This window comes from Streptococcus infantis (assembly GCF_047464215.1).
Classification (GTDB): domain Bacteria; phylum Bacillota; class Bacilli; order Lactobacillales; family Streptococcaceae; genus Streptococcus; species Streptococcus infantis_P.
Genome location: NZ_JASHCG010000015.1, coordinates 1 through 57,671, shown reverse-complemented (window position 1 = coordinate 57,671; position 57,671 = coordinate 1). Strand labels below are relative to the sequence as shown.

Below are 57,671 nucleotides of genomic sequence, written 5' to 3'. Positions count from 1 at the left end.
AGTTGTTGGAACCATAAATCTAGATTATCGTAGCTTGGTTCATCACTATGAAAATGCGGTTTTGTTGTACGAAACACCATCGATTGCAGATATTCGTAAGGACTTTGAAGAGATTTTTGAAGTATCGCAGGAAGTATTCCCAGGGACGATCAATCCTACCTGGTATCAAACATTAATCAAGGAAGTGACCCAGTTGTTTGCGCCAATGCTTTAATTGAAAGAGCTAGTTCATCTGTATAATTAGAGAAAGAGAAGGTTTGCCGTCTCTTTTTCTGTAAGCAGTTTCCTTGACATCTTGTTTGTTTTGCGTTATCATATGTCCATATAATATATGGGAGTCTGTGTACAGTCTGAGAGGAAGTGTTAAACTTCGACCGCACCTGATCTGGGTAATGCCAGCGTAGGGAACGAATACTTGGCCTAATTTTGCACCTTTTTCATATATGAAAGAGGTTTTTCTTTTTTTATAAAGAAAAACTGTAACTTAGAAGGAGGTTTTAATGAAAGCAAGCATTGCTTTACAAGTCTTACCCCTGTCACAAGGGATTGACCGCATAGCCCTTATTGATCAAGTTATTGCTTATCTGCAGGCTCAAGGAGTGTCCATGGTGGTGACACCTTTTGAAACAGTCCTAGAAGGAAACTTTGAGGAACTGATGCGTATTCTCAAAGAAGCTTTAGAAGTGGCAGGTCAAGGGGCAGATAATGTTTTTGCCAATGTGAAAATAAATGTAGGAGAGATTTTAAGTATTGATGAGAAACTTGAAAAGTATCATGAGACGGCATATTAGTCTGCTAGGATTTTTGGGTGTCTTATCTCTTTGGCAGTTAGCGGGTTTGTTAAAACTCCTACCAAAGTTTATCTTGCCGACACCACTTGAAATCCTTCAGTCTTTTGTTCGTGACAGAGAATTTCTTTGGTACCATAGTTGGGCGACGTTAAAGGTTGCCTTGTTAGGTCTGATATTGGGAGTCTTGATAGCCTGTATCATGGCCGTCCTTATGGATAGTCTGGGATGGTTAAATGACCTGATTTACCCAATGATGGTGGTTGTCCAGACCATTCCAACCATTGCCATAGCACCTATCCTAGTTTTATGGCTGGGTTATGGAATCTTGCCCAAGATTGTCTTGATTATCTTGACGACAACCTTTCCTATCATCGTCAGCATTTTGGATGGTTTTAGGCATTGTGACAAGGACATGCTGACCTTATTTAGTCTGATGTGCGCCAATCCTTGGCAAATCCTTTGGCATTTTAAAATCCCTGTCAGCCTGCCCTACTTTTATGCAGGACTGAGGGTGAGTGTCTCCTACGCCTTTATCACAACAGTGGTATCTGAGTGGTTGGGAGGCTTTGAAGGACTTGGTGTCTACATGATTCAGTCTAAAAAACTGTTTCAGTATGATACCATGTTTGCCATTATTATTCTGGTATCGCTGATCAGCCTTTTGGGTATGAAGTTGGTTGATATTAGTGAAAAATATGTGATTAAATGGAAACGTACTTAAAATAGAGCGTTTTGGAAAAAGAAAAGAGGAAATAAAAATGAAGAAAACATGGAAAGTGTTTTTAACGATTGTAACAGCTCTTGTGGCTGTCGTGCTTGTGGCTTGTGGCCAAGGAACTGCTTCTAAGGATAACAAAGAAGCAGAACTCAAAAAAATTGACTTTATCCTAGACTGGACACCAAATACCAACCATACAGGGCTTTATGTAGCCAAGGAAAAAGGTTATTTTAAGGAAGCTGGAGTGGACGTGGACTTGAAATTGCCACCAGAAGAAAGCTCATCTGATTTAGTTATCAACGGTAAGGCACCGTTTGCTATCTACTTCCAAGACTATATGGCTAAGAAATTGGAAAAAGGGGCAGGCATTACTGCCGTTGCAGCGATTGTAGAGCACAACACATCAGGGATTATCTCTCGTAAGTCTGACAATATCAATAGTCCAAAAGACTTGGTTGGCAAGAAATACGGAACCTGGAATGACCCAACTGAGCTTGCTATGCTGAAAACCTTGGTAGAATCTCAGGGTGGAGACTTTGAGAAGGTTGAAAAAGTACCAAACAACGACTCAAACTCTATCACACCGATTGCCAATGGCGTTTTTGATGCTGCTTGGATTTATTATGGTTGGGATGGAATTCTTGCCAAATCTCAAGGAGTGGATGCCAACTTTATGTATTTGAAAGACTATGTAAAAGAGTTTGACTACTACTCACCAGTTATCATCGCTAACAACGACTATCTGAAAGACAACAAGGAAGAAGCTCGCAAAGTTATCCAAGCCATCAAAAAAGGCTACCAATACGCTATGGAGCACCCAGAAGAAGCTGCAGATATCCTCATCAAAAATGCACCTGAACTCAAAGATAAACGTGACTTTGTCATCGAATCTCAGAAATACTTGTCAAAAGAATATGCAAGCGACAAGGAAAAATGGGGACAGTTTGATGCTGACCGTTGGAATGCCTTCTACAAATGGGATAAGGAAAATGGAATCCTCAAGGAAGACTTGACTGACAAAGGTTTCACTAATGAATTTGTAAAATAATGACAGAAATTAGACTAGAACACGTAAGCTATGCCTACGATGATGAGAAGATTTTAGAAGATATTAACCTACAAGTGACTTCAGGTGAAGTGGTTTCTATCCTAGGGCCCAGTGGTGTAGGAAAGACCACTCTCTTTAACCTGATTGCAGGGATTTTAGAAGTCCAGTCGGGGCGAATCATTCTTGACGGTGAGGAAAATCCCAAGGGGCGCGTGAGCTATATGCTACAAAAGGATCTGCTCTTGGAACACAAGACGGTGCTAGGAAATATCATCCTGCCTCTCTTGATCCAAAAGGTGGATAAGGCAGAAGCTATTGCCAAAGCGGATGAAATCCTTGCAACCTTCCAGTTGACGGCTGTACGGGACAAGTATCCTCATGAGCTTAGTGGCGGGATGCGCCAGCGTGTGGCCTTACTTCGCACTTACCTATTTGGGCACAAGCTCTTTCTTTTAGATGAGGCCTTTAGTGCCTTGGATGAGATGACCAAAATGGAACTTCATGCCTGGTATTTGGAGATTCATAAACAGCTAGGCCTGACGACACTCATCATTACGCATAGTATCGAGGAGGCCCTTAACCTTAGCAATCGTATCTATATCTTGAAAAATCGCCCTGGGCAGATTGTTTCAGAAATTGAACTAGATTGGTCTGAAGACGAGGACAAGGAAGTCCAAAAGATTGCCTACAAACGTCAAATCTTGGCAGAATTAGGCTTAGATAAGTAGAAAGATAGGGAGTTGGTGAGGATTATTCATTACCAGCCCCTTTTTCTTTTAAAAATGAAAAAATTTCGGTATAATAGTCAAAGATAGTCAAGGTTTAAAGAGAGGTGGGTTTGTTATGAGACTTAAAAATACATCAGATCATATTGAGGCCTACATCAAGGCAATTTTAGATCAATCTGGTATTGTGGAGTTGCAACGGAGTCAGTTGGCAGATACTTTCCAGGTTGTTCCTAGTCAGATTAACTATGTGATTAAGACTCGTTTTACAGAAAGCAGGGGATACTTGGTTGAAAGTAAGCGTGGTGGTGGTGGCTACATTCGTATAGGACGGATCGAATTCTCAAACCACCATGAAATGCTCCGCGATTTACTGTATTCGGTAGGTGAAGAAGTTAGCCTAGCTATCTTTGAAGATGTTTTAAGACTCTTGTTTGAACAGGATTTAGTGACTCGTCAGGAGATGAATCTATTGCTAGCGATGGCGACAGACCGAGTTTTAGGTGAGGATGCCAATCTTATCCGTGCCAATATGCTCCGACAGTTATTACAAGAGGTAGATAGAAAAGGAAAATAGAACTAAATGAAATATTCAAAAGCATTGAAAGAATGTATAGAAAGTGCCTTTCTGGTCGCCAGTCATTTTGGGGCAGAATACCTAGAGTCTTGGCACCTATTGACTGCTATGGCCAATCATGGTTACAGTGTAGCTGGGGCGACTTTGAACGAATTTCCATATGAGATTGATCGTTTGGAGGAAGTTGCTGTAGAGCTGACGGAAACAAAGTATAGCGATAAGGAAAATTATCAGGAGTTGCCTTTTTCACACCGTTTGAAGGTATTGTTGTTGGAAGCAGAGCATGTAGCTTCTGTTGTGCATGCCAAGGTTTTAGGAACAGAGCACGTGCTTTATGCTATCTTACATGATGGCAATGCCTTGGCTACTCGTATTCTAGAAAAAGCGGGATTTTCTTACGAAGATCAGAAGGATCAGGTCAAGATTGCTGGACTTCGTCGTAGTCTTGAAGCGCGTGCTGGTTGGACTAGAGATGATTTGAAGGCCCTTCGTCAACGCCATCGTACGGTAGCGGACAAGCAAAATTCTATGGCTAATATGATGGGCATGCCTCAGACACCAAGTGGAGGTTTGGAAGATTATACGCATGATCTTACAGAGCAAGCTCGCTCAGGTAAATTGGAACCAGTCATCGGGCGTGACCAAGAAATCTCTCGTATGATTCAAATCTTGAGCCGTAAGACAAAAAATAATCCAGTCCTAGTTGGAGATGCAGGTGTCGGTAAAACAGCTCTAGCACTTGGTCTTGCGCAACGTATTGCCAACGGGGATGTACCTGATGAAATGGCTAAGATGCGAGTTTTAGAGCTTGATTTGATGAATGTGGTTGCGGGAACTCGTTTCCGTGGAGACTTTGAAGAACGTATGAACAATATCATCAAAGATATCGAGGAAGATGGCAAGGTCATCCTCTTTATCGATGAGCTTCATACCATTATGGGTTCAGGAAGTGGGATTGATTCGACCTTGGATGCAGCCAATATCCTGAAACCTGCCTTGGCACGTGGAACTCTGAGAACTGTCGGTGCGACTACTCAGGAAGAGTATCAAAAGCACATCGAAAAAGACGCAGCCCTTTCTCGTCGTTTTGCTAAAGTGATGATTGAGGAGCCAAGTTTAGCAGATAGTATGGCTATTTTGCAGGGCTTGAAAGCAACTTATGAGAAACACCACCATGTCCAAATTACAGACGATGCAGTCGAAACAGCTGTCAAAATGGCACATCGTTATTTGACGAGTCGTCATTTGCCAGACTCAGCAATCGATCTTTTGGATGAAGCGGCAGCAACAGTGCAAAATAAATCGAAACACGCTAAACAAGAAGAGTCAGGTTTAACACCAGCTGATAAGGCCTTGATGGATGGAAAATGGAAGCAAGCAGCTCAGCTCATTGCAAAAGAGCAGGAAGTACCTGTTTATAAAGATGTAGTAGAAGAATCTGATATTTTGACCACCTTGAGTCGCTTATCAGGAATTCCTGTGCAAAAATTAACCCAAACGGATGCCAAGAAGTATCTCAACCTTGAAGCTGAACTGCATAAACGTGTGATCGGACAGGAACAGGCTGTATCTAGTATCAGTCGTGCTATTCGCCGTAACCAATCTGGTATTCGTAGTCATAAACGTCCAATCGGATCCTTTATGTTCCTAGGACCAACAGGTGTTGGTAAGACCGAATTGGCCAAGGCCTTGGCAGAAGTCCTCTTTGATGACGAATCAGCCCTTATCCGTTTTGACATGAGTGAGTATATGGAGAAATTCGCAGCCAGCCGTCTCAACGGAGCTCCTCCAGGTTATGTAGGCTACGAAGAAGGCGGAGAGTTGACCGAGAAGGTTCGCAATAAACCGTACTCAGTACTGCTCTTTGACGAAGTAGAAAAGGCGCACCCAGACATCTTTAATGTACTCTTACAAGTCTTGGATGATGGTGTCTTGACAGATAGTAAAGGTCGCAAGGTTGACTTCTCAAACACCATTATTATCATGACGTCAAACCTTGGTGCAACAGCCCTTCGTGATGATAAAACAGTCGGCTTTGGAGCTAAGGACATTCGTTTTGATCAAGAAAATATGGAAAAACGTATGTTTGAGGAACTGAAAAAGGCTTATCGTCCAGAGTTTATCAATCGTATTGATGAGAAGGTAGTCTTCCATAGCTTGTCAAGTCAAGATATGCAAGAAGTAGTTAAGATTATGGTTAAACCATTGATTGCAAGCCTAGCAGAAAAAGGAATTGACTTGAAACTCCAAGCATCTGCCCTAAAACTTCTAGCTCAGCAAGGCTATGATCCAGAGATGGGGGCTCGTCCACTTCGTAGAACTTTGCAAACGGAAGTAGAAGACAAGCTAGCAGAGCTTCTCCTTAAAGGTGAATTGGAAGCTGGCAAGACTCTGAAGATTGGTGTTAAAGCTGGTCAATTAAAATTTGAGATTGTTTAAAAATGTGAGGTTGGAACAGATTGTTTCAGCCTCTTTTTTGAAAAGTTGTTGCCCAAATAGCTACTTGGATTGTGCATTTATTTTAAGGATTTCAAAACAGAATTCTCCTGATCAAGTTTTGTATATCAAGTGAAAAAATCTTATCATGCAGCAACGTTTTTATAAAAAATAATAAAAAAGTCTTGACAAACACAGGAAAACGGACTATAATATAAAAAGTTATAAAAAGGTTGAACAGATATGAAAAAGAGTATAGCGGTGGTTTTTGGCACCTTTGCTCCCTTACATCAAGGGCATATTGATTTAATCCAAAGAGCAAAACGTCAATGTGATGCTGTATGGGTGGTAGTTTCAGGTTATAAGGGAGATCGTGGTGAACAGGTAGGGCTTACACTACAAAAGAGATTTCGCTATATTCGTGAAGCTTTTCGAGATGATGAGTTGACCTCTGTTTGTAAACTTGACGAAAGCAATATTCCACGCTATCCAATGGGCTGGCAGGAGTGGTTGGATCAGATGTTGCAGGCCATTTCCTATGACCAGACTGGTGAGGAACTAATCTTTTTTGTAGGAGAGTCCGAATACCAACAAGAATTGTCAGAACGTGGTTTCGAGACTGTTCTACAGGAAAGAAAATTTGGAATTTCAGCTAGCATGATTCGTGAAAATCCAAGCAAATATTGGAAATACATCGCTCAACCTTTCCGCCGTCAGTTTACGAAAAAAGTGTTGATTATGGGAAGTGCTAGTAATGGTAAAACAACTCTAGCCAAGGATTTAGCTCGCTTTTATGATGCGCCAGTCAGTCTGGAGTATGCTCGTGAGTATCAGATAAAAAATAATGTCCGAGATGATGAGCTTACCCCAAAAGATTATTATTACCTTCTTTTGGGCCAATATGACCAAACTTCCAAGTTAATCGATAGCAATGCCAATCGAGGCCTAGTCATTGCAGATACCAACTCACTAGTAACCAAGGGCTACTACGATTACTACATGGAAAGCGAAGAGCAGGAGGACTTATCCGGAGAGACCTTTGATAATCTCTTTGTTTCCATCTTAGCCAAGGAAAAGTGGGATTTAATCCTCTTTGTGCAACCTGTTGGCTCTTATGTCAATGATGGTTTTCGCGACATGACCATGGCAGAAGACCATATCCGTCACAGTTTTTCTCAGCATTTGGATATGATGAGGGAGCAATATCTAGCCAATATCCCTCATGTTTATCTAGCTGATGACTATCTAGGAAATTATGAAGCAGCAAAAGTAGCTATTGATGCCATTTACCAAGCAGATTAGGAGAAGAAAATGAAAAAAATAACTGAAAAAATTACTCGATTTATCGCAAACTTTAAAAATGTTCACGCAGAAGCTCGTAAAATTGGTTTTGCAGGAGTTATGCGTTTGCTTTGGAAAGACCTCTTTGTGGGACGCAGTCTTTTCCAGTGGCTCTATTTGATTGCTTTATCAAGTGTCCCTCTTATTCTGGAGTTTACACAAAACACGGAAAGTCATGATTGGGTTGGTCTTTTGGCCTCTTGGACAGGGATTGTCTGCGTTATCTTGGTTGCAGAAGGTCGAGCTAGTAACTACCTTTTTGGAGCTATTAACTCTGCTATCTACTTGGTATTGGCTATGGATGCCACTTTCTATGGTGAAGTATTGACTACAGTTTATTTCTTTGTCATGCAGCCTATTGGTCTCTATACTTGGTTGTCTAATCGTATCAATGAACAAGGAAAACCAGAGGAGTCTCACTTTGAAGCTAAGAAACTTGGCCTGATTGATTGGCTCAAATATTTGGCTTTGACTGCTATCATCTGGATTGGCATGGGCTTTGCCTACCAAAGTATCCATAGCGCTCGTCCTTTCCGTGACAGTGTTACCGATGCGACCAATGGTGTTGGTCAGCTCTTGATGACACGTCTTTACCGTGAGCAATGGATTTTCTGGATTGCTACCAATCTCTTTAGTATTTACCTCTGGTGGGGTGAAAATATCCATATCCAAGGTATGTACTGGGTTTATACCATCAATAGTTTAGTCGGTTGGTACCAATGGACAAAAGCTGTCAAGGAGGGATAAGATGACTGAAAGGATAATCCCGGATGGAATGACAGAAAGAGAATATTTTGAAATTCATGCGACTGAGAAGGAATTTTTAGACTGGTACTGCAAACAGGATCTTCCTCAGTATGAAAAACCGAGCGTGACGGTGGATATGGTAGCTTATTGCTTTGTGGAAGGGAAAATCAAACTCTTGCTAATTCGTCGCAAGGCCCATCCTTATCAAAACTGTTTGGCTTTGGTCGGTGGTTTTATGGATAAGAGCGAAGATGCAAGGCATGCTTGTCAGCGTGAAGTGAGAGAGGAGGTTAATCTTGACCTTCCTTTGGAAAAAATCGAACAGTTGATGACAGTGTCTACCCCAGGTCGTGATCCGCGGGGCTGGACGGTTACTATCGCCCACTTGGTGTATCTACCTAGCAGAGCACTCGATCTCGTTCAAGCTGGAGATGATGCCAAGGATGTGGTTTTTGTCGATGTCGATTTTCAGACGGGCAAGTGCTTCCTAGAGGGACTAGAGCTGGGGGAGCAAGCCTTCGCCTTTGACCATTATGCCATTATTCAAGAATCCATCAAACGAATCCAAGGCCGTCTCGATTGGAACCCAACCTTCCTTTATCTGTTGGAGGAGGAATTCACTGTCTATGAAGGAACCGAATTAGTCAATCTCATCAACCCAGGACGACCAATCGTCAGCAATAACTTTCTTGTAAAATACGGAGAATATGTAGAAGAAGTTGGGCTCAAACGAGTTCCTAAAAAGAAACCAAGAAAAACCTATCGATTGAAATAAAAAGCTTTGGGACAGAAATCGATAGATCAAGTCTTGATTTCCTAGTCTCAGTCCTGAGAAGTTTCAACAAATCCGATGACTGGTTGAGCTTGAGAGTAGAGAAAATAAAGTTTGTATCAAAAGACAATTCAACTATCGTGTCAAAGGTTTATTAGTCATAAAAAAGCGAGGTCGGGATTCTTCCCGGCCTCTTTTTGTTGTTATTTTTTGTTTAAGGATGTTTATCTTTTTTAGGATTACTCATAAAACGAATGAATAAATCTTTGTATTTATATTTTAAATAGGTTTCGTGTAAATACAATAAAGCCACGTAGACAATCATGAAAATGGCAGTTAGGTAGAACAAATCAAATGTTGTTTGAGCGTAATGAGTAGCTGCCCCATAAGAAACGAAAGCATCTAAAATCACCCAAGGAAGATACTTGTAATATTTGCTTAACATAAGTCTACACCTCCAATATCTATTTCAATTTTATTATAGCACTTTAAGAAAAAAATGCAAACGATTACAATTACAAAATATAGTATTCTCGTAGGAAAATTTTCCTTTTTTTTTAAATTCTTTGCGAATAAAAGATATAGGAGGGATAAGGAAATAAATGTACTAAAAAATTTTAGATAAATAGTTGACAGATTCAAAAACAAATATTACAATAATGTTACAAAAGTATTTCTTAATATTTCGAAAATGTTACAAAAGGGGCATAAAATGAAAAATAAAACTTCTATCAAATTAATGGCTGCAACTGTACTCGCTTCAACATTACTATTGGGGGCTTGTGGCAATAAGAAAGAGAATACTGCAAGTGATAGTTCTAGCAAGACAACACAAGCATCTTCTAGTTCTAAGGCAAGTTCTTCAAGTAAAGAGAACAAAACTCAGAAGTCCTCAAGTTCAACTTCAACAGAAAAAACTAAGGCAGCTTCTTCTGACCAGTCAGCAACTACTGCTAATCAATCGCAAGCAACACCAGCGCCAGAAACAAGACAGAGCCAAGAAGCTTCTAACCAACAGGCATCTTCGCAAACTCCCTCAAATCAACAAGGTTCTCAAGCACAGACTAGCCAGTCAACTTATGATCCAACTACTGACCGCAAACTTCAAGATAAGCAAGCAGAACACAACAAACGTTACAAGGGTGTTCTAACCATGGTTGATGGAGATTTCTCTGCCGCAGCTGGCAACTGGAAGGGGGCTAATGGCGAGACTATCACTGTTTCATCAGGTGGTCAATTTACAGTAGAATCTGCTGATGGTAAGAAAGAAAACTACTCTATCCAAGGCTATGCCTATACCCTTGATGATGGGAAATATAATGCAAAAATTGGTGGTGGAAAAATCATTCAAATTACAACAGGCGCAGATGGAACTGTATCTAGCGTTGCTTTGATTCAGCCATAGACTTCAGTACAGAAATATAGTAGATTGAATCTAGAACAGTACACCACAACTGCTAAAAATATTTCTAGAAATTAGTTTGACTTTCCTAATCTCTCTGTTCATATCTTATTTCAATCCACTATAATTTGTTTAAAAATAGTTTAGTTAATGAGTACCTACAGCATTTGAAGTTGATAAGACGTCATAAATGAACTCCAGAGATGAGACTAACTTAGGAGTATATGTAATCATGTCTACCTGAACTGACCGTTTTTCACTTAGTTTCTCCGAGAGAAGTGGTATAATGAAAAAATCAAAGGGAAACGAGTGATGAATCAATGACGGATAAATTAATTTTACCTCAAAACACACGGCTCATGGGAGTGTTTCTTGGCTTTATCGGTGGTTCTTTGGATGTATTCTGTCACATCCAGTACCATAGTTTGGTGGCAACACAGACAGGGAATATCCTCCTACTGATATCAGATTGGCACGACTCACAGGTCATCAATACCATGTTGCGATTCTGCTCGATTATATTCTTTTCCCTAGGCTTTCTTTTTGCCTTACACACGAAAGAATATCGCAAAACAGCCTATTGGCGGGTTAAGATGCTGCTTCCCTTATTTATCGGGACCCTTGTTCTGCCCTTCTTTTCCCGCTTTCCTCTATTAGAAGTTCCTTTTATTGCTTTTGGAACAGGCATGATGATGCTAACATTTACGGACAGTTTGATTGAAGATCATCCCTATGTCATTTTTATGATGTCTGGAAATTACCGAAAAATGTTGACTGCTTTGTATCGCATCGTTAGAGGAGAAGGAGATGTTCAAGAATATCGTCGTCAAGCCTTGAACTATGGCATTGTTGTAGGCAGTTTCGTATTGGGTGCTATTAGCTTGGCTGTATCTATGCATTTTCTCCATGAATGGTCTATTTGGATTGTCAGCTTTAATTTGGTTTTGATAATGTCTTACTATATTGCTAGAGTGAAGCAACTCGATTTGCAAGATGAAAATATATAAAAAATGGCAAATCTCAAATTGAGATTTGCCGTTTTTGGTACGATGGCCGTGTCGTACATTCCCCAATACCGGTGAACTCTTGAGCAACTGAATTTGTCCATTAGGGGATGGATAAACTATTTCTCATTGGGAAATATGAAGCGCATAGTCACCGGCATAGATGAGCGCTTGCATACTCACCTATGAGTGATTATCTGAAAGGAATGGAAGAAGAAATCGAGATGAATATGGGGACTATTTAAGCTAGGGGTACCTAAATGGATAGCAGATAAGGTGTCTGGCTGGGGTGAACACTATCAATTAGGGCACAGAGGTCGGTACTTCAACGTGATATATCAAAACCAGTCCTCGAAAACGTGGACTGGTTTCTTACTTGGTTTACTACCTTGAACGACATGTGTTAAAAGTTAGTTGGACCGCCGTATGCCGAACGGCACGTACTGTGGTGTGAGTGGGGTTAGTCTTAGCCACTACTCGATTTTATTTTACCAACTTCTTCATCTCATCAATACGTGCTACAGTCGCGTCGTATTTGGCTTGGTAGTCGGCTTGTTTGTCGCGTTCTTTTTGGACGACTTCTGGTTTGGCATTGGCTACGAAGCGTTCGTTAGAGAGTTTCTTACCAACCATATCCAGTTCTTTTTGCCATTTAGCCAGTTCCTTGTCGAGACGAGCGAGTTCTTCTTCGACATTGAGGAGGTCTGCCAGTGGCAAGTAGATTTCTGCTCCTGTGATGACGCTTGACATAGCGAGTTCAGGTGCAGGGATGTTTGATGCGATTTCCAAGTGTTCTGGATTTGTGAAGCGTTTGATGTAGTTGACATTACTGTTAAAGAAGGCTTCCAAGTCGCTATCGCTTGTCTTAACAAGGATGGTGATTGGCTTGCTTGGAGCAACGTTTACTTCCGCACGCGCATTACGAACTGCACGGATCAAGTCTTTGAGACTTTCCACACCAGTGTGGGCAGCAAGGTCTTCAAAGGCTGGATTAACAGTTGGGTATTCCGCTGTAACGATAGAGCCTTCGGAGATTTGTCCAAAGATTTCCTCTGTCACGAATGGCATGATTGGGTGAAGGAGACGAAGGATTTTGTCCAAAGTGTAAAGGAGAACAGAACGTGTGATGATTTTCTCTTCTTCGTTATCGCTATAAAGGACTTCCTTAGTCAACTCGACATACCAGTCCGCAAACTCGTCCCAGATGAAGTTGTAGAGGATATGACCAGCAACACCAAACTCAAACTTGTCAAAGTTTTCAGTGACTTTTCCGATGGTTTCGTTGAGGTTGTGGAGGATCCAGCGGTCAGTGACATTTCCAGCTTCCTTGTTGACAACTTTTTCGACATTGGCAGTTGCTTGCTCAAGAGTCAAGCCTTCATTGTTCATGAGGATATAGCGAGAGATGTTCCAAATCTTGTTAATGAAGTTCCAAGATGCATCCATTTTTTCGTAAGAGAAGCGCACGTCTTGCCCTGGTGCAGAACCGTTTGAAAGGAACCAACGAAGGGCATCGGCACCGTATTTCTCGATAACATCCATTGGGTCAATCCCGTTTCCGAGAGATTTAGACATCTTGCGTCCTTGCTCGTCACGAATAAGACCGTGGATCAGAACGTTTTGGAATGGCTGACGACCAGTGAATTCCAATGATTGGAAGATCATACGAGACACCCAGAAGAAGATGATGTCGTAACCTGTTACCAAGGTTGAAGTCGGGAAGTAACGTTTGAAGTCTTCTGAGTCGACATCAGGCCAGCCCATGGTTGAGAATGGCCAAAGGGCAGAACTGAACCATGTATCCAAGACGTCTTCGTCTTGAGTCCATCCGTCACCTTCTGGAGCTTCTTCACCGACGTACATTTCACCCTCAGCATTGTACCAAGCAGGGATTTGGTGACCCCACCAGAGCTGACGAGAGATTACCCAGTCGTGGACATTTTCCATCCATTGGAGGAAGGTATCGTTGAAACGAGGTGGGTAGAATTCTACCTTGTCTTCTGTATCTTGGTTGGCAATAGCATTTTTAGCCAATTGGTCCATCTTGACGAACCACTGTGTAGACAAGCGTGGTTCAACCACTACACCTGTACGTTCTGAGTGACCAACACTGTGGACACGTTTTTCGATTTTGACGAGGGCACCGATTTCTTCCAACTTAGCAACGACGGCCTTACGAGCTTCGAAACGATCCATGCCTGCAAATTCGAAGGCCAAGTCATTCATAGTCCCGTCGTCGTTCATGACGTTGACTTGTGGTAAGTTGTGACGTTGACCAACCAAGAAGTCATTTGGATCGTGGGCAGGCGTGATTTTCACGACACCCGTACCAAACTCAGGATCTGCGTGTTCATCACCAACGATTGGTATGAGTTTATTAGCGATTGGAAGGATGACGTTTTTACCAATCAAATCCTTGTAACGTGGGTCTTCTGGATTGACTGCAACCGCAACGTCCCCAAACATGGTCTCCGGGCGAGTGGTCGCAACTTCAAGGACGCGTGAACCGTCTTCTAGCATATAGTTCATGTGGTAGAAGGCACCTTCGACGTCCTTGTGGATAACCTCGATATCGGAAAGGGCTGTGCGAGCTGCTGGGTCCCAGTTGATGATAAACTCACCACGGTAGATCCAGCCTTTTTTGTAAAGGTCCACAAAGACCTTGCGAACGGCTTTTGACAAACCTTCGTCAAGCGTGAAACGCTCACGAGAGTAGTCTACAGAGAGCCCCATCTTGCCCCATTGTTCCTTGATGGTAGTGGCATATTCGTCTTTCCATTCCCAGACTTTCTCGAGGAATTTCTCACGACCAAGGTCGTAACGGCTGATGCCCTCGCCACGCAAGCGCTCCTCAACCTTAGCCTGAGTTGCAATCCCAGCGTGGTCCATACCAGGAAGCCAAAGGGTGTCAAAACCTTGCATCCGTTTTTGACGGATGATGATATCTTGCAAAGTTGTATCCCAAGCGTGACCAAGGTGGAGTTTCCCAGTTACGTTTGGTGGTGGAATCACGATTGAATAAGGCTTAGCCTTTTGATCGCCTGAAGGCTTGAAAACATCTTCGTCAAGCCATTTTTGGTAACGACCAGCCTCAACCTCGGCTGGATTGTATTTAGGTGAAAGTTCTTTAGACATGTGTTTGTCCTTTCTCTATTTTGTTCATTTTATTTTGAATTTGCTTAGCAACTTCTTCTGCAGACAAATTCGTATTATTTATTTTAAAGTAGTGGTGCAACTCATTTAGTTGATGTTGGGAATTTAATTGAAGTGTTTCAGCGGTCTCTAAAATTTCTCTTTCAGATACCTCAATATGCCATTTCAAGGGCTTGTGCTTCAACCGGTTCTCCGTTCGATTTCGATGTAAACGCTCTTCAAGACTTGTTTCCAACTCAACAAACAGAATCTCTTGATGAAAGTTATCCAATAAATCCTGAATTTGCTTTAAATACATCAGCTGGTACTGATTTGAAAAATCAATTACGTCAGTTAAAATTACTGATCGCTGATTTCTTGCACTTGCTCCAAGGAAAGAAAAGGTGATTCCACGAACAAATTCCCACATTTCTTCCGTAAAATCCTGATAGATTTCGAGTGCGAAATCAATTGGTTGATGGTTGAAAAAGAGAGTCGCACCGGTGAGTTTTGAAAGTTCCTGACCAATGGTCATTTTCCCTGAGGCTGGAGCTCCAATGATGAAAACATGCATCAATCCGCCTCCCACTCACTCTTCAGCAAGCCATATATCAGACTGTCACAGCGGTTTCCTTGAGCATCCTTTCTGTCTCGGATGCGAGCTTCGAGGGTAAATCCAAGCTTCTCAGCGACTCGTTGACTTTGGACATTATGGCCAAAACAAGTTAGTTCAATCTTGTGAAGACCCAAATCTTTAAAGCCTAAGTCGATCAAGGCACGCGCTGCTTCTGGCACATAACCGCGACCCCAATAATCCGGGTGTAAGGTATAGCCAATCTCCAGCACATCGTCTTCGTAGCGACGGGGGAAATCGACAGAACCAATGATTGTATCGGTTCCTTTAACGATAATTCCGTAGCCAGCTGGGAGATTATCCTTTTGATTGCGCTCGGGAAGGATATGTTCTAGGTAATAAATCTCATCTTCCAAGGTTTTGACAGGTGGAAACCCTGCTGGGTAAGAGACTTCTGGACGACTGGCATAGCCAAAGATATCCTCAGCATCCGCCACTGTACGTACTCGTAAGACTAGACACTCGGTTTCGATTCGTTCAGGTAATGTTGCTCTTGTCATCCTTCTTCCTCGCTTTCTTGATGAAGCTTCCCATGGGGTCGACTCGGTCATCCAGATAACGGTAAACGCGCTGATGACCATCCCCCATAAAGTAAGTTGGGGCAAAGCGGTCATTTTTAAAATGCCCTTTATCGTCCAAGTGCTCTGGATCAGCCAGTCGCTCGAGAATTTTGGCAAAGATATGGCAGATGCCATCTTCCTCGATAATCCGATCAACCTGGCAATCCAAAACGACTGGACAAGCCTCCAAAATCGGAGCCTGAGTTCGCTCAGAAATCTCGTAGTCAAGTCCCAGGTGTTTCAACTTTTCCCGATGGCTGATGAAGCCAGCCTGTTCCATCTCAAGCATGAGGTTTTCGTCAGGGATGTTGACAGTGAACTGTTGGTAATGCTTAATCTGGTCAGCTGCATTCTCCTCAGCACCAACACCGATGACCAGCCAATCTCCCAGGCTATAAGAGGAACTGCAGGTTGTGATATTGTGCCCAAAGTTCTGGTCCTGATATCCCAAGATGAAGATTGGAAAACCATAGTAGAGTTTACTGGTGTTAAAAGATTGTTTCATGACAACCTCCTTTGGCTAGGGGTGTAAAAGAAAAATCGCCCCTGTCATCAATCTGACAGGGACGAATATGTTTATCCGCGGTACCACCCAATTTCGGGCCATGCCCGCAACTTTAATCTTCTTGTTTCTCTTTTATGACGGCGTTAGCTCGTCTTGCCGTACTTGAGTACAGCCTGCAACTCGCTGTCTAGTCCTAAAAGGAAACAAAAAGATTTATATTTCAATTATTAATTTAATATCATTAGCAACCAGTTTTGATACATTTGTGGACTTCTCAGCACCGCCACTTTCTGTAAAATGTGGGACTCAAAACACCTCTAATGGCTATATTTTAACAAGTTTTTGACGGAAAAGCAAGGAACAAGAAAGATTACTTGAACTTAATGCCGTTTTCTTTTAATTTCTTGATAGTTGCTGGACCGATTCCTTTCAAGGCAAGGAGTTCTTTTTCTGTCCAGTTTTTGAAGTCAGCTGCAGATTTGATACCTTCATCGTAGAAAGTTTTAGCGCGATCTACTGAAAGTCCACCTAGGTTGGCTGCGAAATCTTCTACAGAAGTAGCAACTTTTTGTGCTTGTTCTTTGGTTGCTTCTACAGTTTTTTCAACCTTTTTAGAGACAGCTTTACCTGCATCGCTTGCTGCTTTTTCAGCGTGTTTCACAACTTTTTTTGTTTCTTCGACAACCTTGTTTACAGTGTTTGAAAATGCACCTGAGCGACGAAGGCTGTTTCTCAATTGTTTTTTACGTTGGAGTGTCTTTGACATGATAAAATCCTTTCAATAAAAAATCCCTGTGGCTGAACAAGGATTGAATCTCTATGGTTTTATTGTATCAACTTTCTTTAGGAATTGCAAGGCTTGATATACTGGAAATATAGGAGATATATGGGAAATTTCGCCGTAGAATGATAGGCAATAATAGAAGAAAAGTGAAAAATATGGTATAATGAAACGATAGATTTTTGAATAGGAATACAATCATGTTTGGATTTTTAAAAAAAGATAAAGCAATAGAAACCCCTACAATGGTGCCAGATCACATCGGTGTGATCATGGATGGGAATGGCCGTTGGGCTAAAAAACGGATGCAGCCACGAGTCTTTGGCCATAAGGCTGGGATGGATGCTTTGAGAAAGGTAGCTATTGCTGCTAGTGATATGGGCGTCAAAGCCTTGACAGTCTATGCCTTTTCAACTGAAAACTGGACTCGTCCAGATCAGGAAGTCAAATTTATTATGAACCTGCCAGTTGAATTCTATGATAAGTTTGTTCCTGAATTGCATCAGAAGAACATGAAAATTCAAATGATTGGGGAGACTGATCGTTTGCCGAAGCAGACTTTTGATGCCTTGAAAAAGGCAGAGGAGCTGACTAAGTTAAATACAGGATTGATTCTCAATTTTGCCCTTAATTATGGTGGACGAGCTGAGATTACACAAGCGGTCAAGTTGATTGCACAGGATGTTTTAGATGCAAAGATCAATCCTGGTGATATCACAGAGGAATTGATTGGGGAATACCTCTTTACGGGTCATTTGCCAAAAGTCTTGCGTGATCCTGACTTGATTATTCGGACTAGTGGAGAACTTCGTTTGAGTAATTTCTTGCCATGGCAGGCTGCTTATAGCGAGCTCTATTTCACGGATGTCTTGTGGCCTGACTTTGATGAGGAAGCCTTGAAAGAAGCTATCATCGAGTACAATCGTCGCAACCGTCGTTTTGGAGGAGTTTAGGAGATATTATGATACAGGATTTACAAAAGAGAACCCTTTTTGCTATCTTGGCCTTGGCTATCTTTATCCCAATCTTGGCGATTGGTGGCTTATGGCTCCAGATTGCCATGGGGATTGTGGCTATGTTGGGAGTACATGAGTTGCTTCGCATGAAGGGGTTAAATACCATGACGCCTGAAGGACTCTTGACTTTACTAGCAACCTTTTTTCTGACTATTCCTTTAGAAAACTACCTGAAGTTTTTGCCCGTGGATGGAAACGTTGTTGCTTATAGTGTCGTGATTCTCATTTTGCTAGGAGCAACGGTTTTTAGCAAGAACTATACCATTGAGGATGCTGTTTTTCCGATTGCCATGAGTTTTTATGTTGGCTTTGGTTTTAATGCTTTGGTCGATGCTCGTATTGCAGGTTTGGATAAGGCGCTTTTGGGACTTTGTATGGTCTGGGCAACCGATAGTGGCGCCTATCTAGTAGGGATGAAGTTTGGTAAGAGAAAGCTAGCTCCGAGAGTTTCCCCTAACAAGACCATAGAGGGTGCCATGGGAGGTATCTTGGCTGCTATGCTAGTGACTTTGATTTTTATGCTAGTTGATAGTACCGTTGCTTTACCTTATGGGATTTACAAAATGATGGTCTTTGCTATTTTCTTTAGTATAGCTGGTCAGTTGGGGGACTTGATCGAAAGTGCTATGAAACGTCACTTTGGTGTCAAAGACTCAGGTAAGTTTATCCCAGGCCATGGTGGGGTACTGGACCGTTTTGATTGTATGCTAGCTGTATTCCCGATTATGCACCTCTTTGGCTTATTTTAAGGAAAGGTAAATAGAAATTAAATGATAGGATTACTAACATTTATCCTAGTTTTTGGGATTATCGTGGTAGTTCACGAGTTCGGACATTTTTACTTTGCTAAGAAGTCCGGGATTTTGGTTCGTGAATTTGCCATCGGTATGGGGCCCAAAATCTTTGCCCACATCGGAAAAGATGGGACTGCTTATACTATTCGTCTCCTGCCACTGGGTGGTTACGTTCGTATGGCAGGTTGGGGTGAAGATACGACAGAGATTAAGACTGGAACCCCTGCAAGTCTAACATTGGCAGTGGATGGCAAGGTCAAGCGTATCAATCTCTCTGGTAAAAAGATTGACCAGACAGCTCTGCCTATGCAGGTTACTCAGTTTGATTTTGAGGACAAACTCTTTATTAGAGGCTTGGTCTTGGAAGAAGAGAAAACCTTCTCAGTAGACCATGATGCGACCATTGTGGAAGCTGATGGAACGGAAGTTCGTATCGCTCCTTTAGATGTTCAATATCAAAATGCGACTGTCTGGGGTAAAATGATCACCAACTTTGCTGGCCCTATGAATAACTTTATTCTAGGAGTCATCGTTTTTTGGATCTTGATTTTCATGCAAGGCGGTGTTCGTGATACGCAAACGAATAACTTCAATATTATTCCAGATAGCGCTTTGGCTAAGGTTGGTGTTGAAAATACGGCCCAAATCACTAAGGTCGGCAGTCACGAGATTTCAAACTGGGCAGATTTAATTCAGGCTGTTGATGCAGAAACCAAGGATAAAACAGCGCCTGTTTTGGATGTGACTATTGCTGAGAGTGGAACTGAAAAACAAGTGAGTGTGGCACCTGAAGAAAGTCAAGGTCGTTATATCCTGGGTGTTCAGCCAAGACTCAAATCAGATATCTGGTCCATGTTTATGGGTGGATTTACAAGTGCGGCTGACTCAGCCTTGCGTATTCTCAATGCTTTGAAAAGCTTGATCTTCCAACCAGATTTGAATAAGCTAGGCGGTCCTGTTGCTATCTTTAAGGCAAGTAGTGATGCTGCTAAAAATGGTCTTGAGAATGTCTTGTTCTTCTTGGCTATGATTTCCATCAATATCGGGATTTTTAACTTGATTCCAATCCCTGCGCTAGATGGTGGAAAAATCGTGCTCAATATCCTAGAAGCGATCCGTCGCAAACCACTAAAACAAGAAATTGAAACCTATGTCACTCTGGTTGGAGTTGTCATTATGGTCGTATTGATGCTCGCTGTAACATGGAACGACATCATGCGAACCTTCTTTTAAGAATTAGAGGAGTAATTATGAAACAAAGTAAAATGCTTATCCCAACGCTTCGCGAAATGCCAAGCGATGCTCAAGTTATCAGCCACGCCCTTATGTTGCGTGCTGGTTATGTTCGTCAAGTATCTGCAGGTGTTTACTCATACCTACCACTTGCTAACCGTGTTATCGAAAAAGCCAAGAAGATCATGCGTCAAGAATTTGACAAGATTGGTGCTGTTGAGATGTTGGCTCCAGCCCTTCTCAGTGCTGACCTTTGGCGTGAATCTGGTCGTTATGAAACCTACGGGGAAGACTTATATAAATTGAAAAACCGTGAGAAGTCAGACTTTATCTTGGGTCCAACTCACGAAGAAACCTTCACAGCTATTGTCCGTGATTCTGTTAAGTCTTACAAGCAATTACCACTGAACTTGTACCAAATCCAGCCTAAGTACCGTGATGAAAAACGTCCACGTAATGGACTTCTTCGTACCCGTGAGTTCATCATGAAAGATGGTTATAGCTTCCACGCTAACTACGATAGTTTGGATGTAACTTATGATGAGTACAAGGCAGCTTACGAGCGTATCTTCACTCGTAGTGGCTTGGACTTTAAAGCCATCATCGGAGACGGTGGAGCTATGGGTGGTAAGGATAGCCAAGAGTTTATGGCCATCACACCTGCTCGTACAGACCTTGATCGTTGGGTGGTGTTAGACAAGTCTGTCGCATCATTTGACGAGATTCCTGCAGAAGTGCAAGAAGAAATCAAGGCAGAATTGCTCAAATGGATGGTTTCTGGTGAAGATACTATTGCCTACTCAAGCGAGTCAAGCTATGCAGCCAACTTGGAAATGGCAACCAACGAGTACAAACCAAGCAACCGTGTTGTGACTGAAGAAGAAGTGGCACGTGTGGAAACACCAGGTGTCAAATCAATTGATGAAGTAGCAGCCTTCTTGAATATCTCTGAAGAGCAAACAATCAAGACCTTGGTTTATATCGCAGACCAAGAGCCAGTTGTAGCTCTATTGGTTGGCAACGACCAACTTAATGAAGTCAAATTGAAAAACTACCTTGGAGCAGATTTCTTGGAGCCAGCAACTGAGGCAGGAGTGAAAGAATTGTTGGGAGCGGACTTTGGTTCACTTGGCCCAGTCAATCTTCCAGAACATGTCAAGATTATCGCAGACCGCAAGGTGCAAGATAGTCGCAATGCTGTTGCTGGTGCCAACCAAGATGGTTACCACTTGACTGGTGTCAACCCAGGTCGTGATTTCACTGCTGAGTATGTGGATATCCGTGAAGTTCGTGAAGGTGAAATTTCACCAGACGGACAAGGTGTTCTCAATTTTGCGCGTGGTATTGAAATTGGTCACATTTTCAAACTCGGTACTCGTTACTCAGCAAGTATGGGGGCAGATGTCTTGGATGAAAACGGTCGTGCTGTGCCAATCATCATGGGATGCTACGGTATCGGTGTCAGCCGTCTCCTTTCAGCAGTTATGGAGCAACACGCTCGCCTCTTTGTTAACAAAACTCCAAAGGGTGAATACCGTTACGCTTGGGGAATCAACTTCCCTAAAGAATTGGCACCATTTGATGTACACTTGATTCCAGTTAATGTCAAGGATGAAGCAAGTCTTGAATTGACTAATCGCATCGAAGAAGCCTTAGTCAACAAAGGCTACGAAGTCTTGACAGATGACCGTAACGAACGTGTCGGTGTTAAATTCAGTGATAGCGACTTGATTGGTCTTCCAATCCGTATCACTGTTGGTAAGAAAGCAGCTGATGGTATCGTAGAAGTGAAGATCAAGGCGACAGGGGATACGATCGAAGTTCATGCAGATAACTTGCTTGAAACTCTTGAAATCCTAACAAATAAATAAAATCTATAATCAGAAGAAAAACAAGACAAAAATGTAACTAGTTTTTGCCTTGTTTTTTCTTTATAATGAGAGAAAGTAAGACTCAATGAAAATCAAAGAGCAAACTAGGAAACTAGCCGCAGGTTGCTCAAAACACCGTTTTGAGGTTGTGGATAGAACTGACGAAGTCAGTAACGCATATACGGCAAGGCGACGTTGACGCGGTTTGAATTTGATTTTCGAAGAGTATAAGCATTAAAAGCGTAAAAAGAGGTAGTACTATGCTAAAATTTCCAAAGGATTTTGTCTGGGGTTCCTCAACTTCTGGGCCACAGACAGAAGGGCGAGTGCCTGGTGACGGAAAGGGAGATAATCTCTGGGATTATTGGTACCAAGTAGAGCCAAATCGCTACTACAATGGGATTGGACCAGATAAGACATCGACCTTCTATGAAAACTGGGAAAAGGATATCGAACTTTTGTTAGAAACAGGGCATACAGCCTTTCGGACTTCTATCCAGTGGTCTCGTATTTTCCCACAGGGTCGTGGAGAAGTCAATCCTCAAGGTGTGGCTTTTTACCGTCAGGTCTTTGAGGCTATTAAGGCCAAGGGAATCCGTCTCTTAGTCAATCTCTATCATTTTGATCTGCCTTTTGCCCTTCAAGAAGATGGGGATGGTTGGGAAAATAAAGCAACTATTAAAGCTTATGAAGACTATGCTCGTTTCTGTTTTGAGACCTACGGTGACCTTGTGGACCAATGGATTACCTTCAATGAGCCCATCGTTCCTGTTGAGTTTGGCTATTTCTATGATGCCCATTATCCACATAAGGTGGATGCCAAAGCAGCAGTTAAGGTTGCCTATCATACCCAGCTAGCCAGCACTCTTGCGGTGAAGGCTTGTCACGAAATGTTGCCGGGTTCTAAGATTGGGATAGTCCTCAACTTGACACCAGCCTATCCACGTAGTCAGCATCCTGCGGATGTCAAGGCTGCTCGTATTGCCGACCTCTTTCAGGCACAATCTTTCCTAGATCCGTCTGTTTTAGGAGCTTATCCAGAAGAATTGGTGGAGATTTTAGCTGAGCATGATTTGCTGCCAGAATACACAGCCGAAGAATTGGAACTCATTCGTGAGAACACCGTTGACTTCCTAGGAGTCAATTACTATCAGCCTTTGCGTGTTATGGCGCCACGTTTTGCTAAGCATCCTGATAGTCCACTATTACCAGAGCATTTCTATGAGCCTTACGTTATGCCAGGTCGTAAGATCAATCCACACCGCGGTTGGGAAATCTACGAGCAAGGGATTTATGACATTGCCCAAAACATCAAGGAAAACTACGGTAATATTGAGTGGATGCTGACAGAAAATGGGATGGGTGTTGAAGGTGAGGATAAATTCCGTGAAAATGGAATGATCCAGGATGATTACCGTATCGACTTTGTCAAAGGTCATCTTCGTGAGCTCCATCGTGCTATTGAAGACGGCACCAACTGTAAAGGTTACTTAATCTGGACCTTTATCGATTGCTGGTCATGGCTCAATAGCTATAAAAACCGTTATGGTTTAGTCGAGCTTGACCTTGAAACGCAAGAACGCCGTCTGAAAAAATCAGGCCACTGGTTTAAAGAACTCAGCGATAACAATGGGTTTTAAGAACTTTGCAGTCTAACAAATGATATGAAAAAACCATTGGACCTCAACTCTTTTCGAGTTTTTCCAATGGTTTTTCTTGTTCTTATAATAGTCCAATAAAGAGTAGTAGAGCTGATAAACCAATAAAGGTTAGAGTTGCAAGACCACGTTGGCCTGGATTGTATATCTTTCGTTCTCCTCGAACTGGGAATACGATAGCTAGTAATGCGCCACCGACAGCTCCACCTACGTGTCCAGCAAGGCTAATACCAGGCATAAAAACACTACCTACTAGGTTGATAACTAAGAGGGAGAGGTAAGATTGACCGAGCTGTTGCAGATAGGGATTGCGTGAGGCATAACGGAGAACGACAATAGAAGCGAACATACCGTAGAGGGCAGTTGAAGCACCTGCAGTAATGGCATTGGGACTAAAAACGAGGACAAAGAGATTTCCCATCATACCTGATAGAAGGTAGATAAAGAAAAACTGTTTGGAGCCAAAGATTTGTTCCATCTGACGTCCCAAGAAGTAAAGGGATAGCATATTGACTAAAAAGTGCTCCAAGCCAATGTGGACAAAGGTTGCCGAAAATAAGCGCCAGATTTGTTCAGGCATGGCCTTGATAGCAGGAGGATAAACAGCTCCAAACCGATACAAGGTAGCTGCACTTGTGTAATTGAAACCGCTGGTTAGAAACATGATGATAAAAACTAGGGTTGTCACGAGGAGAAAGAAGCTCGTGACAGGATAACGACGATCAAAAATCTCTTTCATAGATGAGTACCTCCTCAACGGGAATATCATGTGTATCAGGATGGAAATCCTGAATCTGACAAGGATAAAGTGTACTAATGGTGTGACCAGTAAAATGCTCCAAGTAGCGGTCGTAGTAGCCACCTCCATAGCCAACTCGATAACCAGAGGGATTGAAAGCTAAACCAGGAACATGGATCAAGTCAATCTGAGAGGGCACAAAGACAATAGCTTCCCCCTGCGGTTCAAGAAGTCCAAAAGAATTTCTTTCGAGTTTCTCTGGTTCATATAGAACAAAGTCCATTTTTCCATGTGGATAGGTTTTGGGAATGAGGAGTGTCTTCCCATCTTTTTGAGCTTGTTCGATCAGTTCAGCTGTCTGAAATTCATGAGGAAAAGACAGGTAAGTGGCGATAGTCTTTGATTCTTTATAAAAAGGATGTTGAAAAAACTGATCTGTGAGCCAATAATTTATGCTCTGCTTTTCTTCTTTGGATAGAGACTTGAGTTCTTGCAAGACCTGCTTGCGTAAGCTTTTTTTCATAGTTTACTCCGCAGCTTTCTTGGCTAAAAAGCTTGATACAGCCTCGACACCGATTGCCAGAGCTTCTTCCTTAGGACTCATCTTTGGATGGTGAAGAGCATAGGGACTATCAATTCCAAGCCAGAACATGACACCAGGAATCTTGGAGAGAAGATAACCAAAGTCTTCTCCTGTCATGGCAGGTTCGATGTCGATTAATTCAATTCCCTCTTTTTCATCAAAGAAGGTCATCAATTCACAGGCTAGTTCAGGGTTGTTTTCGACTGGCAAATAGCCTCCCTGTTTGAGTTCAATTTCTACATCCATGTCAAAGGCAGCTGCTACACCTTCAGCGATAGCTTTGACACGTTTTTGAACCAAAAGACTCATATTGTGTGTAAGAGCTCGAATGGTTCCATGCAGGAAAGCTGTATCAGCGATGACATTATTGGTTGTACCAGCTTGAAAAACACCGAAAGTGACAACAGCTCCCTCGATAGGATCGACATTACGGCTGACAACTGACTGGACTTGGGTCACAAAATAGCTAGCTGCAACCAGAGCATCGTTTGCTTCGTGTGGAAAGGCAGCGTGTCCGCCTTTACCCTTAAAGCGAATCTTAACTTCACATGTTCCAGCAAAGAGTGTATGGGTATTGGTCGCAATCTGTCCAACTTTTAAGTCAGGACGGATATGAAGTCCATAGAATTGATCAGGCAACCAGTCACCAAAAGCATCATCTTCATACATGAGCATACCACCTGCTTCGTTTTCCTCGGCAGGTTGGAAGAGAAAGAGGAGATTGTTTTTGGGTTGGTTTTCTAGAGCACGTTCGAGACTTCCAAGGGCAATGGTCATGTGAAAATCGTGTCCACAAGCATGCATGCGGTCGGGGTGCTGAGAGGCAAAAGGAAGACCTGTTTGTTCAACGATTGGGAGTCCATCAATATCTGTTCGCCAACCAATGGTACGTTCTGGCTGACTTCCTTGCAAGTAAACTAAAATACCTGTTCGCCAAGTACGAATCTGAACAAAATCCTTACCAGCTGTTAATGTTTCAATGACATTGAGTAAATAAGCGTGAGTCTTGAATTCTTCTAAACCAATCTCAGGAATTTGGTGAAGATCGCGTCGAGTTTGAATCAAATCTAACATAGTTAATTTCCTTCTATTGATACGAGAAAGAGGCTGGAAATATTTCCGCCTCTGTTACTAATTACAAGGTGCGAAGCGCATCTTCTAGCGCTGTTTTTTGTTGGGTTTGGCTATCGATTTCCTTGATAACACGAGCTGGGACACCAGCTACCACAACATTTTCTGGAACATCTTGAGTGACGATGGCCCCTGCTGCAACAACAGAACCGCTACCGATTTGAACACCTTCGATAACCACAGCGTTAGCACCGATGAGAACATTGTCACCGACACGGACAGGCTCAGCACTAGCTGGTTCGATAACACCTGCAAGAACAGCGCCTGCACCTACGTGACTATTTTTACCGACAATAGCGCGTCCGCCCAGAATAGCTCCCATATCAATCATAGTACCAGCACCGATTTCAGCACCGATGTTGATAACAGCTCCCATCATGATAACAGCATTGTCACCAATCTCAACTTGGTCACGGATGATAGCGCCTGGCTCGATACGCGCATTGATATCACGTTTATCAAGGAGAGGCACAGCAGAGTTGCGAGCGTCTTGTTCAACAACATAGTCCTTGTTTTCTGTAAGTCCTTCAAGAAGTGGAGCGATATCTTTCCAGTCTCCAAAAAGAACATTCCCAAGCTTGATAACAGAGGCAGGGATAGCTCCAGCAAGTTGCCCCTCAAAGGTCACTTTTACACTTGTCTTTTTCTCAGCATTTGCGATAAATTGGATAATTTCTTGTGCATTCATTTTTGTAGCAGTCATAGGTGTCTCCTCACTCTTTGTAATGCTTACTATTCTACCAAAAAAGGCTTCAATTTTGAAGCCTTAAGTGTTAAAAGAAGGTGTTTAATTCTTGGATTTAGATTCTTCGATGGACAAGAAAATCATAGGAACGATAATCAAAATCATGGCCAGTACCAAGAAACCATCCAGAACCATGCCAAGGAAAAGAACGCTTAGAATAGCAGAGGATAGAGGTTCGCTTGCGCTAACGACCGACACCACCAATGGGGAAACGAGAGAGACAGCCTTCATCGATAGGAAAAAGGCAAAAGCAGTTCCCAAAAAGGCAATGGTCAAACAAATACAGATACTGATGGCATCAACCTGGAAGCTAATCTTATAAACAGGGTAGAGAAAATTACTAAAAAGTCCAGCGATAATCATTCCCCAACCAACAGTTGGCACAAAACCGTATTTTTTAGCAAAGCGTTGGGGTAAGATGACATTGAACATGACGCCTAGGGCACTGAGAAGTCCAGTCAGTAAAGCAAGAGGAGTGATGGATAGCTTAGACAAATCGCCTTTGGTAGCCATCAAAAAGACTCCAATCATAGCAGTCAAAACATAGAAAATTGCTTTTTTAGAAGCTTTTTTCTTGTAGATGATGCGATTATATAGAAGTATAAAGACAGGACTGATAAATTGGAGGATGGTGGCAGTGGTAGCGTTGGAATACTCCACACAGAGATAGAAGAAAAACTGAACAGAAAAAATCCCTAAGATGGCATAGGCCAGAAAAGGCAGGTAATTGTTTCGATTTTTCCAGATCTCGAAGAGCTGGGACCGGAGTTTTATACTAGATAAGACGATTACGAAACTACCAGCGACGAGTAGACGCATAGAAGTAATCCACCCTGAAGATACTTGATAATGTGAAAAAAAGTACTCTCCTAAAATTCCGCAGATCCCCCAGATCAGGCCAGATAGGAGAGAATAAATGGTTCCCTTAAAAATATTCTTTTGATATTTATTCATGTTGCTATTGTACCATGAAATGAAAAAAGAAAAAAGAGAGTGGAGAAAAATCATTTCTTTCAGAAATTTTCTTTCCCACTCTCAATGATTGTGCTGTTTAGTTAGCGCCGTTGATTGCTGCTTCTGTTCCCGTTACTATTAGAAGTATTATTACGATTATTATTGTTATTACTGTTACTGCTATTGCTATTGTTTGATGAGGAAGAGGATGCTTTAGGCAGACTTCCTAAAATGGTGTTCCAAGCATTTTGGTAGTCTGCATCGCTTCCACCAATAGCGAATCTATAAGTAGTAGTCGGAGCACCAGCTTGGTTAGCCCAGTAACTTGTCACCATTTCACCAGTCACATTAATTTCTTTACCGTTGATGGTAACCTTACCTGGTTTTTGACCAGTTGATTTGAGGACTTGAGATGAAGTGACACTTGAATCAAGGTTGAATCGTTCTGTCCCCCAAACAGAAGGGGCTGCTTGTTGAATGGCATTTACCAGATGAGCCATATATTTTGCATTGCGGTAGTGTCCTGCACCTTTACCGAGTGGTCGGTTATCATCGTGACCAAGCCAACCACCAAGGGTTAATCTTGGAGTTGAAAGCATGAGCCACATATCGCCATCTTCATTGGTCGTACCAGTTTTACCAATCCAGTCAGCACCCGCCAAACTTGGGTTGATAGCGGCAAGATCGCTCTGGAAGCTTGAAGTCACTTGGGAAGAAATAACATCTCTTAGTAAGCTCTGCATAATGGTTGCAGTTGCTTTAGAGTAGACTTGTACAGGTTCGTCTTTGTGCTCATAGATAACCTCGCCGCTGGTCTTCTCGATTTTTGAAATCATGTATTTCTTATGGTAAACACCATTGTTAGCCAAGGTTTGGTAGCCATTTGTATGTTGGGCTACAGTGACATCGATTCCTCCCCCCATAGGAAGACTTTCGATGCCGTACTCGGGGATATCATAGCCCATTTTTTCCATGTAGGAACGGACATCAACTCCTTTTTGCAGAAGTAACTGATAGGTCCAGTAGGCTGGGATATTCCAAGAGTAATTCAGAGCTTCTTTCAGACTCATCATGGCTGTACCAGAACTATTAACATACATGATAGGATTTCCGTTAGAGAAGTTAGTTGGATAGTTAGATAAGACGCTTGCACTTCCCATCAAGCCTTGGTCAATCGCAATACTGTAGGCTAGGATTGGTTTAGTAGTTGAAGCAGGAGACCGTTTAGTGTTAAAGGCGTGGTTGTTTTGGTTGCTTTGGTAATCACGACCACCGACAAATCCTAAAATGGCTCCTGTTTGGTTATCCATCAAGACATTTCCGACTTCTGGCTGACCAGTATTATCATCAACAAGGTAGCCATAGTTTGCAACAGCATCTTGCATGGCCGTATGAATAGCCTTATCAATTGTAGTTGTGATACGGTAACCACCATTTTGAATCTCTTTTTCAGCCAATTCATGATAAGATTTTTGGATAGATTCGTTCTTTTGTTCTTGTGCAGAGACGTTATCTTTTTTGATTAGATAATCATACATGAGGTTAGTCGCTTCATCGAGGGCAGAAAAGTAGAGGAAACCTTTAGCAGTTACGTTGACATTTTCTGCTGGCAGGAAGTCTTTCTTAATATCGTACGCTTTATAGGTTTCGTAATCTTCTTGGCTAAGGACTCCAGTTCTGTACATATTGTAGAGAACATCTTTTGAGCGCTTGATTCCAAGTTCAATAACTTCTTCGCTCTTCATCTCACCAGTAGACTCATAAGGTGAGTAGGAAATAGGGCTTTGTGGTAAACCTGCTAGGAAGGCTGCTTGAGGAATGGTTAGTTTGCTAGCATCCACTCCGAAAATCCCAGTTGCAGCCTGCTGAGCCCCTGCGATATTTTGCCCCTTGTTATTGCGACCAAAAGGTGCAACATTTAGATAGGTAGTCAGGATTTCATCCTTATTCATAGCACGTTCTAGGGCTAGAGCATCTACGATTTCACTAGCTTTACGAGCAAGAGTAGGAGCGTCCCCAACTACTTGTTGTTTGATGAGCTGTTGTGTTAGGGTAGAACCACCACTCGAAGAACCAAGGCCGATAAAGTTTCCTAGACTGGCACGAATGACCGCTTTGGGGACGACACCATTGTGCTCTGCAAAGTGTTCGTCCTCGGTTGCAACGATAGCTTGCTTGAGATTCTCTGAGATGGCATCGGATGCGACAGATGTTCGCAAAAGATCGCTCTCGATGGCCCCAATCATGGAACCATCTGCATAGCGAATCTCAGAAATAGATGAAATATCGTTCACCTGTTTAACCAAATCCACCGTTTGAGGGACACTAACCTGATCAAAAAGAGAAACCGCATATCCCAAAACAACCCCAGTCCCGAGGAGACCGCCAATAAAAGCTAGGATAAAAAGAGTGTTAAAAGTTGCTTTTATTCCAAGTAAAATCTTGGCCAAAATAGTCCAAATGGTCAGCTTTGTTTTGACTTTCTTATTTTTATCTGGACTTTTTTTGGAAGTTATTAATTTTAAAGACCGAAGTAAGGCCAGTCCTTTTTGTTTGATTCTTGTTACATGTTTGTTCATAGAATTCCTCACTCTTTATTATTATACCATAAAAGCAATTATTGCAAGAAATTAGGCTTAGCACAGGGCTTTGGATAGGGATTGGAGTTCAAAATTTAGACATTGAAAAAGCCAGATTTAAGCTAAATCTGACTGTTTGACAAATTGTTTATTTTTCTCCTGAAAGTTCTTTTCCTAGATCAATCAAGTAGTCCTTCAAGTGGTCTTTGACTTGTGGATGTTTAAGAGCGTATTCGATGGAAGTCTTCATAAATCCAAACTTATCTCCAACATCATAACGAGCACCCTTGAATTCACGAGCAAATACTCGTTGAGTTTTGTTGAGAGTATCGATGGCATCTGTTAGTTGGATTTCATTTCCCGCACCAGGTTTTTGACTTTCGAGGATGCCGAAAATCTCTGGTGTGAGGAGATAACGGCCAATAATGGCTAGATCACTTGGTGCATCTTCAGGTGCGGGTTTTTCAACGAAGGTTTCAACACTGTAAAGACCATCTTTGCCTTCTCCTTGAGGAGCGATGACACCGTAGGCTGAGACTTCTTCATGTGGGACAGGCATGACAGCTATAGTAGAAGCATGAGTATTCTCATAATCGTTCATGAGTTGCTTGGTCAGTGGAACAGCCTTGTCATCTGTGATATCCATGAGGTCATCCCCAAGCATAACTACAAAAGGTTCATTCCCGACGAAAGCTTTGGCTTGTAAGACGGCATCTCCGAGTCCACGTGGGTGTGTTTGACGGATGAAGTGAAGGCGCATGCCAGTTGTTTCGTCAACTAGTTTCAAAAGGTCGGTTTTTCCTTTTTCCTTGAGGTTGTATTCTAGTTCGAAGTTTGAGTCAAAATGGTCTTCGATTGAGCGTTTTGACTTCCCTGTGACAACAAGAATATCCTCAATACCAGACTTAAGAGCTTCTTCAACGATAAATTGAATGGTTGGTTTATCTACGATTGGTAGCATTTCCTTAGCCAAGGCTTTGGTAGCAGGAAGGAAGCGAGTTCCAAGTCCTGCAGCAGGGATAACGGCTTTTCTAACTTTTTGCATCATGAGATTCCTTTCTAACTGTGGTTTAAGACCACTCGTTCTCTGCCTTGAACTCATTGCTCATGAGTTCAGAAACGGCATCCTTAATATTAACATTTTCATAAATAACTTGGTAAATGGCTTGGGTAATAGGCATATAAACTCCTAGTTCTTGTGCTAACTCGTAGGCTGCTTTGGTCGTTGAAATTCCTTCAATGACCATTCCCATATTAGCTTCAATATCTGCCAAGGCTTCGCCACGCCCAAGAGCATCTCCAGCACGCCAGTTACGTGAGTGGATAGAAGTTCCGGTAACGATTAAATCCCCAACTCCAGAAAGACCACTGTAAGTTAATGGATTTGCTCCAAGTTTAACCCCCAGACGAGTAATTTCTGCCAGACCGCGCGTGATAATAGCAGCTTTTGCATTATCCCCAAATCCAAGTCCATGAAGGGCACCAGCTCCCACTGCGATGATGTTTTTAAGCGCGCCAGCTGTTTCTACTCCGATGACATCTGTATTGGTATAAAGACGGAAGTAGTGGTTGCTAAAGAGTTCTTGAACATACTGGGCTGTCTCTAAATCCTTAGATGCGGCGGTAATCAAGGTAATGTCGCGTACAATTGTTTCTTCCGCATGGCTAGGACCAGATACGACGACGATCTCGCTTCTAAGGTCTTCAGGGATTTCTTCTTCAAGAATGGTTGAAAGACGTTTGTGGCTATTGGGTTCGAGGCCTTTTGAAGCATGCATGACAACCACTTTATGATCCAAAACAGCAGCCACTTGTTGAGCTACCAATCTGGTCACCTTGGTTGGTACCACAAACAAGACAGCATCAACCCCCTTCAAGGTTTCTGCCAAATCATGATAGGCAACAATCTTTTCGTCTAATACAGTATCCTTAAAATAGCGTTTGTTGGTATGTTGTGTATTGATTTCGTCAATTTGGTCAGGAATATTTCCCCAGATACGTACTTCATGTCCATTGTCATTTAAAACTTGTGACAAGGCAGTACCCCAAGAACCAGGCCCTAAAATAGCGATGGTTTGTTTGTTCATTTTTTCCTCCTTCTGAGAAAGCACTTTCCTATATTCTACCATAAAAAGCCCCATCTTGCATCTATATAACTAGCTAAGATATGTCCTATTGATAGGAATCTGTATTTATCGAAGGTGATGATTCGAGAAAATCAAAAGTAGAGATATAAAAAAACAGCCAGGGGGAATTGGCTGTTTTAGTAGGAAAAAACTAGAGCGTAATGCTGTTATTTTTAGAAATTTTCATAAATAGTAACAAGGAAGTAACTGTTAAGATAGTGAGAATAGTAGATAGGGCTGCTGCCACACCATAATTCCCACGAAGTACTTCAGTGTAGATAGCTACGGTCATTGTTCTAGTTTTAACGTTATATAAGAGAATGGAAGTAGATAGTTCCGAAATCATTGTTACCCATGAAAGGATTGCCCCTGAGATAATCCCTGAAAGCATCATTGGAGTTGTGATTTTAGTAAAGGTATTGAGACGGCTACTTCCCAAACTTTCTGCTGCCTCTTCGATACTAGGAGCAATTTGTTGCAAACTAGCAACTGAAGAACGAATGGTATAAGGAAGTCTTCTGACAGATAAGGACATAATCAAGATGAAGGCTGTTCCAGTAATCATCAGGAAACCACTTCCGAAGAGGCCTGTATTGAATGAAGAGATAAAGGCAATACCGAGTACAGTTCCTGGTACGATATAAGGTACCATACTAAGACTATCGATTAAGTTGGTAAATAGGTTGCGTTTGCGAACTGCAAGGTAGGAGATGAAGGTCGCAAAGACAACAACGAGAACCAAGGCAAGGAGAGGGATACGAATGGTATTAAAAATAGCAGATCCCATACGGCTAAAGGCAGTCTTATAGCTATTTAGTGAATATCCTTTGACGAAAACCATACCAGATGTTTTCAGGAAGGATGTATAAATCAAGTAAACTTGAGGCAAAACAGAGAATAAGATAATGCCATAAACTGTCACATAAATAGCAGCCATCTTTCCTTTTGTCGTTTTCTTAGGTTCAATTGGATGAAGCGAGTTCATACTGAAACTGTAGCGATTTGAAACGTACTTTTGGATGAGGAAGATAACTAGGGCGATTGTAATCGCCATAATTGCTAAGGCTGATGCAAAGGCAGAGTTGCCTCCTACCTCACTGATAAACTGTGTATAGATCAAGACTGGGAAGGTACGATATCCCTCACCAATCAACATCGGAGTACCAAAGTCCGAGAAGGCTCTCATAAAGACGAGGAGTGCAGCTGCTAGTAAAGTTGGAACCAAGAGAGGTAAAACGACTGTTACAATTCGTTTTAGACCGAAAGTTCCCATGCTTTCAGCAGCTTCCAAGAGGGAGTTGTCGATACTCTTCATAGTCCCAGCTACGTAAAGAAAGACGAGAGGGAAGAGTTGAAGTGTAAAGACAAGCACAATACCTTTGAAACCGTAGATGTCAAGACCTGGCAAGTGCAGTGTGTTGGTTAGAAACTTTGTGATTACTCCGTTTCTACCAAGAAGTAGAATCCAAGAATAGGCACCTACAAAGGGAGCTGACATGGATGCAATGATGATTAAAATCTGTAAAAACTTCTTTCCCTTGAAGTCATACATTGAAAAAAGATAAGCTAGCAAGGTACCAACAAGGACAGAAGTGATCGTTGCAGTTACAGAAACCTTGAAACTGTTGATAAGGGTTTCAGAGTAGTACGATTTGCTAAAGAAAGTAACAAAATTTTCTAATGAGAAATGACCTTCATGTACCAGTGCTTGTTTTAATACCGTAACAATTGGATAGACCAGAAAAACAAGATAAGTAAGGAAGATGAAGAAGGAAGACGCCGTCCAGATATTTAGTTTTTTACGCTCCATGGCTGACTCCTTTTATGAGATTGCGCGAACCATCTTCAGAGAAGACATTGAGTTTCTGAGTATTGATACGCAAACGAACGCGATCTCCTTTTTTCAAATCTTCTTCAAATGTAGATTCTTCACTTACCTGAAGTTTTGAAGCAAATCCTGTCTCAATGAAGTATTCGGTATTAAGTCCAAGATAGACACTGTCAGTAATTGTTCCATCGATTGGTCCGTTTTCGTCACGGATAAATTCTTCGGGACGAATGCTGACATGAATAGCTTGTTCTTCCACCTGGTCTAGTGCTGGCATACGAAGAGAATAACCATCTTCAAAGACGATGTAAGCTCCGTCAGCTTGCTTTTCCAAACTAGCAGGGATTATATTTGTTCTACCAATAAATGTTGCGACAAATTCATTTGCTGGTTTGTGGTAAAGCTCTTTGGGACGACCAATTTGTTGAATAACACCGTCTTTCATAACAGCAATTTGGTCAGAAATAGCCATAGCTTCTTCTTGGTCGTGGGTTACGTAGACAGTGGTAATTCCAACTTCGTGTTGAATTTCTCGAATAGCCTGACGCATATCCAAGCGAAGTTTGGCATCTAGGTTACTGAGGGGTTCGTCCATGAGGAGAACACTAGGATTAACAGCCAAGGCACGTGCTAGGGCAACCCGTTGTTGCTGACCACCACTAAGTTTATCTGGTTTACGATCAGCATACTGGGCAATCTGCATCAACTCAAGGTATTTATTTGTTTGTTCGATGAGTTCATCTTTTGGAACTTTCTTTTGCTTGAGCCCGAATGCAACGTTATCACGCACCGTCAAATGTGGGAAAATTGCATAGTTTTGGAAAACCATCCCAATGTTTCGCTTGCTAGGTTCCATGTTGTTGATTTTAGTATCGTCGAAGTAGAATTCTCCTCCTTCAATGCTATTGAAACCTGCAATCATACGAAGTAAGGTTGTTTTCCCACATCCTGAAGGCCCAAGGAGAGTGAAAAGGCTCCCCTTAGGAATGGTAACGTTTAGATTTTCGATAACAGCTACATCGTGGTAAATTTTCTTGGCATTGATAATCTTGATCTCACTCATAGTTAACCTCTTTTACTGTTTAGATTGGATATCTGTAAAGACTTCGTTGTATTTCTTCACGATATCTGATTTGTTTTTGATGACATAATCATAGTCTTCAGTTAGTGTTTTAATTTGTTCGATTGGTTTCATGTTTGTGCTAGTTTTAGCGTTTTTACGAACTGGACGGTTAGTAGTTGTTGTACCAAGCGTGTCTTGGACTTCTTGAGAAATGATGAAGTCGATAAATTTCTTAGCGTTTTCCATGTTCTTAGCGTTTTTAATAATAGCAGCGCTAGCAGGCAGGAAGACAGTACCTTCTTTTGGATAAACAACCTTGATGTTAGCTCCGTCGTTTAGAAGTTTCACTGCGGGGTCTTCGTAAGAAAGACCAACAGCCATTTCTCCATCTGCTACGGCCTTGTAAACGCCAGATGAACTTGAGCCAATTTTACCGTCAATCAAAGTAAAGAGATCTTTGACATAAGTCCAAGCCTTGTCGTCTGTATAGCCGCCCTCAGCTTGTAACATGTTTGTTAGTTGAGCAAAGGCGCTAGAAGAGTTGGCTGGGTCTGCAGTTGCGATTTTTCCTTTGAGTTCTGGTTTGATGAGGTCGCTATAACCTTCAATATTCATCCCCTTAGTCAAGTCAGGGTTGACGATTAAAACACTACCATCCAATGTATAAGGAGTTGAGTAGCCAGTTGTATTTTGATATTCTTTGATGACATTATCGTTTTCCGTTGATACGTAATTTTCAAAAAGTTCCCCGTGGGTAGCATATTGGGTATAGGAACCACCAAAGATGATATCTGCCACAGGGGCTTCTTTTTCAGATTCTAGTTTTTTAAAGAGTTCACCTGTTCCTGCTTGAATGAGTTCAACCTTGATACCATACTTTTCTTCAAAAGCAGGAATAGTTGCTCCAATCAATCCTTCTGAGTTTGGGGAGTAGACTACTAGAGTATCGCTTCCTCCATTTTCAGTTGCCTTTTCTCCTGAAGCGTCGTCAGAAGAGCAGGCAGCAAGCCCCAAAATAGCAAGTCCACACGCAGCATAATACATCCATTTCTTTTTCATGATGGATACCTCCATAGTTTTGTTACCTCTATTGTAAAACAATGAAAGCGCTTTTAAAACCTAAAATTCTATCCTAATGGGGTAAAATTCTCTACAAAAAAGAAGAACAGTGTCTAAACTATTCTTCCTATGGATTTTAACTCTTTAGGAGAGATATGAAAGTATTTCTTAAAAACTTTACCAAAATATTTATAGTCTGAGAAGCCGACTTCTTCAGCGATTTGACTAAGAGGATAGTCAGGCTGTTGGATCATTTTTTCAACTGCTTGTTTTAAACGATACTGAAGAATGTATTCGTTCAAGGTGATAGGGAAATCTTCTTTGATAACCTTGTAGAGATAACTTTCGCTATAGCCTAGATTCTCTGCAATGGTAGAAATGGTAAAGTGTAGGTAGTAGTGTTGGTGGACAAATTCGAGAATTTGTTGAATCAATTGGTTTTGAGGATTGATTTTTTGAAGCGAGGTAACAAAGGCTTGGTAGTCATGTAAAAATGGATTGGTTTGGTGTTGATCCATCTTGAGGCGCAGAGTTATTTTTTCTAAACACTCTGTTAATTCAGTGACGTTTATGGGTTTTGGGAGGAAGTCTACTGCTCCGAATTGCATGGCCTTTTTAGCGTTTTGGAAATCATTGTAACCAGAGAGAATCACTTTTTCATAAGAGAGTGAACGAGTCGCTTCAAACATCATAAAAGCATCCATGATGGGCATGGTAATGTCTGTCAGGACGATGTGTGGTTTCTCTTTTTGAATTAACTCCATGCCTTCTTGTCCGTGACTTGCAGTTCCAACAACTTGAATACCCAAGGCTGAGTAGTCGACGGCAATTTCAAGCCATTTTCGGATCAGGTGTTCGTCTTCGACAATGATTAACTTAAACATGCGTTCTTCCTTTCGTGACAAATTTTACCCAGGTTTCACCTTGCGGGTTCACTCCTAAATCCAATTCGACATTCTCAAAAAAGTTATTCAATCGTTTGTAACTATTGACAATACCGTGCTGTGTATGTGGGCTGTCCAAGGATTCTAAGATATGTAGGCGTTCTTGTTTGGTTAGACCACCAGCATTATCCTTAACGATAAAGGTCAGTGCTTCCTGCTCTTGAGTGATTTGGATAGAGATGGCAAGGTCGATGCGATACTGTCTTCCGTATTTTAGAGCATTTTCCACAAGGGGTAATAAGAAAAGTTTCGGAATAGTTTGGGAATGTAGATTCTCAGAACAGTCAATCTGATAAGAAAAATGTTCAAATCGAATCTGATGGATTTTCAGATAAGCTTCTATAATTTCTAGGTCCTGCCCAAGAGTCGTTTCTTTTTCTAGTTCAGTTACACTATATCGCAGGATGCGCGTGAGATTTTGAATAAGTTCTTGAGTAATACTAGCATCAATCATACTCGTGATTTTAATGGTTTCCAAGGTATTGTAGAGGAAGTGAGGATTAAACTGAGCTTCCAGCATCTTTCTTTCAAAGATCCACTTTTCCTTCTCAATGGTCAACATCTTTTGATGGAGCTCATCCAACTCTTGGAGCATATCGGTTATTTTCTCAGCAATCAGTTCAAATTCGTCTCCTGTCTGGAGGATCAGCTTCTTGTCCTTTTTCTTAGGAATTTCCTGCAGTTGATAGACTAGACTTTCAATAGGGCCGGCATTGTGCGTCGCAATTTTATAAGCAATTCGTCTCGCCTGCCAGAAGTATAATAGAAAGATACAGAGTGTTAAGACAGAAGCAAGCCCTAGTAAACTCGGAATGGGAAAGAAAGATTGAAAGGTGTAGATTGAGAAAATCGGTTCAATTTTACGTTTTTCAATCAGAAGTGGATTTTCAACATACCAATGAGTTTTAGACTGGAGTAATTTTTCATCAAATTTTTCCAGAGTTGATTGAGTAAATTGATTGGTATTACTAGAGTAGATGTTTCCAAAAGTATCTGTAATGGCGTATTTTGAATTGATGAGAGGGATACTGGACACAAATTCATTTTCATTTACAAAAGAAATGCTATAAGCCTTAACTCGTTGATTTTGAACGATAGGCATAATGAAGAGTGCGTAATGTTGTTTATCTATTGACAAAGCAACCTTTTCTGTAATGGCTCCTTGAATCGGATTTTGAATTAATAATTTTAAATAATAAGGAGCTAAAATAGTTTCTTGATGGTTGCGATTGGTACTAAAGAGAAGTTCTCCTGTGTCGTCAAGGATGATAAAATCAGAACTGAGTTTCAGTTGAGCTTTTGTTTCATAAAATAGACTAAAGAGTTCTCGGTCAGTGTGTTTACCTTCTAAAAATTCTGGAACCATTTTTTGATTCATGGTCTCCAATAATTGATAGTTCGCTTGTTTCATGTCGCGAATATGCTGGACGATCTGTTGGGTATCCTTGGTGAGTTGTTGCTTTTGCAGGAAATAGGAAAAACCAAACAGGAGAATGAGGAGTAAAAACGATGTAGCTAAAGCAGCCAAAGAACTACGATGAAGAATCTCTTTTTGGAGAGAATGTTTAAAAGAATGTGCCATAAATTACCTCTTACAAAGAGCATACTAAAGTAAGTATAGCAGTATTGAAAATGGAAGGCAAGGTGAAAAGAGAAAAGAGTTGAAAAGAAAGAGACTAATTCCCCCTAAAAATGGTATAATAGGAGCATCACGAAAATTGGAGAGACAGCATGAGTTTTTACAATCATAAAGAAATCGAGCCTAAGTGGCAAAAATACTGGGCTGACCATCACACTTTTAAGACAGGAACAGATGCCTCAAAACCTAAGTTTTATGCGCTTGATATGTTCCCTTACCCATCTGGAGCGGGTCTGCACGTAGGACACCCAGAAGGTTACACAGCGACTGATATCCTCAGCCGTTTCAAACGTGCGCAAGGCTACAATGTCCTTCATCCAATGGGATGGGATGCTTTTGGTTTGCCTGCAGAGCAATACGCTATGGATACAGGTAATGACCCAGCGGAATTCACAGCAGAAAACATTGCTAACTTCAAACGCCAAATCAATGCGCTTGGATTCTCTTACGACTGGGACCGTGAAGTCAACACGACAGATCCAAACTACTACAAATGGACGCAATGGATTTTCACCAAGCTTTATGAAAAAGGCTTGGCCTATGAAGCGGAAGTGCCAGTAAACTGGGTTGAGGAACTGGGAACAGCTATCGCCAACGAAGAAGTCCTTCCTGATGGAACATCAGAGCGTGGAGGCTATCCAGTTGTCCGCAAACCAATGCGCCAATGGATGCTTAAAATCACGGCCTATGCAGAGCGCTTGCTCAATGACTTGGATGACCTTGACTGGCCAGAGTCTATCAAGGACATGCAACGCAACTGGATTGGAAAATCAACTGGTGCCAATGTAACCTTTAAAGTTAAGGGAACAGACAAGGAATTCACAGTCTTTACGACACGTCCAGATACCCTTTTCGGTGCGACTTTCACTGTTTTGGCTCCTGAACATGAATTAGTAGACGCCATCACAAGTCCTGAACAGGCTAAGGCTGTAGCGGACTACAAACACCAAGCCAGCCTCAAATCAGACTTGGCTCGTACAGACCTTGCCAAGGAAAAAACAGGGGTTTGGACGGGTGCTTATGCAATCAACCCTGTCAACGGTAAAGAAATTCCAATCTGGATTGCAGACTACGTTCTTGCTAGCTACGGTACAGGTGCCGTTATGGCCGTACCAGCCCACGACCAACGTGACTGGGAATTTGCTAAACAATTTGACCTACCAATCGTAGAAGTGCTGGAAGGTGGAAACGTTGAAGAAGCTGCCTACACAGAGGATGGCCTTCACGTCAACTCTGACTTCTTGAACGGTCTCAACAAAGAAGATGCTATTGCTAAGATTGTGGCTTGGTTGGAAGAAAAAGGCTGTGGTCAAGAGAAGGTAACTTACCGTCTCCGCGACTGGCTCTTTAGCCGTCAACGTTACTGGGGTGAACCAATCCCAATTATTCATTGGGAAGATGGGACTTCAACAGCTGTTCCAGAAAATGAATTGCCACTTGTCTTGCCGGTAACCAAGGATATCCGTCCTTCAGGAACTGGTGAAAGTCCACTAGCTAACTTGACAGACTGGCTTGAAGTGACTCGTGAAGATGGTGTTAAAGGTCGTCGTGAAACCAACACTATGCCACAATGGGCCGGTTCAAGCTGGTACTACCTCCGTTATATTGACCCACACAATACTGAGAAATTGGCTGATGAGGACCTCCTCAAACAATGGTTGCCAGTAGATATCTATGTGGGTGGTGCGGAGCATGCTGTTCTTCACTTGCTTTACGCTCGTTTCTGGCACAAATTCCTCTACGACCTTGGTGTTGTTCCAACTAAAGAACCGTTCCAAAAACTCTTTAACCAAGGAATGATCTTGGGAACTAGCTACCGTGACCATCGCGGTGCTCTTGTAGCGACTGATAAAGTTGAAAAACGTGACGGTTCCTTCTTCCATGTGGAAACAGGGGAAGAATTGGAGCAAGCACCAGCCAAAATGTCTAAATCCCTCAAGAACGTTGTCAACCCAGACGATGTGGTGGAACAATACGGTGCCGATACCCTTCGTGTCTATGAAATGTTTATGGGACCACTCGATGCTTCAATCGCTTGGTCTGAAGAAGGATTGGAAGGAAGTCGTAAGTTCCTCGACCGTGTGTACCGTTTGATCACAAGTAAAGAAATCGTTGCGGAAAACAATGGCGCTCTAGACAAGGTTTACAACGAAACGGTTAAATCTGTTACTGAGCAAGTCGAGTCTATGAAATTCAACACAGCCATTGCCCAACTCATGGTCTTTGTCAACGCTGCTAATAAGGAAGACAAACTCTATGTGGACTACGCCAAAGGCTTTATCCAATTGATTGCCCCATTTGCCCCTCACTTGGCAGAAGAACTCTGGCAAACAGTCGCAGAAACAGGTGAGTCTATCTCTTATGTGGCTTGGCCAACATGGGACGAAAGCAAATTGGTTGAAGACGAAATCGAAATTGTCGTCCAAATCAAAGGAAAAGTCCGTGCTAAACTTATGGTCGCTAAAGACCTTTCACGCGAAGAATTGCAAGAAGTGGCTCTGGCTAACGAAAAAGTTAAGGCAGAGATCAATGGCAAAGAAATTGTGAAGGTGATTAGTGTCCCTAATAAACTCGTTAATATCGTCGTTAAATAACGAGTTTATTAGCCCTATCTGCCACCTTCAATAGTCCAGTGGACTATTGAAGCCAACTAAATTGGTTAACATTGTTGTGAAATAACCAATTTATTTGCTTATTTGCAACCTCAAACAGTTCCCCAAACTGTTTGAGCCAACTAAACTCGTAAATATCGTAACGAAATAAATTTAAAAATCCTTCAGAGTAGAATCTGGAGGATTTTTGTATTGCTATATGCTATAATAGTTCCAACTAAGATAAAAACACAGTTCTGGTTGGTAGTCCAGACGTAGGCAAGCCTATCAGTAACCTTCCTCCTTGGTTGTCCATTCTTAGGGATAGATTTAAGGAGGTGCTGTCGTGGAAACAATTTCAATTGGATTGACAGTTTATTTTGAAGATGGATTTTGGCATGGTTTGTTTGAACAAGTGTATCGAGAAACTTATCAAGTTTGTCGTGTGACATTTGGTCAGCAGCCAAAAGATGATGAAATTCTAGAGATTTTACAGACTCAGTTTACTCAATTATCTTTTAGTCCAGAAACTACAGTTAAGCAACATGTAAAAATCAAGAATCCTAAACGATTACAACGAATGGTGAGGAAACAAGTAAATCAAAAAGTTTCTTCCAAGTCGAAAGAACTATTGCAGTTGCAGTATGAGGAAAGGAAAAAGATTTCAAAACATCAATCTAGTGTCCAAAAGCAATTGCTCAAACAAGAGAAATTCGAACTCAAACAGCAAAAACGTAGAGAGAAGCATAGGGGGCATTAACTCACTCGTTTCCATATTTGATCAATCCTCCATAAACTGGAGGATTTTTTGTAGATTACCTGAGAGATGTGATATACTATTCACATCTTTAAACTTATAAGTGTGAGATAAGGAGAAAGCTATGCCTGTAAATGAATATGGTCAGATGATTGGTGAACCTGTAGACGATACACCTGGAGTTTTGCCTTCACTTGTACGGATAGAAGGACAGTATACGATTATCGAAGCTCTGTCAGTGGAAAAGCATGCGGAGGATTTGCTGGCTGTTTATGGTCCAGAATCACCTCGAGAGATGTGGACCTATCTCTTTCAACCACCAGTAGAAAATCTTGAAGAATTAATTGTTGCTTTAAGGCAGATGATTGAGCGCAAGGATCGCTTCTATTATGCGATTATTGATAAAGTGACTGGAAGGGCGCTGGGGACTTTTTCTCTCATGCGTATTGACCAAGCTAATCGCGTGATTGAAGTTGGCGCGGTGACCTTTTCTCCGGCTCTCAAACAGACAAGGATGGGAACAGAGGCCCACTATTTGCTAGCTCGTTATGTCTTTGAAGAGCTTAACTATCGCCGTTATGAGTGGAAATGTGATGCGCTAAATCTACCTTCTAGAAAAGCAGCAGAACGTTTGGGCTTTATCTACGAGGGAACCTTCCGTCAAGCTGTTATTTATAAAGGGCGTACTAGAGATACGGATTGGTTGTCTATGATCGACAAGGATTGGCCAAGGGTTAAGGCTCGTTTTGAAGCATGGTTGAAGCCAGATAATTTTGATGAAAATGGACAACAGATTAAATCTCTACGAGAATGTTAGGAAGGTTTACTATGATTAAGATTACAAAAGAAACATCTGTTTCAATTGATGACGTTTTACATCTCTATCAGGCAGTTGGTTGGACAAACTATACCAATCAGCCACAGATGTTGGAGCAGGCCTTGTCTCATTCGCTAGCCATTTATGTAGCGCGTGATGGCGAGAAAATCGTTGGTCTAGTTCGCTTGGTTGGAGATGGTTTTTCATCCGTTTTTGTCCAGGATTTGATTGTTTTGCCAAGCTATCAGCGCCAAGGGATTGGAAGTTTTATGATGAAGCAAGCTTTAGCCGATTATAAGGATACCTACCAAATTCAACTAGCGACAGAAGAATCTGAAAAAACCTTGGGATTTTATCGTTCTCTGGGATTTGAAACCTTATCGAGTTTCCAGTGTACGGGCATGATTTGGGTGAATCGAAAAAATTTAAAATAATTTTTTTCACTTAAGCTAATTTTAAGTCTTGTCCTGTATCATGTAACCATTAAATAAAGACCTCCTAACTTTATTTAATAGAAATCCTAAACTTTTTTTCATAATAATATCCCTAATGAAGCCACCCAATTTGGTGGCTTTTTTGTTATGTGACTTTCAGCGATATTTCATTGGTATTCGTTGTTTTGAACAAAAGTAAAAGTTCGTGTCAAGGATAACGCGGATATCCATATAATACAAAGATCGCCGAATCTTCTATTATTTAGAAACTTGATGCCTTTAAAATTGGTGTCATTAAACTTTTTAATGACCTACTTGAGATCCTGATAAAAAGTATCTGATTTATCGTGATTTTATCAAAAGGTATCGAAATATGAAACGATTGAATTTTTCAAAAAGAAGATTGTCGAGGAAATCTCGCGTAAAAATATACCATCTAGTGAGGAGGTAAGGCTATGAGAAAAATACTCTTCTTGATTAAAATCTATATCTAGTATATAATCAATCTATATCGTATAGATTGGAGATATATCATGGCTATAAGTTTATCGAAACAATACAATTTTAAACTGAATGAAGCTACTATGGAACAAGCTCGAAATATTATCAAGGAAAAGGGCATGACAATGACAGATGCTATTTCTTTATTTGTAGAGCAAATAGTCCTAGAGCAAGATTTGCCTATTAAGACGGCCGAAGATTTGCATAGAGAGCAGTTAATTGCTGAATTACAAGCCCAATCTGAACGTGCCTTGAGAGAATATGAGGCAGGTGAAGGAACTTCCCTAGACAATGTGAGGGCACGCTATGGCTTATAAAGTGATTCTTTCAAAAGAAGTTGAACAAGCTATCGACAATATACACGAATATATAGCTACGGTACTTTTATCCCCTCAATCTGCTAAAAATACTGTGACAAAAATTTTAGATGGTTTAAAAAGTTTAGAAGTCTTTCCTGAGGCTGGTTTTGATGCTGATGTGAAAATCGGTGTAAAGATTAATAGTAAGTATCCTACACGAGGAAAAATTATAGATCAATACGTTTTGCTTTACTTTATTGATCAGACACAACAGACTGTTTTTCTCTCCCATTTATTTCATACCAAGAGTGACTATGTCACCTTGCTACAAAAAGACAATAAAAAAAGTTCAAAATCTTAAGCTAACTTTAAGTCTTATCCTGTATCATTTAGTTATTAAATAAAGACCTCCTAACTTTATTTAATAGAAATCCTAAAACTTTTTTCATCATAATCTCCTAATAAAGTCACCCAATTCGGTGGCTTTTTTCTTGTTTGCTTTTAGCAATTTTTAATTAGTATTTATTATTTTTGAACAAAAGTAAAAACTAGAAAATCTTAAGTTAATTTTAAGTCTTCTCTTGTATCATACAGTTATTAAGTAAAGACCTCCTAACTTTATTTAATAAAAAATCCTAAACTTTTTTTTCATAATAATCTCCCTTAACTCCACCCAATCAGGTGGAGTTTTTTTGCTTTATTTCAAGCTTTTCGGGAGTTTCCTAAACATCGTTTTCCAATAAATTTCGGTATTTTTCGGTATTTTTCGGATTTTGGTCGGGGAATTGGCGGGGATTTTTTAGTGAATATGACTAAGAAATAGGTTTGTTGTCGTTTCAGCGAGTTCGTCCTCAACTTGATTATAGCGATCCGTCATATAGATCTTTGTATGACCTAGTGCCTGCCCAAACTGCTCGGTTGGGACTCGTGAAATAATGTGAAGAAGTGGTACATCATGTGTAAGCCTATCGTTTCATTTCGTGGATTAAAATGTTGGTTTGACTGATTTGAGTTGATGGGCTCTCGTTTTCATTGATAGTGATGTAATCTTTTGTTTTCTTTGATAATTCCTAAGGTTTTCTTAATGTTGAAAGTCTTATTGGACAAGGGAGTAAAACTTTGACAAAAATCGCGAACTGTGGGATAATATAAGGGAATTAAGGATTAGTTCTATATCATGGACTAGAAAAGACCCCAAGCTAACTTCCACATTAAGCTTGGGGTCTTTTTTTGACACTATCTATCTTTGTTTAGCCATTTATCGACTAAGCGAAGAATGACACCGACCACAATTGGTCCGATGATAGTTTTAAGGATTAGTTCCATCATGGGCTATTTCACCTCCTTTCGTAGGCGGTGTATCAGTGCCGTAAAATATTATACCACATCAGTACTAAACTCGGGAGCCACCAAGTCAGGTGGCTTTTTTGTTTGTAGGCTGGATTTTTGCTATAATAGGAATATGAGTAGAATTTTAGATAATGAAATCATGGGCGATGAGGAGTTGGTAGAACGTACTCTCCGCCCCCAATATTTGCGTGAATATATCGGTCAGGACAAGGTCAAAGATCAGCTTCAAATCTTTATCGAAGCAGCAAAAATGCGTGACGAGGCGCTAGACCATGTTCTTTTGTTTGGCCCTCCAGGTCTCGGGAAAACAACCATGGCTTTTGTCATTGCCAATGAACTGGGAGTCAATCTCAAACAAACGTCTGGTCCCGTTATCGAAAAAGCTGGTGATCTGGTAGCGATTTTGAATGACTTGGAGCCAGGAGATGTGCTTTTTATCGATGAGATTCATCGTCTGCCCATGTCAGTAGAAGAGGTGCTTTACAGTGCTATGGAAGACTTCTACATCGACATCATGATTGGTGTGGGGGAAGGTAGTCGCAGTGTCCATCTGGAATTGCCACCTTTTACCTTGATTGGTGCGACGACACGAGCAGGGATGCTGTCAAATCCTCTTCGTGCACGTTTCGGGATTACTGGCCACATGGAGTATTATGCCCATGATGACTTGACAGAGATTGTCGAGCGGACGGCAGATATTTTTGAGATGGAAATCACCCATGAAGCTGCTGCTGAGTTGGCTCTCCGTAGCCGTGGAACTCCTCGTATTGCCAATCGTCTTCTTAAGCGCGTGCGCGATTTTGCCCAGATTATGGGGAATGGGGTTATCGATGATGTGATTACCGATAAGGCTTTGACCATGCTGGATGTAGACCATGAAGGCTTGGACTATGTGGACCAGAAAATTCTCCGCACCATGATTGAGATGTACGGTGGTGGCCCTGTCGGTCTAGGAACTCTTTCGGTAAATATCGCCGAAGAGCGTGAGACGGTAGAAGATATGTATGAACCTTACCTAATCCAGAAGGGATTTATCATGCGAACTCGTTCAGGACGGGTCGCGACAGCCAAGGCTTACGAACATTTGGGGTATGAATACATTGAAAAATAAGGCTGAAATTTTAGATTCTTTCAGAGAAGATCCTGACATGATGGCTATTCTGACTATCATCCGTGACTTGGAGTTGAAAGATTCCTGGTTAGCAGCTGGTTCGGTCCGAAATTTTATCTGGAATCTCTTGTCAGATAAGCCATCCTTTGACCGTGAAACGGATGTGGATGTGATTTTCTTTGACCCAGATGTGAGTTACGAAGAAACGCTGGCTATAGAAAGCAAGTTGAGAGAGGACTTTCCCCAGTATCAGTGGGAGCTGAAAAATCAAGTCTATATGCACCAACACAGTCCCCACACATCTCCGTATAGAAATTCCTGCGATGCCATGAGTAAGTATCCTGAACGTTGTACGGCAGTAGGACTTCGCTTGCAAGCTGACGCAACTTTAGAGCTCTTTGCTCCTTATGGTTTGGAGGATATTTTAAACTTTCAGGTTCGTCCAACTCCCCATTTCTTAGAAAATCAAGATCGAATGAATCTTTATCAAAAGCGTTTATCCAAGAAAAATTGGCGAGAAAAATGGGAAAATCTCACATTTAAAAATACTTAAGGAAACTTTAAGATAGGAGCTGTATACTTATCTCATAAGTTAAAAAGACCTTAACTTATACTCCTAAAACTTTTTCATAATAATCTCCCTATAAAAAAATTAAGTCGCCCAATCAGGCGGCTTTTTTCGATGGATCGATGATTCGATATATAGTAGATTGAACCTAGAATAGTACGCTACGGATTTTAAAACATTGCTAGAAATTGATCGGACTTTTCTTTCTGGTCAATTTGTTTATATTTTATTTCATCCTACTGAATTTTTACAATAATATTTGATTTTTTAAAGGTAAATAGATGATTATTGGATAAAAAAAGAATCTTAAATTCAGGTAAAATCTACAAAAAGAACAAGTCATTTGTATTAATATATTTTTTATACAAATCTTTGGACAAAGCAGGCTCTAATGTGCTATAATAAGGTGTTATAGATTGAGCTCTATATCAAAATTTTTTAAGAGTACACCAGTGCTTGTCAGGGTGAAAAAAGAGAAAATATCCATGTAACATGACTGTGTATCTTAAGAATGTTTTGGTATTTAGTTTTTTTATAAAAAACGAACTCAAGGAGAAAAAAACATGTTTTTTAGACGTCAAGAAGGAGAGTATCGAGAAACCGATCGTGTAACTAGATACAAACTGATTAAGTCAGGGAAACATTGGTTGCGTGCCTCAACGTCTTTATTCGGGCTATTTAAGGTTCTTCGTGGTGGTGTTGATACTGCTCAGGTGACAACTGAAGTTGTGGAAGATCGTGTCTCAACTTCTTTAACTGGGATAGATGTCCTCAAGGGGATAGTTGCCGCGGGGGCCGTTGTTGGTGGTGGAGTTGCCACTCATACGCAAGTCCATGCCAATGAACAGCTGGCTGTAGAGAAAGTCGTGGATGGTACTGACAATCTAGTGAATTCTGATCAGGTTGTTTTGGGAACGGTCAATAAAGATGATGAGCAACAAACTTCTGTTTCAACATCTACCTCTGTTAGTGAGAGTGTCTCAATCTCTGCTTCTACAAGTGCCTCTATTTCGGCCTCAACAAGTGCATCCGAGTCCGTAAGCGCCTCAACATCAGCTAGCACTAGTGCCAGTGTTTCATCTTCAACTTCAGCTAGTACCTCGTCTTCATTGAACGATTCTGCCTCAACATCAGATAGTGCTTCGACTGTTGCAAGCAGTTCCCTCTCTGAGGTTTCGCATGTAGAAGGTTCACAGACGGCTCCTAGCGAAGATGCTATCAGTAATGACGGAACATCCAGAGCCACAGTTAAGGCTAGCGATGCTCAGGTCAATCCTAATCTTTCTAGTGCTCTTTCAACAGCAGAAAACTTTACAAGTCAAAATGCGAGTCTGACAGCTACGACAACAGCGACTCTTGCTGCGACAACGACAGCAGAAACAAGCGCTAAAAAGCAAGCAGAAGACCGTAAGAAACTGGCAACTCTTTCAGCAGAAATGGGTGAATATCTAGCTAAAGCAGTTAATTTACCTGATACAGATGCAGCAATTATCAAGGTTAAAACCGTGGTTGCTGAGATTGAGTCTGCTCTCAAGGATCCAAACGCAGATCTAGGAGAAGTGATCAATTCTGCCACTTCAGCTCGCAACTCTATCGCTAATGCGGTTTCACGTGCAACCTCTGGTCAACGTGACAGCCGTAACGGGCAAGCGATGCCAACAGGGGGAAATCTCAGAGGTGTTTCGATAAACGGTCACACCACAGCTGAACTTGGGCAAGGAAGTTATTCAAGTTCTAATCGTGAGGTTGTCTGGAAAATAAAAATGCACTCGCAGAGTCCGCTTAATTATGCTGGTCTGATCGCGCAAGTGGATAGAAATACAACCATCACTCGTGTTCTTTTTAATGGACAACCAATGGAAAAACGTGGTGGTTCTGGTAATGAGTATATATTCAACAAGCACCATGACTTGAATAGAAACCTTGAGGCGACTATATTGGTTTATGCGACTGTGAACAATAAGTCTAATGCAGCTACTTTGAGTGCGCGAGTGGCGACAAGTAGTCAACCGTTCACAAGCGCCAACACTTCTGGGAATTATAGTGGCTCAATGAGCTCAACTGTTTCGACTGGAGAAGCTGGTCATAACCGTGGAACATCTAAGCGCCCTACGATTACTTTGCCTGCAAATGTTACCTACTATAATGACGACTCTATTACCACAATCAAGATGAAAATGAGTGATGATAGGGGCTTGAAAACATTAGCTGCAGGATCTAATAATACAATTATCACTGGCTTATATGCGCCTGATTATCCAAGAAATGCAAGAAATGTCGTTGGTGATTTTGGTGTGTATCAAAATGGTAGGTTTGCCTATTATCCAACTACTTATACGGTAAATATGCAAGGTACCATTGGTCGAGACAAAGGAACATGGAAGCCGTTTGCTACTGGCGCGCACATTCTTGAATATGTTGTAACAGATAGTGACGGTCAAACAGATACGGCACATATGACTCTCACCATCAAAGGTTTCAACGAGCGTAACGAGCCTGTGAGTGGTGATACTGTTACGGTAAATAATCCGTCATCTTTGAGCGAGACTGAGAAAACTCAAATCCTTGCAAACTTTAGGAACAATAGTAAAAATGCCACTATCCTCAACAGTTCTGATTACAAGAAAAATTCTGAAGGTAATCATGAAATAACGGTGTCTAATACGGGTGAAATCACTATTACTTATCGTGATAACACTGTGGATGTCGTTCGAGCTAACGTAAGAGCGGAAACTGAGGTGCCTGTACCTGCTGTAACCGTGACACGTGGTGGTCAGCAGATTACAGCTACTCAAAGTCCCGACTCTAGTCGTGGGATGGAACATATTGTCTATGCAGGTGATGATTTCACCGTTAAATTTACTGCGACTGATAATAGTGGTAAATTAAGAGAGTTCAAGATTGTACCTAGAGCAGATGGGAACCAACCAGGGTTGAGAGAAAACTACTTTGAAGGTTCTAACTATGGTACAGGAACTGTAGGGCTCTTGACAGGAAATATCACAGCTACGCCAGAAAGTCCTGCGACTATCACAGTCGACGCTCATATGAATGATAATCTGGAGTGGAACTCAGGACATACTTGGCAACGGAATGCAGTTGCAACTGACCAAGTAGGCAACTTCAACAGAGTGAATGGTACTGGCAATGTTCGTATCACCCAAGGACAACTGAAAGACCGTCTTAAAGTAACAAATCCTGACTTTACACCTGTAGTAAATAAAAACAGTTTAACAGATAACGAAAAGACAGATGTCAAGAATGCCATCTACGCTAAGAATGATAAGACAGTTCACCGCATCAAAGACATTGAAGTTGCAAGCGATGGAACTGCAAAGATTATTTATAAGGATTTAACAAGCAATACTATTTCTCGAGATGTTACAGTCAATGAACGACCAAAACTGGAGATTCATTATGATAATGCTACAACTAAGGAAATCTATCTATACCGTGGGGAAGAAGTTAATGTAACCTTTAGAGCAACTGATGATTCTGGCAAGATTTCTTCATTGAAGTTTGAAATGCAAGGTACAGCTGACAATGCTAATGGTACAAACTATGCAGGATATACCGGTCTCAATCGTTCAACTCCAATCACAAATTTGACAGATCAGGCGGATGCAAAGATTACCCTTACAGGCACTCTAGCAAAAAATGTACCGTTAGCATCATTTGAACGCTATTTAATGGCAACAGATGACCAAAACACCTCTGATAGTAACCATGCAAAAAACGGTATAACCGACAATGGTTATGTCAAATTTGTAATCAAAAGCCAGACTGATAAATATACTGCTGTAGCGAAGGCATCGACTATTTATACCTATACTGGTGAAACGGCAACGGATTTAAACGATGCTACGAACTTTGTCCAGCTTGATGGTGGAGGACAGCTCCCTCAAGGAACGACTGTTTCATGGGTTAGTCGCATTGACAACACATCTGCTGGGACAAAAAGTGCAGTTGCACGGGTTACTTATTCTGATGGCTCGACTGATGATGTAACAGTTAACTATACTGTTTATCCGAAAGTTGAAACCAAGACTTACAATGGTGTGACAGGTCAATTTTATGCCTTTAAAGGAACGACAGGTGATAATCTAAGTAGAGTTTCTGGAGGAAATTGGGCTAATAATATGGGTAGACATACTGATTTGTATACCAATGTTAATGAACTTCCAACAGGAACCAAATGGTCTTATAAATATAAGTTAAATAACACAGGGGCTGAACAAACAACTGATGTTGGGACCCCGACTTTTGGTGAAGTATGGTATACGACTAAAGAGGTTGTGAATCTGGAACCTGTCAGTCACCATACAACCTATACGCTAATTGCCACTTATCCAAAAGGACGTTTTGGAGATGTTTCAACAAGCAATCCTGCCTTGACAAGTCAGATAAGCTTTGATTATACAGTTGTTGATCCTGTAGCTAAACAGGAGTATGTTACAACTGTGGGGAATAAGGCTCCATTAGCAGAGATTATTAAAAATCCAGGAGAGGCACTTAAAAATTCGAACGAAAGTGTATCCTTCCCAACAGGAACTACCTTTAGTTGGGATCAGGCTCCTGATGACGCTATGTTGGCAAACCCAGGAGTTTATACGCGAAAAGTGAAAATCACTCTTCCACAAGGATCCTACAGTGGAACTGCTAATAGTAGAACGGTAGATGTAACCATTAAGGTCAATCCACAAGCACCAGTTATCTCAGTTGATTCTACGAATGCAACTGGTGGCTTGCCAAATCGTTCGATTGTGGTTACGAATGTAACACCTGGAGCGGTTGTTACGCTCACATTAGCTGGACATAAATTTACCAAGACAGCTAAAGACAACGAATCAAGTGTTACCTTTGAACCTGCAGAGTTGCAAAAAGCTTACGATGGCAACAATGGGCTACTTCCGACGGAGGATGTGACTGCTAAGCAAGAAAAAACAGTAACACTTCCAAGTGGTGGAACTGAAACCTTGAGTTCGTCTACAACGACTGCAACTATTACCAAGGAAACTGTAGCACCTGAAGTAACTTTTGAACTTTATATTAAGAACGACAAGACGGGCCTATGGGAAAAACAAACCATTAAGGATAATGTCCGCCAAGGCATCCGTGGTTATGAAGTCTTTGCGGGAGATGAGATTAAAGTAGTTTTAACTGCTAAAGATAATAGTGGTAAGATTAAAACTCTGAAATTAAACGATGGAACTTCTGATATCAGTCGTATTTTCCAAACTGGTTATTCTTCAGATGATGATGCACTAGGAATTAAGGATATTACCACTGAAGCTTCAACAACAAATCCAAAAGTATTAACGTACACTGCTACTTATGGAGAAAATGTCCAATATGTAGTTGGTAATAAATGGACCCGTGGAACTAGTGCTACAGATTTATCAGATAATACAGGTAGAGTCACAACTGTAGTTGCACAAGGTAAACTGAATGAAAAATTCCCAGGTATTAAACCAAGTAGTGCTATCCAAGTTTCTAATTTAACTTCATTGACACCAGATGATCTTAAGAAGATTCTTGCTGCAGTGAAGACAGTCAACCCTGAGTCAGATTTCCGTATTAAATCGTACGAGATTGCTAGCAATGGAACTGTAACGATTACCTACAAAGACGGAACAAAAAACACAGTAACTCCTGACTTGTCAGATTCGGATCATAAGTCAGCATCAGCGTCAACCAGTGCGTCAGTGTCTGCTTCAACCAGTGCATCAGTAAGTGCAATGACCAGTGCATCTGAGTCAGCTTCAACAAGCGCAAGTCAATCAGCAAGTACATCAGCTAGCCAGTCAGCATCAACCAGTGCAAGTCAATCAGCAAGTACATCGGCTAGCCAGTCAGCATCAACAAGTGCAAGCCAATCAGCAAGCACGTCAGCGTCTGAATCCGCATCAACCAGTGCGAGCCAATCAGCAAGCACATCGGCCTCTGAATCAGCGTCAACCAGTGCGAGCCAATCAGCAAGCACATCAGCTAGCCAGTCAGCGTCAACCAGTGCAAGCCAATCAGCAAGCACGTCTGCAAGCCAAAGTGCTTCAACAAGCGCAAGTCAATCAGCAAGCACATCAGCTAGTCAGTCAGCATCGACAAGTGCGAGCCAATCAGCAAGCACGTCTGCAAGCCAAAGTGCTTCAACAAGCGCAAGTCAATCAGCAAGCACCTCAGCTAGCCAGTCGGCGTCGACAAGTGCGAGCCAATCAGCAAGCACCTCAGCTAGCCAGTCAGCGTCAACCAGTGCGAGCCAATCAGCCAGCACATCAGCTAGTCAGTCAGCATCGACAAGTGCGAGCCAATCAGCAAGCACGTCAGCTAGTCAGTCAGCATCGACAAGTGCAAGCCAATCAGCAAGCACGTCAGCTAGCCAGTCAGCATCGACAAGCGCAAGTCAATCAGCAAGTACATCAGCTAGCCAGTCAGCATCGACAAGTGCGAGTCAATCAGCAAGCACGTCAGCTAGCCAGTCAGCTTCAACAAGCGCAAGTCAATCAGCAAGTACATCAGCTAGCCAGTCAGCGTCAACCAGTGCAAGCCAATCAGCCAGCACGTCAGCAAGCCAAAGTGCTTCAACAAGCGCAAGCCAATCAGCCAGCACATCAGCTAGCCAGTCAGCATCGACAAGTGCAAGCCAATCAGCCAGCACGTCTGCAAGTCAGTCAGCGTCAACCAGTGCGAGCCAATCAGCCAGCACATCAGCTAGTCAGTCAGCATCGACAAGTGCGAGCCAATCAGCAAGTACCTCAGCTAGCCAGTCAGCATCGACAAGTGCGAGCCAATCAGCCAGCACCTCAGCTAGCCAGTCCGCATCGACAAGTGCAAGCCAATCAGCAAGCACCTCAGCGTCTGAGTCAGCATCGACAAGCGCAAGTCAATCAGCCAGCACCTCAGCTAGCCAATCGGCCTCAACCAGTGCGAGCCAATCAGCCAGCACCTCAGCTAGCCAGTCAGCGTCAACAAGTGCAAGCCAATCAGCAAGTACCTCAGCTAGCCAGTCAGCTTCAACAAGCGCAAGTCAATCAGCAAGCACAAGTGCATCTGAATCAGCATCAACCAGTGCGAGCCAATCAGCAAGCACGTCGGCAAGCCAGTCAGCGTCAACAAGTGCAAGTCAATCAGCAAGTACATCAGCTAGCCAGTCAGCATCGACCAGTGCGAGCCAATCAGCCAGCACGTCAGCAAGCCAGTCAGCATCGACAAGTGCGAGCCAATCAGCAAGTACATCAGCTAGCCAGTCGGCTTCAACCAGTGCGAGCCAATCAGCCAGCACATCAGCTAGCCAGTCAGCATCGACCAGTGCGAGCCAATCCGCAAGCACGTCAGCTAGCCAATCAGCATCGACAAGTGCGAGTCAATCAGCCAGCACATCGGCATCTGAGTCAGCGTCAACCAGTGCAAGTCAATCAGCCAGCACGTCTGCAAGCCAAAGTGCTTCAACAAGCGCAAGTCAATCAGCCAGCACATCGGCCTCTGAATCAGCGTCAACCAGTGCGAGCCAATCAGCCAGCACGTCTGCAAGCCAAAGTGCTTCAACAAGCGCAAGTCAATCAGCAAGCACATCGGCTTCTGAGTCAGCGTCAACCAGTGCAAGCCAATCAGCAAGTACATCGGCATCTGAATCAGCATCAACCAGTGCAAGTCAGTCAGCAAGTACATCGGCTTCTGAATCAGCGTCAACAAGCGCGTCAGCATCAGCAAGCACATCGGCTTCTGAGTCGGCATCGACAAGTGCGAGCCAATCAGCAAGCACGTCAGCTAGCCAGTCAGCATCGACAAGTGCGAGCCAATCAGCAAGCACATCAGCGTCTGAGTCAGCATCGACAAGTGCGAGCCAATCAGCAAGCACGTCAGCTAGCCAGTCAGCGTCAACCAGTGCAAGCCAATCCGCAAGCACGTCAGCTAGCCAGTCAGCTTCAACAAGCGCCAGTCAATCAGCCAGCACATCAGCTAGCCAGTCAGCAAGTACATCGGCTTCTGAATCAGCGTCAACAAGCGCGTCAGCATCAGCAAGCACATCGGCTTCTGAGTCGGCATCGACAAGTGCGAGCCAATCAGCCAGCACGTCTGCAAGCCAAAGTGCTTCAACAAGCGCAAGTCAATCAGCCAGCACAAGTGCATCTGAATCAGCGTCAACCAGTGCGAGCCAATCAGCCAGCACGTCGGCTAGCCAGTCAGCATCAACCAGTGCAAGCCAATCAGCAAGCACATCGGCATCTGAATCAGCGTCAACCAGTGCGAGCCAATCAGCAAGCACGTCGGCTAGCCAGTCAGCATCAACCAGTGCAAGCCAATCAGCCAGCACGTCAGCGTCTGAGTCCGCATCGACAAGCGCCAGTCAATCAGCAAGCACATCGGCCTCTGAATCAGCGTCAACCAGTGCGAGCCAATCAGCCAGCACGTCTGCAAGCCAAAGTGCTTCAACAAGCGCAAGTCAATCAGCAAGCACATCGGCTTCTGAGTCAGCGTCAACCAGTGCAAGCCAATCAGCAAGTACATCGGCATCTGAATCAGCATCAACCAGTGCAAGTCAGTCAGCAAGTACATCGGCATCTGAATCAGCATCAACAAGTGCAAGTCAGTCAGCAAGCACATCAGCTAGCCAGTCAGCGTCAACCAGTGCAAGTCAATCCGCAAGTACGTCAGCTAGCCAGTCAGCATCAACCAGTGCAAGCCAATCAGCCAGCACGTCAGCGTCTGAGTCCGCATCGACAAGCGCAAGTCAATCAGCAAGCACAAGTGCCTCTGAATCAGCATCAACCAGTGCGAGCCAATCAGCAAGTACATCGGCATCTGAATCAGCATCAACAAGTGCAAGTCAGTCAGCAAGCACATCAGCGTCTGAGTCAGCATCGACAAGTGCGAGCCAATCAGCCAGCACGTCAGCTAGCCAGTCAGCTTCAACAAGCGCAAGTCAATCAGCAAGCACATCAGCTAGCCAGTCAGCATCGACAAGTGCAAGCCAATCAGCAAGCACATCAGCTAGCCAGTCAGCGTCAACCAGTGCAAGTCAATCCGCAAGTACGTCAGCTAGCCAGTCAGCATCAACCAGTGCAAGCCAATCAGCCAGCACGTCAGCGTCTGAGTCCGCATCGACAAGCGCAAGTCAATCAGCAAGCACAAGTGCCTCTGAATCAGCATCAACCAGTGCGAGCCAATCAGCAAGCACATCGGCCTCTGAATCAGCGTCAACCAGTGCGAGCCAATCAGCAAGCACGTCGGCAAGCCAAAGTGCTTCAACAAGCGCAAGTCAATCAGCAAGCACCTCAGCTAGCCAATCGGCCTCAACCAGTGCGAGCCAATCAGCAAGCACATCGGCCTCTGAATCAGCGTCAACCAGTGCGAGCCAATCAGCAAGCACGTCGGCAAGCCAAAGTGCTTCAACAAGCGCAAGTCAATCAGCAAGCACGTCAGCTAGCCAGTCGGCTTCAACCAGTGCGAGCCAATCAGCCAGCACATCAGCTAGCCAGTCAGCTTCAACAAGCGCAAGTCAATCAGCAAGTACAAGTGCTAGTCAGTCAGCAAGTACATCGGCTTCTGAATCAGCGTCAACAAGCGCGTCAGCATCAGCAAGCACATCGGCTTCTGAGTCGGCATCGACAAGTGCGAGCCAATCAGCCAGCACGTCGGCAAGCCAAAGTGCTTCAACAAGCGCAAGTCAATCAGCCAGCACAAGTGCATCTGAATCAGCGTCAACCAGTGCGAGCCAATCAGCCAGCACGTCGGCTAGCCAGTCAGCATCAACCAGTGCAAGCCAATCAGCAAGCACATCGGCATCTGAATCAGCGTCAACCAGTGCGAGCCAATCAGCCAGCACGTCGGCTAGCCAGTCAGCATCAACCAGTGCAAGCCAATCAGCCAGCACGTCAGCGTCTGAGTCCGCATCGACAAGCGCCAGTCAATCAGCCAGCACATCGGCCTCTGAATCAGCGTCAACCAGTGCGAGCCAATCAGCCAGCACGTCTGCAAGCCAAAGTGCTTCAACAAGCGCAAGTCAATCAGCAAGCACATCGGCTTCTGAGTCAGCGTCAACCAGTGCAAGCCAATCAGCAAGTACATCGGCATCTGAATCAGCATCAACCAGTGCAAGTCAGTCAGCAAG

At 42.4% G+C, this 57,671-nt stretch carries 45 protein-coding genes, 3 pseudogenes and 1 riboswitch (1 of these 49 running past the window's edge); of the genes and pseudogenes, 28 read left to right on the top strand and 20 right to left on the bottom strand.

Annotated features, from left to right (window positions below; translation table 11 throughout):
* The 10 genes from cls to QM469_RS08680 all read left to right on the top strand — a co-directional run.
* Positions 1-214: the 3' portion of a cardiolipin synthase gene (gene cls, locus QM469_RS08725; RefSeq protein WP_414276570.1), read on the top strand. It extends 1,319 nt beyond the left edge of the window; the window shows 214 of its 1,533 coding nt (coding positions 1,320-1,533); the start codon falls outside the window, past its left edge; its stop codon occupies positions 212-214.
* 107 nt (positions 215-321) lie between these two features.
* Positions 322-424: riboswitch (TPP riboswitch) on the top strand.
* A gap of 76 nt (positions 425-500) precedes the next feature.
* Entirely contained in the window at positions 501-791 is a 291-nt protein-coding gene (locus QM469_RS08720; RefSeq protein WP_153225251.1) for an MTH1187 family thiamine-binding protein, read from the top strand.
* Positions 754-1,512 (top strand): ABC transporter permease, encoded by a 759-nt coding sequence (locus QM469_RS08715; RefSeq protein WP_414276569.1) that lies wholly within the window; start codon positions 754-756, stop codon positions 1,510-1,512. Before QM469_RS08720 ends, QM469_RS08715 begins: the two co-directional genes overlap by 38 nt.
* Before the next feature lie 37 nt (positions 1,513-1,549).
* Positions 1,550-2,557 carry an ABC transporter substrate-binding protein gene (locus QM469_RS08710; protein ID WP_214262918.1) on the top strand — a complete coding sequence of 336 codons (1,008 nt, stop codon included), beginning with the start codon at positions 1,550-1,552 and terminating at the stop codon, positions 2,555-2,557.
* Positions 2,557-3,285 (top strand): ABC transporter ATP-binding protein, encoded by a 729-nt coding sequence (locus QM469_RS08705; protein WP_414276568.1) that lies wholly within the window; start codon positions 2,557-2,559, stop codon positions 3,283-3,285. Before QM469_RS08710 ends, QM469_RS08705 begins: the two co-directional genes overlap by 1 nt.
* Positions 3,286-3,400: 115 nt before the next feature.
* A complete protein-coding gene (locus tag QM469_RS08700; protein WP_281335641.1) occupies positions 3,401-3,859 on the top strand; it encodes a CtsR family transcriptional regulator in 459 nt (152 codons plus the stop codon).
* A 6-nt stretch (positions 3,860-3,865) separates the two neighbouring features.
* Positions 3,866-6,298, top strand: coding sequence for an ATP-dependent Clp protease ATP-binding subunit (locus QM469_RS08695; protein WP_414276567.1), 2,433 nt, complete (start codon positions 3,866-3,868; stop codon positions 6,296-6,298).
* A 240-nt stretch (positions 6,299-6,538) separates the two neighbouring features.
* Entirely contained in the window at positions 6,539-7,597 is a 1,059-nt protein-coding gene (locus QM469_RS08690; RefSeq protein ID WP_414276566.1) for an AAA family ATPase, read from the top strand.
* Positions 7,598-7,606: 9 nt separating this feature from the next.
* On the top strand, positions 7,607-8,383 hold the full coding sequence (gene pnuC, locus QM469_RS08685; RefSeq protein ID WP_414276565.1) for a nicotinamide riboside transporter PnuC: 777 nt from the start codon (positions 7,607-7,609) through the stop codon (positions 8,381-8,383).
* Between the two features lies 1 nt (position 8,384).
* Positions 8,385-9,158, top strand: coding sequence for an NUDIX domain-containing protein (locus tag QM469_RS08680; RefSeq protein ID WP_414276564.1), 774 nt, complete (start codon positions 8,385-8,387; stop codon positions 9,156-9,158).
* Positions 9,159-9,369: 211 nt separating this feature from the next.
* Here QM469_RS08680 and QM469_RS08675 read toward each other — a convergent pair whose 3' ends face one another.
* Positions 9,370-9,600, bottom strand: a complete 231-nt coding sequence (locus QM469_RS08675; protein ID WP_223140446.1) for a hypothetical protein — start codon at positions 9,598-9,600, stop codon at positions 9,370-9,372.
* A gap of 267 nt (positions 9,601-9,867) precedes the next feature.
* On the opposite strand from QM469_RS08675, the gene QM469_RS08670 reads away from it, so the two are divergent.
* The 3 genes and pseudogenes from QM469_RS08670 to QM469_RS08660 form a co-directional block, all read left to right on the top strand.
* The gene (locus tag QM469_RS08670; RefSeq protein WP_414276563.1) at positions 9,868-10,560 is read left to right on the top strand and encodes a hypothetical protein; all 693 of its coding nucleotides are present in this window, start codon (positions 9,868-9,870) and stop codon (positions 10,558-10,560) included.
* A gap of 317 nt (positions 10,561-10,877) precedes the next feature.
* Complete coding sequence (locus QM469_RS08665) at positions 10,878-11,564, top strand: YoaK family protein (protein WP_414276562.1); 687 nt, start codon at positions 10,878-10,880, stop codon at positions 11,562-11,564.
* A 78-nt stretch (positions 11,565-11,642) separates the two neighbouring features.
* A pseudogene (locus QM469_RS08660) lies at positions 11,643-12,015 on the top strand (group II intron maturase-specific domain-containing protein); the annotation flags it as partial.
* A 29-nt stretch (positions 12,016-12,044) separates the two neighbouring features.
* On the opposite strand, the gene QM469_RS08655 reads toward QM469_RS08660, so the two are convergent.
* From QM469_RS08655 to QM469_RS08635, 5 genes are all read right to left on the bottom strand, one after another.
* On the bottom strand, positions 12,045-14,696 hold the full coding sequence (locus QM469_RS08655; RefSeq protein ID WP_414276561.1) for a valine--tRNA ligase: 2,652 nt from the start codon (positions 14,694-14,696) through the stop codon (positions 12,045-12,047).
* A complete protein-coding gene (locus QM469_RS08650) occupies positions 14,689-15,267 on the bottom strand; it encodes an AAA family ATPase (RefSeq protein WP_414276560.1) in 579 nt (192 codons plus the stop codon). The genes QM469_RS08655 and QM469_RS08650 overlap by 8 nt, the downstream gene beginning before the upstream one ends.
* Positions 15,267-15,827 carry a GNAT family N-acetyltransferase gene (locus QM469_RS08645; RefSeq protein ID WP_414276559.1) on the bottom strand — a complete coding sequence of 187 codons (561 nt, stop codon included), beginning with the start codon at positions 15,825-15,827 and terminating at the stop codon, positions 15,267-15,269. The genes QM469_RS08650 and QM469_RS08645 overlap by 1 nt, the downstream gene beginning before the upstream one ends.
* Positions 15,805-16,392 carry a flavin reductase family protein gene (locus QM469_RS08640; RefSeq protein WP_414276558.1) on the bottom strand — a complete coding sequence of 196 codons (588 nt, stop codon included), beginning with the start codon at positions 16,390-16,392 and terminating at the stop codon, positions 15,805-15,807. Before QM469_RS08640 ends, QM469_RS08645 begins: the two co-directional genes overlap by 23 nt.
* Positions 16,393-16,762: 370 nt before the next feature.
* Complete coding sequence (locus tag QM469_RS08635) at positions 16,763-17,158, bottom strand: helix-hairpin-helix domain-containing protein (protein WP_049509840.1); 396 nt, start codon at positions 17,156-17,158, stop codon at positions 16,763-16,765.
* A gap of 215 nt (positions 17,159-17,373) precedes the next feature.
* Between QM469_RS08635 and QM469_RS08630 the strand changes: the two genes are divergently transcribed.
* The 5 genes from QM469_RS08630 (at position 17,374) to QM469_RS08610 (ending at position 23,727) form a co-directional block, all read left to right on the top strand.
* The gene (locus QM469_RS08630; RefSeq protein ID WP_371608408.1) at positions 17,374-18,126 is read left to right on the top strand and encodes an isoprenyl transferase; all 753 of its coding nucleotides are present in this window, start codon (positions 17,374-17,376) and stop codon (positions 18,124-18,126) included.
* Positions 18,127-18,134: 8 nt separating this feature from the next.
* Positions 18,135-18,938 (top strand): phosphatidate cytidylyltransferase, encoded by an 804-nt coding sequence (locus QM469_RS08625; protein WP_000613843.1) that lies wholly within the window; start codon positions 18,135-18,137, stop codon positions 18,936-18,938.
* A 21-nt stretch (positions 18,939-18,959) separates the two neighbouring features.
* Positions 18,960-20,216: an RIP metalloprotease RseP gene (gene rseP, locus QM469_RS08620; protein WP_414276557.1), complete on the top strand. Its 1,257-nt coding sequence runs from the start codon at positions 18,960-18,962 to the stop codon at positions 20,214-20,216.
* Positions 20,217-20,233: 17 nt separating this feature from the next.
* A complete protein-coding gene (locus QM469_RS08615; protein ID WP_414276556.1) occupies positions 20,234-22,087 on the top strand; it encodes a proline--tRNA ligase in 1,854 nt (617 codons plus the stop codon).
* Between the two features lie 260 nt (positions 22,088-22,347).
* Positions 22,348-23,727 carry a glycoside hydrolase family 1 protein gene (locus QM469_RS08610; protein ID WP_414276555.1) on the top strand — a complete coding sequence of 460 codons (1,380 nt, stop codon included), beginning with the start codon at positions 22,348-22,350 and terminating at the stop codon, positions 23,725-23,727.
* 82 nt (positions 23,728-23,809) lie between these two features.
* Here the strand turns inward: QM469_RS08610 and QM469_RS08605 are convergent, their stop codons facing one another.
* From QM469_RS08605 to QM469_RS08545, 13 genes are all read right to left on the bottom strand, one after another.
* Positions 23,810-24,484: a rhomboid family intramembrane serine protease gene (locus QM469_RS08605; RefSeq protein ID WP_414276554.1), complete on the bottom strand. Its 675-nt coding sequence runs from the start codon at positions 24,482-24,484 to the stop codon at positions 23,810-23,812.
* Positions 24,468-25,007, bottom strand: a complete 540-nt coding sequence (locus QM469_RS08600; RefSeq protein WP_414276553.1) for a 5-formyltetrahydrofolate cyclo-ligase — start codon at positions 25,005-25,007, stop codon at positions 24,468-24,470. The genes QM469_RS08605 and QM469_RS08600 overlap by 17 nt, the downstream gene beginning before the upstream one ends.
* A gap of 3 nt (positions 25,008-25,010) precedes the next feature.
* On the bottom strand, positions 25,011-26,141 hold the full coding sequence (locus QM469_RS08595) for an N-acetyldiaminopimelate deacetylase (protein WP_414276552.1): 1,131 nt from the start codon (positions 26,139-26,141) through the stop codon (positions 25,011-25,013).
* Between the two features lie 61 nt (positions 26,142-26,202).
* A complete protein-coding gene (dapD, locus tag QM469_RS08590; RefSeq protein WP_045762757.1) occupies positions 26,203-26,901 on the bottom strand; it encodes a 2,3,4,5-tetrahydropyridine-2,6-dicarboxylate N-acetyltransferase in 699 nt (232 codons plus the stop codon).
* Between the two features lie 84 nt (positions 26,902-26,985).
* Entirely contained in the window at positions 26,986-27,897 is a 912-nt protein-coding gene (locus QM469_RS08585; RefSeq protein ID WP_414276551.1) for a DMT family transporter, read from the bottom strand.
* Between the two features lie 101 nt (positions 27,898-27,998).
* On the bottom strand, positions 27,999-30,476 hold the full coding sequence (gene pbp1b, locus QM469_RS08580; RefSeq protein WP_414276550.1) for a penicillin-binding protein PBP1B: 2,478 nt from the start codon (positions 30,474-30,476) through the stop codon (positions 27,999-28,001).
* Between the two features lie 148 nt (positions 30,477-30,624).
* Complete coding sequence (gene galU / locus QM469_RS08575; RefSeq protein WP_414276571.1) at positions 30,625-31,521, bottom strand: UTP--glucose-1-phosphate uridylyltransferase GalU; 897 nt, start codon at positions 31,519-31,521, stop codon at positions 30,625-30,627.
* 25 nt (positions 31,522-31,546) lie between these two features.
* Positions 31,547-32,563, bottom strand: a complete 1,017-nt coding sequence (locus tag QM469_RS08570; protein WP_414276549.1) for an NAD(P)H-dependent glycerol-3-phosphate dehydrogenase — start codon at positions 32,561-32,563, stop codon at positions 31,547-31,549.
* A 190-nt stretch (positions 32,564-32,753) separates the two neighbouring features.
* On the bottom strand, positions 32,754-34,412 hold the full coding sequence (locus QM469_RS08565) for an ABC transporter permease (RefSeq protein WP_414276548.1): 1,659 nt from the start codon (positions 34,410-34,412) through the stop codon (positions 32,754-32,756).
* Positions 34,402-35,493, bottom strand: coding sequence for an ABC transporter ATP-binding protein (locus QM469_RS08560; RefSeq protein WP_414276547.1), 1,092 nt, complete (start codon positions 35,491-35,493; stop codon positions 34,402-34,404). The genes QM469_RS08565 and QM469_RS08560 overlap by 11 nt, the downstream gene beginning before the upstream one ends.
* Positions 35,494-35,505: 12 nt before the next feature.
* Positions 35,506-36,552: an extracellular solute-binding protein gene (locus QM469_RS08555; RefSeq protein WP_414276546.1), complete on the bottom strand. Its 1,047-nt coding sequence runs from the start codon at positions 36,550-36,552 to the stop codon at positions 35,506-35,508.
* A gap of 113 nt (positions 36,553-36,665) precedes the next feature.
* Positions 36,666-37,436: a response regulator transcription factor gene (locus QM469_RS08550; protein WP_316108080.1), complete on the bottom strand. Its 771-nt coding sequence runs from the start codon at positions 37,434-37,436 to the stop codon at positions 36,666-36,668.
* Positions 37,429-39,078 (bottom strand): sensor histidine kinase, encoded by a 1,650-nt coding sequence (locus QM469_RS08545; RefSeq protein ID WP_414273829.1) that lies wholly within the window; start codon positions 39,076-39,078, stop codon positions 37,429-37,431. The genes QM469_RS08550 and QM469_RS08545 overlap by 8 nt, the downstream gene beginning before the upstream one ends.
* A gap of 149 nt (positions 39,079-39,227) precedes the next feature.
* On the opposite strand from QM469_RS08545, the gene leuS reads away from it, so the two are divergent.
* From leuS to QM469_RS08515, 6 genes are all read left to right on the top strand, one after another.
* Complete coding sequence (leuS, locus tag QM469_RS08540) at positions 39,228-41,729, top strand: leucine--tRNA ligase (RefSeq protein ID WP_414276545.1); 2,502 nt, start codon at positions 39,228-39,230, stop codon at positions 41,727-41,729.
* 343 nt (positions 41,730-42,072) lie between these two features.
* Positions 42,073-42,486, top strand: coding sequence for a YjdF family protein (locus QM469_RS08535; RefSeq protein WP_414276544.1), 414 nt, complete (start codon positions 42,073-42,075; stop codon positions 42,484-42,486).
* 121 nt (positions 42,487-42,607) lie between these two features.
* Positions 42,608-43,300 (top strand): GNAT family N-acetyltransferase, encoded by a 693-nt coding sequence (locus QM469_RS08530; RefSeq protein WP_414276543.1) that lies wholly within the window; start codon positions 42,608-42,610, stop codon positions 43,298-43,300.
* Between the two features lie 11 nt (positions 43,301-43,311).
* Positions 43,312-43,734, top strand: coding sequence for a GNAT family N-acetyltransferase (locus tag QM469_RS08525; RefSeq protein ID WP_414276542.1), 423 nt, complete (start codon positions 43,312-43,314; stop codon positions 43,732-43,734).
* Between the two features lie 533 nt (positions 43,735-44,267).
* Positions 44,268-44,552, top strand: coding sequence for a type II toxin-antitoxin system RelB/DinJ family antitoxin (locus QM469_RS08520; protein ID WP_414276541.1), 285 nt, complete (start codon positions 44,268-44,270; stop codon positions 44,550-44,552).
* Entirely contained in the window at positions 44,542-44,895 is a 354-nt protein-coding gene (locus QM469_RS08515; RefSeq protein WP_414276540.1) for a type II toxin-antitoxin system RelE/ParE family toxin, read from the top strand. Before QM469_RS08520 ends, QM469_RS08515 begins: the two co-directional genes overlap by 11 nt.
* An 875-nt stretch (positions 44,896-45,770) precedes the next feature.
* Here QM469_RS08515 and QM469_RS08510 read toward each other — a convergent pair.
* Positions 45,771-45,863 carry a type I toxin-antitoxin system Fst family toxin gene (locus QM469_RS08510; RefSeq protein ID WP_000970294.1) on the bottom strand — a complete coding sequence of 31 codons (93 nt, stop codon included), beginning with the start codon at positions 45,861-45,863 and terminating at the stop codon, positions 45,771-45,773.
* A 133-nt stretch (positions 45,864-45,996) separates the two neighbouring features.
* Between QM469_RS08510 and ruvB the strand changes: the two genes are divergently transcribed.
* The 4 genes and pseudogenes from ruvB to QM469_RS08490 form a co-directional block, all read left to right on the top strand.
* Positions 45,997-46,995: a Holliday junction branch migration DNA helicase RuvB gene (gene ruvB / locus QM469_RS08505; protein WP_311523314.1), complete on the top strand. Its 999-nt coding sequence runs from the start codon at positions 45,997-45,999 to the stop codon at positions 46,993-46,995.
* A complete protein-coding gene (locus QM469_RS08500; protein ID WP_311523315.1) occupies positions 46,976-47,548 on the top strand; it encodes a nucleotidyltransferase family protein in 573 nt (190 codons plus the stop codon). The genes ruvB and QM469_RS08500 overlap by 20 nt, the downstream gene beginning before the upstream one ends.
* Before the next feature lie 578 nt (positions 47,549-48,126).
* Positions 48,127-53,157, top strand: a pseudogene (locus QM469_RS08495) (accessory Sec-dependent serine-rich glycoprotein adhesin); the annotation flags it as partial.
* A gap of 1,017 nt (positions 53,158-54,174) precedes the next feature.
* Positions 54,175-56,085 (top strand): annotated as a pseudogene (locus QM469_RS08490) (hypothetical protein); the annotation flags it as partial.
* Positions 56,086-57,671 lie beyond the last annotated feature (1,586 nt).

Coding starts and splice junctions, on each gene's coding strand:
- QM469_RS08720 (WP_153225251.1), top strand. CDS start 501: ATGAAAGCAAGCATTGCTTTACAAGTCTTACCCCTGTCACAAGGGATT.
- QM469_RS08715 (WP_414276569.1), top strand. CDS start 754: ATGAGAAACTTGAAAAGTATCATGAGACGGCATATTAGTCTGCTAGGA.
- QM469_RS08710 (WP_214262918.1), top strand. CDS start 1,550: ATGAAGAAAACATGGAAAGTGTTTTTAACGATTGTAACAGCTCTTGTG.
- QM469_RS08705 (WP_414276568.1), top strand. CDS start 2,557: ATGACAGAAATTAGACTAGAACACGTAAGCTATGCCTACGATGATGAG.
- QM469_RS08700 (WP_281335641.1), top strand. CDS start 3,401: ATGAGACTTAAAAATACATCAGATCATATTGAGGCCTACATCAAGGCA.
- QM469_RS08695 (WP_414276567.1), top strand. CDS start 3,866: ATGAAATATTCAAAAGCATTGAAAGAATGTATAGAAAGTGCCTTTCTG.
- QM469_RS08690 (WP_414276566.1), top strand. CDS start 6,539: ATGAAAAAGAGTATAGCGGTGGTTTTTGGCACCTTTGCTCCCTTACAT.
- pnuC (WP_414276565.1), top strand. CDS start 7,607: ATGAAAAAAATAACTGAAAAAATTACTCGATTTATCGCAAACTTTAAA.
- QM469_RS08680 (WP_414276564.1), top strand. CDS start 8,385: ATGACTGAAAGGATAATCCCGGATGGAATGACAGAAAGAGAATATTTT.
- QM469_RS08675 (WP_223140446.1), bottom strand. CDS start 9,600: ATGTTAAGCAAATATTACAAGTATCTTCCTTGGGTGATTTTAGATGCT.
- QM469_RS08670 (WP_414276563.1), top strand. CDS start 9,868: ATGAAAAATAAAACTTCTATCAAATTAATGGCTGCAACTGTACTCGCT.
- QM469_RS08665 (WP_414276562.1), top strand. CDS start 10,878: ATGACGGATAAATTAATTTTACCTCAAAACACACGGCTCATGGGAGTG.
- QM469_RS08655 (WP_414276561.1), bottom strand. CDS start 14,696: ATGTCTAAAGAACTTTCACCTAAATACAATCCAGCCGAGGTTGAGGCT.
- QM469_RS08650 (WP_414276560.1), bottom strand. CDS start 15,267: ATGCATGTTTTCATCATTGGAGCTCCAGCCTCAGGGAAAATGACCATT.
- QM469_RS08645 (WP_414276559.1), bottom strand. CDS start 15,827: ATGACAAGAGCAACATTACCTGAACGAATCGAAACCGAGTGTCTAGTC.
- QM469_RS08640 (WP_414276558.1), bottom strand. CDS start 16,392: ATGAAACAATCTTTTAACACCAGTAAACTCTACTATGGTTTTCCAATC.
- QM469_RS08635 (WP_049509840.1), bottom strand. CDS start 17,158: ATGTCAAAGACACTCCAACGTAAAAAACAATTGAGAAACAGCCTTCGT.
- QM469_RS08630 (WP_371608408.1), top strand. CDS start 17,374: ATGTTTGGATTTTTAAAAAAAGATAAAGCAATAGAAACCCCTACAATG.
- QM469_RS08625 (WP_000613843.1), top strand. CDS start 18,135: ATGATACAGGATTTACAAAAGAGAACCCTTTTTGCTATCTTGGCCTTG.
- rseP (WP_414276557.1), top strand. CDS start 18,960: ATGATAGGATTACTAACATTTATCCTAGTTTTTGGGATTATCGTGGTA.
- QM469_RS08615 (WP_414276556.1), top strand. CDS start 20,234: ATGAAACAAAGTAAAATGCTTATCCCAACGCTTCGCGAAATGCCAAGC.
- QM469_RS08610 (WP_414276555.1), top strand. CDS start 22,348: ATGCTAAAATTTCCAAAGGATTTTGTCTGGGGTTCCTCAACTTCTGGG.
- QM469_RS08605 (WP_414276554.1), bottom strand. CDS start 24,484: ATGAAAGAGATTTTTGATCGTCGTTATCCTGTCACGAGCTTCTTTCTC.
- QM469_RS08600 (WP_414276553.1), bottom strand. CDS start 25,007: ATGAAAAAAAGCTTACGCAAGCAGGTCTTGCAAGAACTCAAGTCTCTA.
- QM469_RS08595 (WP_414276552.1), bottom strand. CDS start 26,141: ATGTTAGATTTGATTCAAACTCGACGCGATCTTCACCAAATTCCTGAG.
- dapD (WP_045762757.1), bottom strand. CDS start 26,901: ATGACTGCTACAAAAATGAATGCACAAGAAATTATCCAATTTATCGCA.
- QM469_RS08585 (WP_414276551.1), bottom strand. CDS start 27,897: ATGAATAAATATCAAAAGAATATTTTTAAGGGAACCATTTATTCTCTC.
- pbp1b (WP_414276550.1), bottom strand. CDS start 30,476: ATGAACAAACATGTAACAAGAATCAAACAAAAAGGACTGGCCTTACTT.
- galU (WP_414276571.1), bottom strand. CDS start 31,521: ATGCAAAAAGTTAGAAAAGCCGTTATCCCTGCTGCAGGACTTGGAACT.
- QM469_RS08570 (WP_414276549.1), bottom strand. CDS start 32,563: ATGAACAAACAAACCATCGCTATTTTAGGGCCTGGTTCTTGGGGTACT.
- QM469_RS08565 (WP_414276548.1), bottom strand. CDS start 34,412: ATGGAGCGTAAAAAACTAAATATCTGGACGGCGTCTTCCTTCTTCATC.
- QM469_RS08560 (WP_414276547.1), bottom strand. CDS start 35,493: ATGAGTGAGATCAAGATTATCAATGCCAAGAAAATTTACCACGATGTA.
- QM469_RS08555 (WP_414276546.1), bottom strand. CDS start 36,552: ATGAAAAAGAAATGGATGTATTATGCTGCGTGTGGACTTGCTATTTTG.
- QM469_RS08550 (WP_316108080.1), bottom strand. CDS start 37,436: ATGTTTAAGTTAATCATTGTCGAAGACGAACACCTGATCCGAAAATGG.
- QM469_RS08545 (WP_414273829.1), bottom strand. CDS start 39,078: ATGGCACATTCTTTTAAACATTCTCTCCAAAAAGAGATTCTTCATCGT.
- leuS (WP_414276545.1), top strand. CDS start 39,228: ATGAGTTTTTACAATCATAAAGAAATCGAGCCTAAGTGGCAAAAATAC.
- QM469_RS08530 (WP_414276543.1), top strand. CDS start 42,608: ATGCCTGTAAATGAATATGGTCAGATGATTGGTGAACCTGTAGACGAT.
- QM469_RS08525 (WP_414276542.1), top strand. CDS start 43,312: ATGATTAAGATTACAAAAGAAACATCTGTTTCAATTGATGACGTTTTA.
- QM469_RS08520 (WP_414276541.1), top strand. CDS start 44,268: ATGGCTATAAGTTTATCGAAACAATACAATTTTAAACTGAATGAAGCT.
- QM469_RS08515 (WP_414276540.1), top strand. CDS start 44,542: ATGGCTTATAAAGTGATTCTTTCAAAAGAAGTTGAACAAGCTATCGAC.
- QM469_RS08510 (WP_000970294.1), bottom strand. CDS start 45,863: ATGATGGAACTAATCCTTAAAACTATCATCGGACCAATTGTGGTCGGT.
- ruvB (WP_311523314.1), top strand. CDS start 45,997: ATGAGTAGAATTTTAGATAATGAAATCATGGGCGATGAGGAGTTGGTA.
- QM469_RS08500 (WP_311523315.1), top strand. CDS start 46,976: ATGAATACATTGAAAAATAAGGCTGAAATTTTAGATTCTTTCAGAGAA.